This is a genomic window from Rothia santali, assembly GCF_024199905.1.
Classification (GTDB): Bacteria; Actinomycetota; Actinomycetes; order Actinomycetales; family Micrococcaceae; genus Rothia; species Rothia santali.
On record NZ_JANAFB010000015.1, the window covers coordinates 1 to 56,958 of the forward strand.

The following is a 56,958-nucleotide window of genomic DNA, read 5'->3' on the forward strand; positions in this document are numbered from 1 at the left end:
CGGGTCCGGCTATCAGGGCGCGGACTCCGGTGACGGGTCTGGTTACCAGGGCGCGGATACCGGCTATGGGTCCGGCGACCGGGGCGCGTCGTCGAGCTACGGGGCAGGCGGATACGGGACCGGCGGGGGCTGGGGCGGCGGGGGGGGGCCCGGCCCGCGCCGGGGGGGCGCCCCCCCCCGGCCGCGGCCGCGGGGCCCCGCGCTCGGCAGGGGACGGCGGCGGCGGCGGGCCGGGGCGGGAGCGGCCTAGTGGTCGCTGCTGGAGGGCATCGCGAAGGACGCCCCGGACACGTGGGTCGGCTCGGGCCAGCGCTGGGTCACGACCTTGCCGCGGGTGTAGAACCGGACGCCGTCCGGGCCGTACATGTGCAGGTCGCCGAACAGCGAGTTCTTCCAGCCGCCGAAGGAGTGCCAGGCGACCGGCACCGGCAGCGGCACGTTGATCCCGATCATGCCGACGTTGACCTTGCGCTGGAAGGTCCGCGCCACGGCGCCGTTGGAGGTGAACACCGCGGTGCCGTTGCCGTACGGGTTGGCGTTGATGATCTCGATGGCCTCCTCGAGCGACTCGGCGCGCACGACCACCAGGACGGGACCGAAGATCTCCTCCTCGTAGGCGCTCATGGTCCGCTGGACCTTGTCCAGGATCGTCGGGCCGACGAAGAAGCCGTCCTCGTGGTCCTTGACCACCAGGTCGCGGCCGTCCAGGACGACGGCGGCGCCGTCCTGCTGCGCCTCGCCCACGATCCGCTCGATGCGCTCCTTCGAGGCCGGCGTGATGACCGGGCCCATGTCGGCGTCGGGCTCGGTGCCGTCGGCGACCTTGATGCCGGCGGCCAGGTCCTTGACCCGGCTGACGATCTCGTCGGCGGCCTCGCCCACGGCCACGGCCACGGAGATCGCCATGCAGCGCTGGCCGGCGGAGCCGAACGCGGCGGCGTTGAGGTGCTCGGCGGCCATGGACATGTCGGCGTCGGGCATGACGACGGCGTGGTTCTTCGCCCCGCCGAGGGCCTGCACGCGCTTGCCGTGCTGGGTGCCGGTCTCGTAGACGTGCTTCGCGATCGGCGTCGAGCCGACGAAGGAGATGCCGTCCACGTCCGGGTGGGTCAGCAGCCCGTCGACCATCTCCTTGTCCCCGTGGAGGACGTTGAAGACGCCGTCGGGCAGGCCGGCCTGTTTCCACAGCTTGGCGAGCAGGCCCGAGGCGGAGGGGTCCCGCTCGGAGGGCTTGAGGATGAAGGCGTTGCCGGTGGCGATCGCGACGGGCGACATCCACAGCGGCACCATCACGGGGAAGTTGAACGGCGTGATGCCGGCGACGACGCCGAGCGGCTGGCGGAAGGAGAAGACGTCGATCCCGGTCGAGACCTGGTCGGAGTACTCCCCCTTCAGGGACTCGAAGAGGCCGCAGGCGAACTCCACGACCTCGAGGCCGCGCTTGACCTCGCCCTTGGCGTCCGAGAGGACCTTGCCGTGCTCGGCGGTGATGATCGCGGCCAGCTCGTCGGCGTGGGCGTTGACCAGCTCGCGGAACGAGAAGAGGACGGCGGAGCGCTTGGCCAGCGAGTAGTCGCCCCACTTCTCCCCCGCGGCCTTGGCGGCGGCGACGACGGCGTTCAGGTCCTCCTGGCCGCCGAGGTGGAGGCTGCCGGAGACCTGCCCGGTCGCCGGGTTGTACACGTCCTGGCGGCGCTCGCCGGTGCCGGCGGTCTCCGCCCCGTCGATGAAGTGCAGGATGTCAGTGCTCAATGTTCTCTCCTAACCGAGCAGCGGGCGCTGCGTGGACTTCTTCTGTGCGTAGGTCTGGTGGGCCTCCTGCGTGGAGGCGAGCTCCGAGGTGCCGGTGACGGGGACGTCCCACCACGACTCGGAGGAGGGCGCGTCGACCAGCGGGTCCGAGTCGACGTGGATCAGCACGGGGCCGGAGCCCTCCGGCTCGGCCTTGGCGCGGGCCACGGCGGCCGCGAGGTCCTCGCCCACGGCCTCGCCGGGTTCGACCCGGATGACCTTCACGCCGAGCGACTCGGCGTTGGTCGCGAGGTCGATCGGCAGCCGCTCCCCGGCGTCGAAGCTCTGGCGCTCCTCGTCGTGGAACCGGTACTGGGTGCCGAAGCGCTGCGAGCCCAGGGACTCGGACAGCGCGCCGATCGAGGCGTAGCCGTGGTTCTGGATGAGCACCACGATGAGCTTGATGCCCTCCGCGACCGCGGTGACCAGCTCGGTGTGCATCATCAGGTAGGAGCCGTCGCCGACCATGACGACGACGTCGCGCCCGTCCCCCTCGTGCAGGCTCGCGCGCTTGACGCCCAGCCCGCCGGCGATCTCGTACCCCATGCAGGAGAACGCGTACTCCACGTGGTAACCGTACGGGTCCTTGACGCGCCACAGCTTGTGCAGGTCGCCCGGCAGGGAGCCGGCGGCGCAGATGACGACGTCGCGGTCGTCCATCGCGGAGTTCACGACGCCGATGATCTCGTTCTGCGAGGGGATCGGCCGGTGGCGCTCCGCGAACGCGGCGTCGGCGATCCCGTCCCAGCGCTCCTTCTCCTCGCGCACGCGGCGCTCGAGGTCGGAGCCGACGCGGTAGCCGCCCACGGCCTCGTTGAGCTTCAGCAGCGCCTTGCGGGCGTCCGCGACCACGGGCACCCGGGTGCCGTGCTTGAACGCGTCGAAGGAGGCCACGTTGACGTTCACGAAGGCCACGTCCGGGTCCTGGAACGCCGTGCGCGAGGCCGTGGTGAAGTCCTCGTACCGGGTGCCGATGCCGATGACCAGGTCCGCCTCGGCGACCAGCGCGTTGGAGGCCGTGGAACCGGTGGACCCGACCGCGCCCAGGCACAGCGGGTGGTCCCAGTCCATGACGCCGACGCCGGCCTGCGTGTAGGCCACGGGGATCCCGGTGGCCTCGGCGAAGCGGCGCAGCTCCTCCACGGCGAAGGCGTAGTGCACGCCGCCGCCGGCGATGATCACCGGGCGCTTCGCGGAGCGGATCGCGTCCATCGCCGCCCGGATGTCCTCGTCCTCGGCCTCGGGGCGGCGGATGCGCCACTCCCGCTCCGCGAGGAACTCCTCCGGGACCTCGATCGTCTCGGCCTGCACGTCCTGCGGCAGGGCGATGGTCACCGCCCCGGTCTCCACCGGGTCGGTCAGCACGCGCATGCCGTTGAGCAGGGCGGAGAACAGCTGCTCGGGGCGCCACACCCGGTCGAAGTACCGGGAGATCGGGCGCAGCGAGTCATTGACCGTGACGTCGTAGGCGTCCGGGCGCTCGAGCTGCTGCAGCACCGGGTCGGTGGCGCGCGTGGCGAAGACGTCCGAGGGGAACAGCAGGGTCGGCAGCCGGTTGGTCGTGGCGAGCGCGGCGCCGGTGACCAGGTTGGTCGAGCCCGGGCCGATCGAGGTGGTGATGCCGTAGGTCGCCCGCCGGCGCACGTGCCGGGCGTAGCCCACCGACTGGTGCACCTGGGCCTGCTCGTTGCGGCCCTGGAAGTAGGGCATCAGCGCCGGGTCCTGCTCCTGGTACTGGCGCAGGGCCTGGCCGACGCCGGCCACGTTGCCGTGGCCGAAGATGCCGAACATCGCGGGGATGGTCCGCTCCCGGTACTCCTGGGTCCCGACGCGGTCCACGGTGTACTGGCTGCTCAGGAACTTCACGAGCGCCTGGCTGACCGACAGGGTCTGGGTGGTCATGGTGTCCTCTCTACTTCCGCAGCAGCGACGCGGCGGTGGAAACGGCGGCGGCGACGTCGCCGTCCTCGGGGTACAGCAGGGTCCGGCCCACGGTGAGGCCCTGGACGCCGGGCAGGGCCAGCGCGGCCTCCCAGGTCGCGAAGATCTCATCCGGCGCGCCGGAGGGGTCCCCGCCGAGCAGCACGGTGGGCATGGTCGTGGCGGCGACGACGCGCTCCATCTCCTCGACCACCGGCAGCTTCATCCAGGTCCGGGCGCTGGTCTCGCCCAGGCCGGCGGCGATCGCGGCGGACTTCACGACGGCGTCGGGGCTCAGGTCGTTGACGATCCTGCCGTCCCGGGTCTCGGAGATGAACGGCTCGACCATCGCGTAGAGCCCCTCGGCGGCCAGCTCGCTCACGGCGCGGGCGGTGGCCTCCAGGGTGCTCACGGTGGCCGGGTCGCCGTAGTGGATGCGGGTCAGCATCTTGCCGCCGTCGGCGCCGATGCGCTTGAGCGCCGCGGCGGTGTGGCCGGTGAAGCGGTCGTCGATCTCGTTGACCAGGCCGGTCAGGCCGCCGCGGTTCATCGAGCCGAAGACGAGCTTGCCGTCCAGGGCGCCGAGCAGCAGCAGGTCGTCGAGGATGTCCGGGGAGGCCAGCACGCCGTCGACCGCCGGGTTGCTCAGGGCGGTCCGGAGGCGGTCCAGGAGGTCCCCGCGGTGGGCCATCGCGTCCGCCCGCCCGCGGACCGAGAGGGCCCCGCGGGCCGGGTGGTCCGCGGCGACGATGAAGTTCTGGCGGCCGTAGACGACGCCGGGGTGGCGGGGCCGCGAGTCGGCGGCGCGCTGGACGGCGTCGGGGTCCTCGAGGCGGATCCGGGTCAGGTCCTCGTAGCGGTGGACGTCGGTGCTCATGCCTGGAACCCCCGGCCTCGCTCGTCGAGGAGCTGGAGCACCTCGTCACTGGTGGGCATGTCCTCCGAGCAGGCGATGCGGGAGGCCACGATGGCGCCGGCGGCGTTGGCGAAGTCCAGCACGTGCTGCAGCTCCCAGCCGGCGAGGAGGCCGTGGCAGAAGGCGCCGCCGAAGGAGTCGCCGGCGCCCAGGCCGTTCTGCGTCTCGACCGGGACCGGCTCGGAGACCACGCGCGTCCCGGCGGTCTTGGCCAGCACGCCGGCCGAGCCCATCTTGACGACGGCGATGCTGACGCCGGCCTCGAGCAGGCGGTCGGCCTGCTCGTCGGGGCTGCCGTCGCCCACGGCCACGGCGCACTCCTCGCGGTTGCCGATCGCGATGCTCGCATGGCGCAGGTTCTCGCGGACCTGCGCGGTCGCGTCCTCGATGGAGTCCCAGAACATGGGGCGGTAGTCGAGGTCCAGGATGGTGTGCCGGCCCTCCCCCAGCTCCTCGCGGGGGCGGGCCTCGTGGGCGCTCAGCTGGGCGGAGCGGGCGGGCTCCTGGCACAGGCCGGTCACGGTGGACCAGAAGATGGTCGCCTCGCGGACGGCGTCGACGTCGACCTCCTCGGCCCGGATCTGGAGGTCCGGGGCCGTGGGGAAGCGGCCGTAGAAGTACAGGGGGAAGTCCTCGGGCGGCTGGATCGCGCAGAAGGTCGCGGGGGTCTGGAGGCCCTCGACCGGGCTGACGTGGGCGTCGTCGACGCCGTAGCGGGTCAGCTCGCGGTGCAGGTACTCGCCGAAGGGGTCGTCGCCGGTGCGGGTGATCACCGCGGTGCGGCGGCCGTGCTTGGCGGCGGCGACGGCGACGTTGGAGGGCGAGCCGCCCAGGTACTTGCCGAACGAGGTCACGTCCGCCAGGCCCACGCCGATGTCGTTGGGGTAGATGTCGACGCTGATGCGCCCCATCGTCAACAGGTCGTAGCTCATGGGCTGGTGGATCCTTCCGATCGTCCGTCGCGTGGGCCTCGACGCCGGCCCGCGCGGGGAGCGCGGAGGGCGGCGTCGTCGCCGTGCCGGGAGTGACCCGGCCAACACTCATCAGTCTGCCCCGTGCAGTTTGTCCTGTCAATCTTTGTCCGCACAAAACGGGTCCGGCGCGTCGCGTCGCGTCCGCCCGGAGCGCCCCCGCTGCCGCCGACGCGGAGATCACACCGCCCGACCCGCCGCGGCGCCCTCCCGGCGGCTAGGGTGGTCCAGGACGCCGGCGGCCGAGGGGCAGCGGGCGGGAGCCGCGTCGAGGGAGGATCGTCATGGAGCAGCTGGACCTGAACGCCACGGCGGGCATCTGGACGGAGCTCATCGCCGAGGGGCGCCTCGACGCCGTCGCCGAGCAGGCCGCGAGCCTCTCCCGCCCCGACCTGGTCCGCACCCTGGAGCGGCTGCCCGTCACCGACCGCGCGGTGGCCTTCCGGTTGCTGGCCAAGGACGAGGCCCACGCGGTCTTTGAGCGGTTCGACGACGGGCTGCGCGCCGAGCTGTTCTCGAGCCTCCGGGACGACGACGTCGTGCGCCTCTTCGACGCCCTGGACCCCGACGACCGCGTCCACCTCATGGACGAGCTCCCGGCCGGCGTGACCCACCGCCTGCTCCAGCGGCTCTCCGAGGAGGAGCGGGAGCTGACCGCCCCGATCCTCGGCTACGAGCGCGGCGTCATCGGCCGCCGCATGAGCACCGAGTACGTGCGCCTGCACCCGGGGCACTCGGTCGGCGACGCGCTGACCCTGGCCCGCCGGCGCGGCGACGACGCGGAGACCATCTACGTCCTGCCTGTGGTCGACGACTCGCTGGTCCTGGTCGGCGTGGTGGGCCTGCGCGCGCTCTTCCTGGCCGGCTCCGACGCGCTGGTGGCCGACCTGATGACCGCGCCGATCTCGGTCAGCGCCCACGACGAGGAGGAGGCGGCCGCCCGCCGCTGCGTCGACGCCCAGGTCCTGGCGGTCCCGGTGGTCGACCGCGAGGACCGCCTGGTCGGCATCCTGACCTTCGACGACGCCGTGCGCATCATCCAGAGCGCCGAGGACGAGGACGCCTCCCGCGCGGGCGCCTCCGAGCCGCTCGGCCGCCCCTACCTGAGCACCCCGATCACCCGGCTGGTCCGCTCCCGCGCGGTCTGGCTGTTCTTCCTGGCCATCTCCGCGGCCCTGACGGTGGGCGTGCTCGACTACTTCGAGGACGACCTCGCGCAGGTGGTCGCGCTGGCCTCCTTCATCCCGCTGCTCATCGGGACGGGCGGGAACACCGGCTCCCAGGCCGCGGTGACCATCACCCGCGCGCTGGCCGTGGGCGACGTCAGGTCCCGGGACATCGGCCGGGTCCTGCTGCGCGAGGTCCGGGTGGGGGCCGTGCTGGGACTGACCCTCGGCGGCATCGCGTTCCTCGTGATCCTGGGGGTCTCGCTGTTCTCGGCGAGCTACACCGCGCCCATCGGGCTGACGGTGGGGATCTCCATGCTCGCCATCTGCGTCCTGGCGGCCTCGGCCGGCGGCGCGATCCCGTGCATCGCGAAGTCGCTGCGGATCGACCCGGCGGTCATGTCGACCCCCTTCATCGCGACCTTCGTGGACGCGACCGGGCTGATCGTGTACTTCCTCGTGGCCAAGGCGATCCTGGGGATCTGAGGGGGCCGCGGGCCGGCGCCGCTAGCCCCCGGAGGTCAGCTCGCGGTAGACGGTCTCGGCCGTGCGGCGGGCGAAGTCCTCGTCCAGCTCGTTGGTGGTGGGCAGCAGGAGGCGCGCGAACAGCGGGCCGATCAGCAGGTCGCAGATGTACTCGGTGTCCTCGGGCTCCCGGGCGAGCTCGCCCCGCTCCACGGCGGCCGTGATCGCGCCCCGGATCACCTCGCGCCGCGGGGCCACGAACCCCAGGCGGTAGTGCTCCCGGATCTCCAGGTCGCCCTGGGTCACCGCCAGGATGCCGAGCACGCTCCGGGCGAACGTGGGGTCCGTGAACATCCGGAAGCCCTTGACCTGGATGGCGATCAGGTCGCCCAGCAGGCTCCCGGTGGGCTCGGCCTTGCGGCCCCCGAAGCGGGCCATCAGGATCTCCAGCGCCAGATGGTCGATGCTCTGGTAGCGGCGGTGAAAGGCCGCGCGGGTGGTCCCCACCTGCCGCACGAGCCGATCCACCTTCAGTTCGGAGTACCCGCGGGTCGCGAGGGTCTCCTCGGCCGCCTCCCGCAGGGCGCGGCCGATGGCCGGGTCCGCGGGGCGACCCACTCTGCCTGTCGAAGTCATAGGGCTAATTCTTAGCAGAACCGCTGGTGAGCGGGCGATGAGTTTCCAGCGAGTGAGCTGTGTACGGCGCGGTACGGCCCGCGCGGGTCCGCCGCCGGCGGCGCGATGCGGCGCCGCCGGGGCCGCGAGCGGCCGACCCCGCTCAGTACAGCGCGATGCGCGCCGGGGCGGGGAAGATCTCGTCCAGCGCGGCCAGGTCCTCCGCGTCCGGGACCCAGGAGGCGGCCGCGGCGTTGGCGCGGACCTGCTCGGGCGACGTCGCGCCCGCGATCACGCTGGCCACCTGCGGCCGGCTCGCGAGCCACGAGAAGGCGACCTCGACCGGGCTCAGCCCGCGCTCCTCCGCGAATCCGACGAAGCGCTCGATCTGCTCCCAGTCCGTGGACTCCAGCAGCTCGCGCTTGGAGTGCGAGAGCCGGGACCCCTCGGGCGCCCGCCCCTTCCGGTACTTGCCGGTCAGCAGGCCGTTGGCCAGCGGGAAGTACGGCAGGACCCCGACGCCGAAGCGCTCGGCGGCCGGCAGCACCTCCAGCTCCGCGCGGCGGTCCAGGAGGTTGTAGTGGTTCTCCGCCGCGACGTAGCGCGCGCCGCCGGAGGACCGGGCGAGGTGCTCGGCGTCGGCGATCTGCCAGCCGGCGTGGTTGGAGTGGCCGAGGTAGCGGACCTTGCCCGCCCGGACGGCGTCGTCCAGGGCGGCCAGGGTCTCCTCGGGCGGGGTCACGCCGTCGGGGGTGTGGTAGAAGTACAGGTCGATGTGGTCCCGGCCCAGGCGCTCCAGGGAGGCCTCCAGGGCGCGGGCGACGTAGCGGCGGGAGCCGCGGGCCCCGTGGTCGGCCCCGTTGGCGCCCTTCATGTCCATGCCGAACTTGGAGACGACGACGGCGTCCTCGGCCGCGCTGCCCAGCCGGCCCAGGGCGCGGCCGAACATCCGCTCCGAGGTGCCGGGCTCCCTGCCGTAGACGTCGGCGACGTCGAAGAGGGTGATGCCGGCCTCGAGGGCCGCGCGGATCACGGCGTCGGTGCCCTCCTGGCCCTCGGTGGGGGTCCCGGCCCGGCCGAGGTTGTTGCACCCCAGCCCGACGCTGGAGACGATCAGCCCGGAGTCGCCGAGCGGGCGGTAGGCGGGGGACGCGGCGTTCTGACGTGAGCTCATGCTTCCCACCCTAGCCCCGGACGCGGCTCCGCCCCGGTGGGCGCCGCAGGGAGGGCGGCGCCCACCGGGGCGGACCGTGACCGTGGACCGGTCTGCGCCGGACGGATCCGGCGCTCGCTCGAGAGCAGTGCGTCCCCGGCCCGGAAGAAGCCGGGGACCTCGAGCCGGGCGCGCCGCGAGGGCGCGCCGGTCTAGGAGGTGCCGGCCACCGGCCGCACCAGGCCCTTGGGCCGCGGGGGCGCGTAGGTCCGGACCTTGGAGGTCTTCAGGCCCATGCTGACCAGCGACTGCGCGATGTTCACCGCGGCCGCGACGCCGTCCACCACCGGGACGCCGGTGGCCTCGCGGACCGCCTCGTCCAGCCCGGCCATGCCGCCGCAGCCGAGGCAGATGACCTCGGCGCGGTCCTCCTCGACGGCGCGGACCGACTCGCGGACCAGCGCCTCGACGGTGCGCTCCCGGTCCTGCTCGAGCTCGAGCACCGACAGCCCGGAGGCCCGGACCGAGGCGCAGCGGGCGGAGAGCCCGGCCAGCAGCAGCCGGTCCTCGATCAGCGGCAGCGTCCGGTCCAGGGTGGTCACCACGGAGTACTTGTGGCCCAGGTACATCGCGGTCGAGGCCGCGGCCTCGGTGATGTCCACGACCGGGACCTCCAGGAGCTCCTGCAGGCCCTCCCGGCCGTGCTCGCCGTAGCCGGCCTGGATGACGGCGTCGTACTCGCCCTCGTAGTCCCGGACGGCCTCCTGGACGGCGACGGCGGCGAGGTAGGACTCGTAGTTGCCCTCGACCGACTCCGCGCCGAAGGCGGGGGTGATCGGGACGATCTCGGTCCCCTCCGCGGCGGCCGCGCGGGCCGCCTGGGCGATGGCCTCGGTCATCGAGGCGGTGGTGTTGACGTTGGCGACGAGGATGCGCACGGTGGTTCTTGCCTTTCGGTCGGGAACGGGATCAGTGGTGCGGGACGACGGCAATGGACTCGCCGTCCACGGCGCGGAACTCGCGGGAGCGGTCGGCGATCGCCAGGTAGATCACGGCGGACAGGATCGCCCCGATGAACCAGGAGAACCCGGAGACCACCGCGAAGGCGGGCACGAGCGCCAGGACCAGCGCCACGACCGCGGCCGGAATGAAGGCGCCGATGGCCTTCATGTTGAAGCCCCGCTTGTAGGCGTACTCGGCGTTGGGGTCCTCCGAGTAGAGGGCCAGCACGTCAACCTTGCCCTTGCGGACGAGCCAGTAGTCCGCCATGATCACGCCGAACAGGGGGCCGAGCAGCGCGCCCAGGCCGCCGAGGAAGTACACGATCACCACGGGCGAGTTGTACAGGTTCCAGGGCAGGATCACCAGGCCGATGATGGCCGAGATGACCGCGGCGCGGCGGAAGTTCAGCACCTTCGGGAACAGTCCGGTCAGGGTGTAGATCGGGGCCACGAAGTTGGCCATGAGGTTCACCGCGATGGTCAGGATGATCAGCGCGAGGCAGGCCAGGACCAGCAGGAACGTGTTCGGGATGGCGACGACGACGTCGGTCGGCGACTCGATGACGGTGCCGTTGAGGGTGTAGGACCCGCCGGACAGGACCACGACGATGCCCGCGAAGAACAGCATGTTGATCGGGATGCCGAAGAAGTTGCCGCGGACCACCGACTTCTCGGAGGGGGCGCCGCGGGTGAAGTCGCAGAAGTTCAGCACGAAGGTGCCGTAGATGACGACCCACAGGGCCGCGGACTGGAAGATCTCGACCCACATGGCACCGCCGGTCAGCGAGTCCTCGGTGGCCCAGTGGATGCTGCCGCCGGTCTGGACGAAGATCCAGATGGCCAGGGCCAGCATGGTGATCAGGATGATCGGGCCGGCGAAGGCCTCGTAGCGGCGGATCATCTCCATGCCGAAGCTGACGATCACGATCTGGACGACCCAGAGGACCAGGAAGGAGATCCAGCCGAGGGTCGAGAGGCCGAGGATCGAGTTCTCGTCCAGCGGGGCCAGGCCCGGGGCGAGGGCGATCAGGAGCACGCGCAGCACCATCGAGGCCAGGTAGGTCTGGATGCCGAACCAGACGACCGCGACGCCGCCGCGGACGATCGCCGGGACCTTGGAGCCGTGGACGCCGAAGGCGATGCGGCTCAGGACCGGGAAGGGCACGCCGACCCGCTCGCCCATGAACCCGGAGAGGTTCAGCAGCAGGAACAGGAAGACGGCGCCGAGCAGGAAGGCCAGCATGATCTGCCAGCCGCCCAGGCCGAGGGCGAAGAGCCCGATGGCGAAGGCGTAGTTGCCGAGCGAGTGCACGTCGTTGGCCCACAGGGTGAAGATGCTGTAGGCGTTCCAGGTCCGGCCCTTGCGGGTGGTGGGGGCCAGGTCGCCGTTGTAGAGGTTGGGGCTCACGCCCGTGGGGATGGGGACGGTGGTGCCGGGGACGTGGGTGATGGCGTCGACGGCGGGGTCGCCGGTGCCCCACGGCTCGGCGTCGTTCAGGCGCACGTGGTGGTGCTCGTGGTGCGACGCGTCGCTCTTGGGCTTCTGGGTCATGGTGGGACCTTCCTCTGACGCGGAGGCGGGCAGCGCCGTCCGGGTAGGGATCTGGAAGGCATCGGATCGCGGGGGCCGGAGAACCGGGGGCCGTTTTCACGATGCGGAAGAAAACTTTTCCTATGAGAAAATGTTACGTGTGGCTCAGGACACGGTCAAGCGGGGATTCTCCCGGGACGGGTGCCGCTGCGCGCGGGGTGGGCACGGAACGGCCGCCGGGGGAACATCATAGTCCCCCGGCGGCCGTCGCGCCCGGTCAGGGCGGGTCGAGGATCAGGCCTCGCCGCGCCGGATCAGGCGCCCGGCGGGCTTCTCGAAGTCCACCTCGGCGCCGCGCAGGAACGTGCGGCGCACGCGCCCGGAGAGCGCCTTGTTCTGATAGGGCGTGATGGGGTTCTTGTGGTGCAGCTTGCCGGCGTCGACCACGAAGCCCTCGTCGGGGGCGAAGATCGCCAGGTCGGCGTCGTACCCCAGGGCGAGCTTGCCCTTGGAGCGCAGGCCCGCGCGCTGGGCCGGCTTGGTCGACATCCACTTCACGACCTGCTCGAGCTCGACGCCGCGGCGTCGCGCCTCGGTCCAGATCAGGGCCAGGCCCAGCTGGAGCGAGGAGACCCCGCCCCAGGCCACGCCGAAGTCGCCGTTGTCCAGGTCCTTGAGGTCCAGGGTCGAGGGCGAGTGGTCGGAGACGATGAAGTCGATCGTCCCGTCGATCAGGCCCTCCCACAGCAGCTCGCGGTTGCCGACCTCGCGCACCGGCGGGCAGCACTTGAAGGCGGTGGCCCCGTTGGGGATCTCCTCCGAGAGCAGCGTGAGGTAGTGCGGGCAGGTCTCGACCGTGAGGTCCAGCCCGTCCTCCTTGGCCGAGGCGATCATCGGCAGCGCGTCCGAGGAGGACAGGTGCAGGATGTGCGCTTTGGCCCCGGTCCAGCGGGCCCGCTCGATGACCTCGGCGATCGCGAGGTTCTCGGCGCCGCGGGGGCGCGAGCGGAGGAAGGTGTCGTAGACGTCGCCCTCGGGCTGCGGCGCCCGGTCGATGGCCCGGGAGTCCTCGGCGTGGACGATCATCAGCGAGTCGAAGGTCTTGAGCTCGGCGAGGTCCTCCTCGAGCTCGTCGGCCTCGAGGTGCGGGAACTCGTCGACGCCGGAGTGCAGCAGGAAGCACTTGAAGCCGAAGACGCCGTCGTCGTGCAGCGAGCGCAGGTGCTTCTTGTTGCCGGGGATCGCCCCGCCCCAGAAGCCGACGTCGATGAACGACTGGTCCTGCGCGAACAGGCGCTTGTACTCCAGGGCCGGGACGTTGACGGTCGCGGGGATGGAGTTCAGCGGCATGTCCAGCACGGTGGTGACGCCGCCGGCGGCCGCCGCGCGGGTCGCGGTCGCGAAGCCCTCCCAGTCGGTGCGGCCGGGCTCGTTGATGTGCACGTGGGTGTCCACGAGGCCGGGGAGCAGGGTCTCGTCCTCGGCGAGGTCGATGCTGCGCTCCCCCACCAGGCCCGAGCCGAGCGGCTCGATCGCGACGATCTTGCCGTCGCGGACGCCGACCTCGCGGGCGGCCAGGCCCGCCGTGGTCATGATGCGCTCGCCGCGCACCACCAGGTCGAACTTGCGGTCGTCGCCGGCGAAGGTGCCCTCGTCGGTCGCCCCGGCGTGGGGGCGGTCCTCGGCGCGCTGGGCCGGCAGGCCGTGCTCCCTGCGGTACTCCTCGATGAGGCCGCGGATGCGCTCGGGGTCGTTGACCCGGTCGCTCACGGAGAGTTTGCGGGACTGCTCCTCGTGGGAGGCCTCGTCCAGGGAGGCGGGCTTGGTCGCCGAGCGCGACGAGTCGTCCTGCGCCACGGCGTCGGGCGAGGCGGGAGCGGGGGCGCCGTCGCGCTGGGTCTCCGCGCGGGCGGCGGCCTCGAGCTGCTGGGCCTCGGCGCTCTCGGCGGCGTGCTCCGCCGCGGCGTCGCCCTTCTTCGGCTGGGCCCCGCCGGACGCGGAGTCCCCGCTGCCCTTGCGGGACGAATTCTTCTGTGACATGGCTTCCTCTTCCATCGATCAGTGCCGGCGCCCGCGCTCAGCGGGCGTCGGCGGGGTTCAGCAGCTCGGGCAGCTGCTCGCCGATCCGGGCGCCGACCCGTTCCAGCAGCTCACCGGCCTCGGACATGCTCCGGGCCGGGTCCGGCTCCAGCTCGGCTAGAGCATACAGTCCGGCGAAGCCCGCCTCGCGGACCCGCTCCGCGTCGAGCAGGCTGCGCCCGCAGACCGCGAGCACCGGGATCCCGGCGCGGCGCGCGCAGGCGAGCACCCCCATGGGGGTCTTCCCGTGCAGGGACTGCTCGTCCAGGCTGCCCTCGCCGGTGACGACGAGGTCCGCCCCGGCGATCCGGTCGGCCAGGCCGACCAGCTCCAGGACGACGTCGATCCCCGCCTCGCGGTGGGCGCCCAGCCCGGCCAGCGCGGCGAAGCCGACGCCGCCGGCGGCCCCGGCGCCCGGGCGGCCCTCGAGGCGCTCCTCGGCGAGGCCCAGGGCCTCCCCGAGGAGCCGGGCGTACCGGGCCAGCCCCGCGTCCAGACGGATCACGTCCTCCGCGTCGGCGCCCTTCTGCGGTCCGAAGACCGCGGGGGCGCCGTGCTCGCCCAGCAGCGGGTTGTCCACGTCGCTGGCGAGCACGAACTCGGTCCGGGCCACTCGGGGGTCGAGCCCGGAGGCGTCGACCCGTTCGAGGCCCTCGAGGGCGCCGCCGCCCACGGGCAGCGGTTTCCCCGCGACGTCGTGCAGCACGACGCCGAGGGCGTTCAGCAGCCCGGCGCCGCCGTCGGTGCTCGCGCTGCCGCCGACGCCGAGCACGACGCGGGTGGCCCCGGCGTCGAGCGCGGCGGCGATCAGCTCGCCGGTGCCGTAGCTGGTGGCGCCCAGGGCGTCCTTCCGCCCGTCGGGCAGGAGGTCCAGCCCGGAGGCGGTGGCCATCTCGACGAAGGCCTCCTCGCCCCGGAGGGCGAAGGCGGCGGTCACGGGCTCCATGGTGGGCCCGTGGACCTCCGCGGTGCGGCGCTCGAAGCCCGCGGCGAACGCCGCCTCCAGCGTCCCCTCCCCGCCGTCCGCGACCGGGATCGTCTCCACCTCAGCGTCCGGGGCGACCGCGCGGATCCCGGCGGTCAGGCTCCTGCCCACCTCGTGGGCGGTCAGGGATCCCTTGAACTTGTCGGAGGCCACGACGATGCGCGTGGTCCCGCTGGTGCTGTGCGGCATGATCACTCTTTCGGTCCGGTGGACGGTCGGCGAGGGGCACTGGTCCGGCGGCGGCCGGAGCGGGCTGTCAGTCGAGCATCGCGATCGCGGTCGGGGCGTCCTCGCCGCGCTCGGCGAGGGCCTCGAACTCGGTCACGTTGTCCAGCTCGGTGCCCATCGAGATGTTGGTGACCTTCTCGAGGATGACCTCGACGACCACCGGCACCTGGTGCTCCTCCATGAGGGCGCGGGCCTTGCCGAACGTGTCCTGCAGCTTCGACGGGTCGGTCACGCGCAGGGCCTTGCAGCCCAGGCCCTCGACGACCTTCAGGTGGTCCACACCGTACCCCTGGGTCTCGGGGGAGTTGATGTTCTCGAAGGCCAGCGACACGTTCTGCTCCATCTTGAAGCCGCGCTGCGACTGACGGATCAGGCCGAGGTAGGAGTTATTCACCACCACGTGGATGTACGGGAGGTTGAACTGCGCGCCGACGGCGAGCTCCTCGATCATGAACTGGAAGTCGTAGTCGCCGGACAGCGCCACGACCGGCTGCTCGGGCTTGCCGCGCACGACGCCGAGCGCCGCGGGTCCGGTCCAGCCCAGCGGACCGGCCTGGCCGGCGTTGATCCACTGGCGGGGGCCGTAGACGTGCAGGAACTGCCCGCCGGCGATCTGCGACAGGCCGATGGTCGAGACGTAGGTGACGTCCCGGCCGAAGGCCTCGTTCATGTCCTGGTAGACGCGCTGCGGCTTGATCGGCACGTCCTCGAAGTGGGTCTTGCGCTGCATCGTGCTCTTGCGCTGCGCGCAGTCCTTGGCCCAGACGTCGTAGTCCGGGACCGAGAAGTCGTCCTTGCGCTCCTTGGCGACCTGGAGCAGGATCTCCAGGGCCGCGCCGGCGTCGGAGACGATCCCCAGGTGCGGGGAGAACACGCGGCCGATCTGGGTCGGCTCGATGTCGACGTGGACGAAGGTCCGTCCGTCCATGTACTTCTCCAGGCCGCCGGTGTGGCGGTTGGCCCACCGGTTGCCGATGCCGATCACGAAGTCCGACTCGAGGAAGGTCGCGTTGCCGTAGCGGTGCGAGGTCTGCAGGCCGACCATGCCCGCCATGAGCGGGTGGTCGTCCGGGATCGCGCCCCAGCCCATCAGCGTCGGGATGACCGGCACGTTGAGCAGCTCGGCCAGCTCGACCAGCTTCTCGGAGGCGTCGGCGTTGATGACGCCGCCGCCGGCCACGATCAGCGGGCGCTCGGCGGCGAACATCAGGTCCAGTGCCTTCTCCGCCTGCAGCCGGGTCGCGGCGGGGCGGTTGACGGCCAGGGGCTCGTAGGCGTCGATGTCGAACTCGATCTCGGCGAGCTGCACGTCCAGGGGCAGGTCCAGCAGCACCGGGCCGGGACGGTCCGAGCGCATGAGGTGGAAGGCCTTCTGGAAGGCGCCGGGCACCTGGCCCGGCTCCAGGATGGTCATGGCCATCTTGGTCACCGGCTCGGCGATGTCCGCGATGTTGATCGCCTGGAAGTCCTCCTTGTGCAGCTTGGCCACCGGCGCCTGGCCGGTGATGCACAGGATCGGGATCGAGTCCGCGGAGGCCGAGTACAGGCCGGTGATCATGTCGGTGCCGGCGGGGCCGGAGGTGCCGACGCAGATGCCGATGTTGCCGGCGGCCGAGCGGGTGTACCCCTCGGCCATGTGCGAGGCGCCCTCCACGTGGCGGGCCAGCGTGTGCCGGATCCCGCCGTGGGCGCGCATCGCGGAGTAGAACGGGTTGATCGCGGCGCCGGGCAGGCCGAAGGCCTCGGTCGCGCCCTCCTTCTCGAGGATGAGGGCGATGGCGTCGACGGTGCGCATTCTGGTCATGGTCTTTCCTTTACGCCTGGTCCTCGGCCTCGCGGCCGGAGAGCTTGAGGACCTGCTTGAACAGGCCGGAGTGGTCGAGCGAGCCGTCGCCCTGGTTGACGGTGGAGGCCACGAGCTGGGCGACGAGCGCGCCGAGCGGGATGGCCACGTTGGCCTCGCGGGCGGCGGAGGTCACGATGCCCATGTCCTTGTGGTGCAGGGCGAGGCGGAAGCCGGGGTCGAAGTTGCGGTCGAGCATCTTCTGGCCCTTCTGATCCAGGACCTTGGAGCCGGCGAGCCCGCCGCCGAGGACCTTCAGGGCGGCGTCGGTGTCGACGCCGTAGGCCTCGAGGAAGGCCACGGCCTCGCCGAGGACCTGGATGTTGGAGGCCACGATGAGCTGGTTGGCGGCCTTGACGGTCTGCCCGGAGCCCGAGGGGCCCACGTGCACGATGGTCTTGCCGACGCCGTTCAGGACCTCCTCGGCCGCGGCGAAGTCCTCCGCCGAGCCGCCGACCATGATGGACAGGACACCGTCGATCGCGCCCTGCTCGCCGCCGGAGACCGGGGCGTCCAGCGGGCGGATGCCGGCCTCGCGGGCGGCCTCGGCCAGGCGGGCCGCGACGTCGGGGCGGATGGTGCTCGCGTCGATCCACAGAGCGCCCTGGGGAGCGTTGGCGAACACGCCGTCCTCGCCGGAGACGACGCCCTCGACGTCCGGGGAGTCCGGAACCATGGTGATGACGACCTCGGCCCCGGAGACGGCCTCCGCGACGCTGCCGGCGCCCTGCCCGCCGGCCTCGACGAAGGCGTCCACCTTGTCCTGGCTGCGGTTGTAGCCGGTGACCTCGTGACCGGCGGAGACGAGGTTCTTGGCCATGGGGAGGCCCATGATGCCCAATCCGATGACTGCGATCTTGCTCATTGCTCTGACTTCCTTCGTGGATCCGTGGGGGATGTGCTGGGGGTCCGGGGCCGACGGCGTGCCGCCGGTCCCGGATCGGGGGTCCGGCTCGCGGACCGGGGTCCGCCCGGGCGGACCGGGGTGGGGCCCGACTCGGCGGACCGGGGTGGGGTCCGCCCGGGCGGGCCGGGTCCGGCCTAGCGGACGGAGACCGCCGCGCGCTGGTCGGCGGGCAGCCAGGCGAAGGGGTCCTCGCCGGTGGCCTTGTACTCGAGGCCGATGACGCCCGAGTAGCCGCCGCTCTGGGCCTCGGAGATCCAGCGGGCCAGCGGCAGGTCGCCGGTGCCCGGCTCGCCGCGCCCGGGGGCGTCGGCGATCTGGATGTGGCCGAACTTCGCCGCGTGCTGGGAGATGACGGCGTCGACGTCGTCGCCGTTGACGGCCAGGTGGTAGAAGTCCGCCAGCAGCTTGACGTTCTCGATGCCCTCGGCCTGCAGCTTCTCGATCACCGCGAGCGCCTGGGCGGCGGTCTTGATCGGGTAGGCCTCGGTGCCGCTGACCGGCTCGAGGAGGACGACGCCGTCCACCCGCGCGGCGGCCTTCGCGGCGGCGGCCAGGTTCTCCAGGGCGACCTCGTCCTGCTGCTCGGCGGGGACGTCGTCGGTGCGGTTGCCGTAGAGCGCGTTGAAGGCCTTGCAGCCCAGGCGCTCGCCGATGCCGACGGTCACGTCGATGTTGTCCAGGAACTCCTGGCGGCGGCTGACCCAGGAGACCAGGCCGCGGTCGCCGCCGGGCATGTCGCCGGCGAAGAAGTTGAGGCCCGTGAGGGAGATGCCGGCCGAGGTGACGGAGCGCTCGAAGTCGGCGACGTCGGAGTCCGAGGGGACGGCCTCCTGGAAGGGCCACCAGTACTCCGCCGCCTCGAATCCGGCGTCGCGCACCGCCTGCGCGCGCTCGAGGATCGGGCGATCGGTCAGGAGGATGGAGGCGTTGACCGTGTACGGGGCTGCGGGAAAGGCGTTCATAGTGCTCACTTCCGGGATGGGCGCTGGATGGACGGTGGTGGCCCGAGAGCGAAACTTCCGCTTCGGCCATTGAGATTTTCCGCTTTATGGAATATCAATGTTGCTATACGGAATACTGTACGACGAGGTTGTGATGGGGATCAAGTTCCCGCGCCGGTGGATTCCACCGCCCGCGGGTTCTCGCCCACCGGCCGCGGGTCGGTATCGTTGAAGGCGTCCGGAGCTACCTGCCGGTACGAGGCGGCTCGGACACGGAAAGGACCATTGATGACTGTGGAGACCAAGACCAAGGGCGGATCCGGGGTGCAGTCGGTCGAGCGCGTCTTCGAGCTGCTCGAGACGATCTCGAACGCGGGCGGCGAGATCTCGCTGAGCGACCTCGCCTCCGCCTCCGGCCTGCCGATGCCGACGATCCACCGGCTGCTGCGCACCATGGTGGCCCTCGGGTACGTCCGGCAGCTGCCCTCCCGCCGCTACGCGCTGGGCGCGCGCCTGATCCAGCTCGGGGAGACCGCCGGGCGCCAGCTCGGCTCCGCCGCGCGCGGCGAGCTCATCGCCCTGGTGGACGACCTGGGCGAGACCGCCAACATGGCGGTGCTCGACGGCGACATGATCGTCTACGTCGCCCAGCGCCCCTCGCCGCACCCGATGCGCATGTTCACCGAGGTGGGCCGCCGCGCCCACACGCACGACACCGGCGTCGGCAAGGCCATCCTGGCCCAGCTGCCCGACCAGGAGGTCCTGCGGATCGTGACCAGCGCGGGCATGCCGGTGCACACCGAGCGCAGCCACGCGACCACCGACTCCCTCCTGGCCGACCTCGCGGAGATCCGCCGCCGGGGCTACTCGATCGACGACGGCGAGCAGGACCTCGGCGTCCGCTGCTTCGCGGTCGCCGTCCCCGACTCCCCCACGCCCATGGCGATCTCGGTCTCCGGACCGATCACCCGGGTCAGCGAGGACTTCGCGAACCGCGCGGTGCCCGCCCTGCAGGCCTCCGCGCGGCGCATCTCCCGGGAGCTGCAGCCGCAGTGAGGCCGGCGGGCCGCACCGGCCTGCCGGAGCCGCCCCAGCCTGCCGGAGCCGCCCCGGCCCGCCGGACGCACCCGAGAAGCGCCGGACCCCACTGGGGTCCGGCGCTTCTCGCATCGGAGCTGGGACGGGCCCGGGGGACTCTCGAGTCGGGCCGACCGACGCTTCCACTCCTCGCGCCGACCCGCGAGCGGAGACGCCCCGCCGCGGGTCGGTGAGGACCCGCGGCGGGGCGTGCCGCGGAGGGGGGAGACATCCCTCTCAGCCCGCACGGGGCCTAGTGCTCCTCCCCCGGCGGCGGCACCCGCCTGATCTGCCCCGTCTCGAGCGCCTCCCGGACGGCCTCCGGGCTGGCGACGGGGACCTCGTGCCCCTCCTTGTCCATGAGCTTGCCGCCCTCGATGTAGTCGCCCTCCCGCAGCGCGGTGAGCTCCATGGTGCTGACCATCCGGGCGGGTCCCGCGGAGAACACCGACGACCCCTCCGTGTTGCCCCGCTTCAGGACGTTGAACACGATGTTCAGGAGGATCGCCATGATCGCCGCCGAGCTGATGCCCGAGTGGAAGATCGTGTAGAACCACTCCGGGAACTGGTTCCAGATCGTGGGGGTCACGATCGGGAGCAGCCCGAAGCCCAGCGAGACGGCCACGACCACGAGGTTGAGGTTGTTCCGGTACTCGACCTTGGCCAGCGTCCGGATGCCGCTCGCGGCGACCGTGCCGAACAGGACAATCCCGGCGCCGCCCAGGACGGGGTACGGGATGGCCGCGACGACCCGGCCGATGATCGGGAACAGCCCGAGCACCAGCAGGATCACGCCGCCGGCCGTCACGACGAACCGGCTCCGGACCCCGGTGATGGCCACCAGCCCCACGTTCTGCGCGAAGGCGCTCTGCGTGAAGCCGTTGAACACCGGCGCGATCGTGGAGGCCAGCATGTCGGCCCGGAGACCGTTGGCCACCCGGCGCGCGTTCACCTTGGTGCGGGCGATCTCGCCCACGGCCAGGATGTCCGCGGTCGTCTCGGTCATGATCACCAGCACGACGATCACCATCGAGATGGTGCCCGCGAGCGGGAAGGTGGGCAGACCGAAGGCGAAGGGCTCGGGGAAGGCCACCACCGCGCCGTCGCCGACCTTCGAGAAGTCGGCCATGCCGATCACGGCCGCGATGACCGTGCCGATCACCAGGCCCAGCAGGATCGACAGCCGCGAGATCGCGGCGTTGCCGACCTTGGACAGGACCAGGATGATCAGCAGGGTCAGCCCGGCCAGGCCGACGTTGGCGACGCTGCCGTACTCCGGGGAGTCGGCGTTGTTGCCCATGATCCAGTTGCCCGCCACGGGCAGCAGCGACAGCCCGATGGCGGTGATGACCACCCCGTTCACCACGGGTGGGAAGAAGCGGACGACCATGGCGAAGAAGGGCGTGATGACCAGGCCGATCACCGAGGCGATCAGCACGGCCCCGAAGGCGGCCGGCAGGCCGCCCCCGCCCGTGACGATGGCCACCAGCGTGGCCACGGACGCGAACGACGTCCCCTGGACCAGCGGGAGCTGGGAGCCGAAGAACGGCACCCCCACGGTCTGCAGGATGGTCGCGAGGCCCCCGACGAAGAGGCAGCATGCGATGAGCAGTGCCACCTGGTCGGGGGACACACCGGCGGCGTTGCCGACGATGATGGGCGGGGCGATGATCCCGCCGTACATGGTCAGGACGTGTTGCAGTCCGTAACCGAATGACTTTCCGATGGGTAGGCGCTCGTCCTCGGGGCGAGCGGGTGCCGCGGACACGTTCTTGTTCCTGACGCGGGCAGAGTGCATGGGAATCTCCTGAAGGCAGACGCCGACGGGCGGGCGAGCGGGTCAGACCCGCCCGCCGGCCAACGAATGGGTCAGCAGAAGCCGGGGATGAGTTCCCAGACCGCGGAGGCGTCGTCGGAGTCCTCGCGGCGGACGGTCGCCTCGATGAATCCGTACGGCCTGTCGTCCGCGTGGAACACCACGTTGGGGTTGTCCAGCCCGCAGAAGGAGAGGTCGATGACGAAGTGGTGGTTGTTGGGCAGCGAGAGCTTGATCTCGGCGATCTCGGGGTGGGCCTCGAGGACCGCCTTGCCCATGTCGAACATGGTCTGCTGCAGCGCCGAGGAGTACTTCTCCCCGAACTTGGCCAGCAGGATCGAGGTGACGTCGTCGTACACGGCGTTGTAGTCCACCTCGGCGCCGTCGGCGAAGCGCCAGCGGGCCTTGACGTCGGTGGACATGATCCGGTCGTTCGTCTCGGCCAGCGTGGTGTACCGGTCCTTCGGGTAGCCCTCGAAGCCGGACTGCGTGGTCTTCAGGACCGTGAGGTCCTGGACGCCGGAGACCACGGTGCGGCGGTCCCCGTCGGCGACGACGACGGCGGTGCGCACCTCCCGGTTGTCGCGCACGAACGAGTGGTCGTGGTCCTCGATGCGCTGCCAGCCGTACTGTTCGGCCTCCCAGCGCCCGCCGGAGACCCAGTCGAACTCGCCGGTGAAGTGGTCGGCCAGCCGGAGCAGGAACTCCTCCGGGGAGCCGACGCGCTCGCGGGCGAACGCGTAGATGGTGTTCTTCTGGGTGTCGGTGGCGACGACGTGCTCGTTGTTGCCCTCCGTGTGCGCGGAGAGGAAGTCCCCGTGCAGCTGGGAGGAGACGTTGAGATCCTCGATCGAGTGGCGCTCCGTGTCCCTGCTGACGCGGACGACGCGGACCTCGGCCTTCCCGTACTGGTTCTGGCCCAGGACGATCTTGCTGCCGGAGGGTGCCTCGGACGACGTGACGGGCCGTGACGAGGCGGGGGTGGTTTCGGTGACCATGGGGGTTAACTCCCTCGGTATGTGGAATATGCGAACGGACTGATGAGCAGCGGGATGTGATAGTGCTGCTCAGGATTCCGCAGGGAAAAGGCAAGAGAGACGAAGGGGAAGAACGTCTCGACGCCCTCCCGCTCGAAGTACTCACCCGTGGCGAATTCGATACGGTAGTCACCCGCATCGGACTTTTCGGGGCCAAGGTCAGAGACCCGGCCGTCCGCATCCGTCATTCCGCTGCCGATTTCCGTCCAGCCCTCGGCCCCGAAGGCCTCGAGCCGGACGCTCACACCCTCCGCGGGCTTCCCCGCGGCGGTGTCGAGAATGTGGGTGGTGATGTGGCTGGTCATCGCGCGACGATCCCTTCCAGGCGCAGGACGGCGATCTGTCGCAGCTGCTCCGCGACGATCGGCGTCTCCTCTTCTTCGGTGTTCTCCAGGCGGCGGGTCAGCTCGGCGAGGATCTCCTCGGCGTCGCGGCCCGCGGCGCGGATCAGGAAGACCCGGCCGAAGCGCTCCTCGTAGGCGAGGTTGCCGGCGCGCAGGCGCTCGGTGACCTCGGCGTCGATCCCGACGCCGGCCTGCTCGGAGCGGGACAGGGAGGCCTCGGCGCTCCCGCCCTCGGCGCGCTGGCCGATCCGGGGGTGGTGGGCGAGCGCGCCCTCCACCTCCTCGCCGGTGAACGGGCTCGCGGCCTGGCCGGCCGCGTCGAGGAGCCCGTCGACCGAGTCGTAGGGGCGCCCCTCGAGGACCTCCGCGACCCACCGGTCGACGTCGACGCAGGGGCGCACGACGGCGTCGGCCTCCCGGGCGTCGAGTGCGTTGAACTCCTCGAGCTGCATGAACCCTCCTGGACGGTCGCACCGGGGCCTCGGGCGCCGGCGCGGATCGGTCGAATGACTGAGCCATCATTTCCAAAATGTGGAACTTTAGTTCCACAATCAGGAGTGTAGCCCGCATCACAGGCTAGTTGTCAATATCGTATCGACCGGCTATTTCATCCAGGTCACACCGCTGTTTCGAGAATTTCACCCGGGTGACGATTTAGCGGGTCCGCGCGGCCGGGGAAAGTCCGTGACGCGAGCGTCCCGCCCGGAGCGAGGCGGCTCGCGGCGCGGGTCGACTCTCGGCGCGGGTCGATTCGACGCGCGGTTCGGTTCGAGGCGCGGGGCGGTTCAACGCGCGGGGCGGGTCACTCGCAGCGCGGCGCCAAGCTCAGCCGCGCCCCAGGAAGGGCATTCCGGTCGCGGTGAGGACCATCGAGTCCACGGTGCAGCTCGGGGGGAGCGAGGCCATGAACAGGATGGCGCGCGCGGCCTCCTCCACCGGAAAGGTCGGCTCCACGCGCATGCTGCCGTCCGCCTGCCGGGCCCCGGTGGCGGTGCCGAGCTCCTCCATGATCTCCGTAGCGGTGTTGCCGATGTCGATCTGCCCCACGCTGATCCCCGCCTCGCGCCCGTCGAGGGACAGGCTCTTGGTCAGGCCGGTCATGGCATGCTTGGTCGCGGTGTAGGCGGCACTGTAGGGGCGCGGGCTGTGCGCCGAGATCGACCCGTTGTTGATGATGCGCCCGCCGCGGGGCTCCTGCGCCCGCATCCGGGCGAAGGCGGCGCGGGAGCACAGCATGGCGCCGGTGAGGTTGACGTCGACGACCGCTCGCCACGCCGCGGGATCCAGCTCGTCGGGCGGGACCGTGGGGCCGAAGGCACCGGCGTTGTTGACCAGCAGGTCGACCCTCCCCCAGCGGCGCACGACGGCGTCGAACAGCGCCTCGACCTGGTCGGCGTCGGCGACGTCGGTGGGGAGCGTCAGCGCGGCGTCGTGCCCCGCCGCCGCCTCCTCGAGGGGCTCCGGGCGGCGGCCGGCCAGCGCGACCCGCCACCCCGCCTCGAGCAGCGCGCGCGCCACCGCACGCCCGATCCCGCTGCCTGCCCCCGTCACCACGGCCACTCGCTCCATGAGCCCTCCTCCGCGGGCCGGCGACCGTCGCGCCGCGCCCCTTGAATTTTCATTGGTCAGAATATAATATCCGTATTGTGGAAACGAGGCATGAGTCACACGGCTCGCCTCCCTCATTATTCAACGCGTTGCTCCAGGAGGTACGCCATGACCACGACCGATCAGCAGACCGGTGAGACCGCTCCCGCCGTCGCGACCAGCCCGGGATACGCCATCACCCTGCGCATCGAGTGCCCGTCCACCGGCGGGGCCACCCGTGCCCTGACCACCGCCGTCGGCGAGGCCGGCGCCGATCTCACCGCGCTCGACGTCGTCGAGTCGACCCACGACAGCATGGTCGTGGACCTCAGCTGCAACACCGCCGACGAGGCCCACGCGAAGCGCGTGGCCGAGAGCATCGAGGGCGTCGAGGGCGCTCACGTGCACAAGCGCAGCGACCGCACCTTCCTCATGCACCTGGGCGGCAAGCTCTCCGTCGAGCCCAAGGTGCCGCTGCGCAACCGCGACGATCTCTCGCGCGCCTACACCCCCGGCGTCGCGCGCGTCTGCATGGCGATCGCCGAGAACCCCGAGGACGCCCGCCGCCTGACCGTCAAGCGCAACACCGTGGCCGTGGTGACCGACGGCTCGGCCGTGCTGGGCCTGGGCAACATCGGCCCCGCCGCCGCGCTGCCCGTCATGGAGGGCAAGGCCGCCCTGTTCAAGCAGTTCGCCGGCGTCGACGCCTGGCCCGTCTGCCTGGACACCCAGGACACCGAGGAGATCATCAGCATCGTCAAGGCGCTGGCGCCGGTCTACGGCGGCGTGAACCTCGAGGACATCGCCGCGCCGCGCTGCTTCGAGATCGAGCAGCGCCTGCGGGACGAGCTGGACATCCCCGTCTTCCACGACGACCAGCACGGCACCGCGATCGTGGCCCTGGCCGCGCTGCTCAACGCCCTCAAGGTCGTGGGCAAGAAGATCGAGGACGTGCGGATCGTGCTCTCGGGCGTCGGCGCCGCCGGCCACGCGATCATCAACCTGCTCCAGGCCCAGGGCGCGCGGGACATCGTCGCCTGCGCCCGCAACGGCGCACTGCACCGCGGCGAGCACTACGACGACGCCCACCGCGAGTGGATCGCCCAGAACACCAACCCCTCGGGCTTCTCCGGCTCGCTCAAGGAGGCCGTGCGCGGGTCCGACGTCTTCATCGGCGTCAGCGCCCCCAACCTGCTGGACGAGGACGACGTCGCGGCGATGAACGACGGCGCGATCGTTTTCGCGATGGCCAACCCCAACCCGGAGATCCTGCCCTCGGTGGCCGCCAAGCACGCCGCCGTCGTCGCGACCGGGCGCAGCGACTTCCCGAACCAGATCAACAACGTCCTGGCCTTCCCGGGCCTGTTCCGCGGCCTGCTGGACGCCGGCGCCAAGGACATCACCGACGCGATGCTGGTCGCCGCCGCCCGCGCCATCGCGGAGAGCGTCAGCGAGGACGAGCTGAACCCCAGCTACATCGTCCCGAGCGTGTTCAACCCCGAGGTCGCGCACCGCGTGGCGGAGGCCGTGGAGGCCACCGCGCAGCGCCACGCTTAGACCACCCGTACCCACTACCGAGGAGACTCGCATGACGATCGAGATCACCGACCGAAACCCCGTCGAGCGCGCCGGGGAGATCCTCACCGACGACGCCCTCGCCTTCGTCGAGAACCTGCACCGGCGCTTCGCCCCGCGGCGCGCCGAGCTGCTCGAGAAGCGCGCGGAGCAGCGCCGGCGGGTGGCCGACTCGGGCACCCTCGACTTCGACCCCGAGACCCGCGAGGTCCGCGAGGGCGACTGGAAGGTCGCGCCCGTGCCCCCGGCCCTGCAGGACCGCCGCGTCGAGATGACCGGCCCCGCCACCCCGGCCAAGATGGCCATCAACGCGCTGAACTCCGGCGCCAAGGTCTGGCTCGCCGACCTCGAGGACGCTAGCTGCCCGACCTGGGGCAACGTGATCGACTCGGTGCTGAACCTGCGCGACGCCGCGCGCGGCACCCTGTCCTTCACCTCCCCCGAGGGCAAGAGCTACGCGCTGCGCACCGACGCGCCGCTCGCGACCGTCGTCGCCCGCCCCCGCGGCTGGCACATGGACGAGGAGCACCTGCTGATCGACGGGACGCCCGCGGTGGGCGCCCTGGTCGACTTCGGCCTGCACTTCTTCCACGTCGCGCAGCAGCTGATCGACAACGGCGAGGGCCCGTACTACTACCTCCCGAAGATGGAGAGCTACCTCGAGCCCCGCCTGTGGGCCGAGGTGTTCGCCGCGGCCGAGGAGTCGCTGGGGATCGAGCGCGGCACCATCCGCGCCACGATGCTCATCGAGACCATCCCCGCGGCCTTCCAGATGGAGGAGTTCCTCTACGAGCTGCGCGAGTACGCGGCCGGCCTCAACGCCGGGCGCTGGGACTACCTGTTCAGCATCATCAAGTACTTCCGCGACTCGGGCGACCGCTTCGTCCTGGCCGACCGCTCCGCGGTGACCATGACGGCGCCGCTCATGCGGGCCTACACCGAGCTGCTGGTCAAGACCTGCCACCGCCGCGGCGCGCACGCGATGGGCGGCATGGCGGCGCTCATCCCGTCCCGCAAGGACGAGGAGGTCAACAAGGCGGCCTTCGAGAAGGTGCGCAACGACAAGACCCGCGAGGCCAACGACGGCTTCGACGGCTCCTGGGTGGCCCACCCGGACCTCGTGCCCGTGTGCAAGGAGGTCTTCGACGGCGTCCTGGGCGAGAAGCCGAACCAGGTGGACCGCCTGCGCGAGGAGGTCGAGGTGACCGCCGAGCAGCTGATCGACGTCCCCTCCGCCGGCGACCAGCGCACCGAGGCCGAGCTCCACGCCAACCTGTACGTGGCCATCGCCTACACTGCCGTCTGGCTCTCGGGCAACGGCGCCGTCGCGATCCACAACCTGATGGAGGACGCGGCGACCGCGGAGATCTCGCGCTCGCAGATCTGGCAGCAGATCCAGAACGGCGTCGTGTACACGGACACCGGCAACACCGCGACCCGCGAGCTGGTGACCGAGGCCCTCGAGACGCAGAAGCAGAAGCTGCGCGGGGAGGTCGGCGACGACCTCTACGAGCGGTTCTACGAGCCGGCCGCCGGCATCGTGGCCGACCTCGCGCTCTCGGACGACTACGCCGACTTCCTGACGACCCCGGCCTACGAGTGGGTGGTCGCGAATGGCCGCTGAGACCGGGACGACCGACGCGCCCGTCGCCCTCGACGGAGCGCTCTACGAGGAGCTGGACTCCCGCCTCGCCGTGACCGACGAGGCCCTGGCGGGCAGCTATCCGGGCGAGGCGGGGAACCGCCAGCCGGTGCACACCGTCTACGTGCGGGCCGACCGCTACGAGGACGGCCTCGCCGCCGACTGGGGCCGCCAGGCCCTGGAGCTGGCCGAGCGGCACGGCGGGATGCGGGAGGTGTGCCGCGTCGTCGGGATCGAGGACGCGCTCGCCGAGCGGATCGCCCCGCTGGTCGAGGCGAAGCTGCGCGCGGAGCCCATCGAGGACCTGCGCATCGACTTCGAGGACGGCCTGGGCGCCCAGCCCGACGACGTCGAGGACCGCCTGGCCGTGGAGTCCGCGCGCCGCCTGGCCCGCGAGATCGCCGAGGGCACCGCGACGCCATTCGCGGGCCTGCGGTTCAAGTGCCTCGAGGAGGACACCCGACGCCGCGGCCTGCGCTCCCTGGACCTGTTCCTGGGCACGCTGATCGCCGAGGGCGGGCTCACCGAGGGCCTGATCATCACGCTGCCCAAGGTCAGCACGGTGGAGCAGGTCGAGGCGATGGTCACCGTGTGCGAGCGCCTCGAGCGCGCGCACGGCCTGGAGCCGGGCCGCCTGCGGTTCGAGGTGCAGGTCGAGACGCCCCAGCTGATCCTGGGCGCCGAGGGCACCGTGCCCGTCGCGTCGATGCTGCACCGCGCCGACCGCCGGATCACGGCCCTGCACTACGGGACCTACGACTACAGCGCCTCGCTGCAGATCGCGGCCCAGTACCAGTCCATGGAGCACCCGGGCGCCGACTTCGCCAAGGCGGTGATGCAGGTGGCGGTGGCCGGCACGGGGGTGACCCTCTCGGACGGCTCGACCAACATCCTGCCCCTGGGCCCGGACGAGGACGTGCACGCGGCCTGGCGGCTGCACGCGCGGCTGATCGGCCGGAGCCTGGAGCGCGGCTACTACCAGGGCTGGGACCTGCACTGGGCCCAGCTGCCGACCCGCTACATCGCGACCTACGCGTTCTACCGCAGCGGGTTCGACGCCGCGGCCCTGCGCCTGCGCAACTACGTGTACGGCACCGAGGGCGCGATCCTGGACGAGCCGGCGACGGCGCGGGCCCTCGCCCGGTTCATCCAGCGCGGCTACGCGTGCGGCGCGCTCTCCGAGGCGGAGGTCGCCGAGTCCTGCGGGCTGGACCCCGCGACGGTCGCGGCGATCGCCCGGCCCCACTCGGAGACCCGGCCCCTCGGCGACGACGCCGGCTCGCTCCCCACCGGGGACCGGCCGGGCACGCCCGGCGCCGGGGCTGACCCTCGGCGACGGCCGGCGGACCCGCCGGCCGTCGCCCACCACTACCTCGCCGCCCCGTCGATCCGGTACGGGGCGGCTCGTCAATTCACCAAGGACGTTGAACCATGGCTTACTACAACAGCAAGGGCGGCCTGCCCCCGCAGACCCAGATCACCACCGACCGGGCGATGTTCACCGAGTCCTACGCGGTCATCCCCAAGGGCGTCTTCAGCGACATCGTCACGAGCCTCCTGCCGGGCTGGGAGTCGACCCGCCTGTGGGTCATCGCCCGCCCGCTGAGCGGCTTCGCGGAGACCTTCTCGCAGTACGTCGTCGAGGTCGGCCCGGGCGGCGGCAGCGACGACCCCGAGACCGAGGCCGGCACCGAGGCGGTCCTCTTCGTGACCAGCGGCTCGGTCACGGTGACGATCGACGACGAGGAGCACGTGCTGACCGAGGGCGGCTACGCCTTCATCCCGCCGTCCTCGACCTGGAAGCTGCGCAACGAGACCGGCGAGCTCGCGAACTTCCACTGGATCCGCAAGGCCTACCAGCCCGCGCCCGGGATCGACGAGCCCGAGCCCGTCATCGCCAACGAGAACGACATCGCGCCCACGCCGATGCCCGACTGCGACGGCGCGTGGTCCACGACCCGCTTCGTCGATCCGACGGACCTGCGCCACGACATGCACGTCACGGTCGTGACCTTCGAGCCCGGCGGCGTCATCCCCTTCGCCGAGACCCATGTGATGGAGCACGGCCTCTACGTCCTGGAGGGCAAGGCCGTGTACCGGCTCAACCAGGACTGGGTCGAGGTCGAGGCCGGCGACTTCATGTGGCTGCGCGCCTTCTGCCCCCAGGCCTGCTACGCGGGCGGTCCCGGCAAGTTCCGCTACCTGCTCTACAAGGACGTCAACCGCCACATGCCGCTGACGCTGAGCCGGTAGCGCCGAACCGGAGCGCGCCGAACCGGGCGCGAGCTGAAGCGGATGTGAGCCAAGGCGGTCTTGAGCCAAGGCGGTTTCGAGTGGAAACGCTTCTTGAATTGAGGCGCTTTCGAACCGAGGCGGTACCGGTCTAAGGCCGCAGCGAGCGGAGGGGCCGATGATGTGCCCACCAGAAGGCCCCCGGATGGAGTCCATCCGGGGGCCTTATCGTGTGCGTCGCTTGCGGCTTGCGGCTTGCGGCTTGCGGCTTGCGGCTTGCGGCTTGCGGCTTGCGGCGACCATACCCTGTCAGCGGCTAGGGATTTTCGGAGCTATAGTTCCGAGGATCTCGAGGATCGCCCCGACCCCGCGGTTACTCCGCTCGGTGCCAAACCGGATGGAATATTCCGATTGGTGCATCTTCAGCCGAAGTATCGGGAGATGCGTCCCTATGGACGCTGGGATCCCCGGAAGCAAAGCTCCGAAAATCGCTAGTTCACGGCACCCTGTCGTGGAAATTTCACGTCATTCCGCCCATCGGAAACGGGCGGTCCTAACTCCGGCCCGTTGGCCCTCCGTGCCTTCGGCGGAACCGACCACTCCACCGGTTCTGGCACGCTTCCCCTCCGCCCCGCACGCCCCGTGGGCCCGTGACCGTCTGGTCGCCACATCGACACCACCCCGTCCGCCATCAGTGCGGCGGACGGGGCGGGACCGACCCCGCGCGGGCGGCGGGGCGTCGTCGGGCTCAGGCGTCGACGCCGAGGTCCCGACGCAGCTGGGCGACGTGGCCGTCCGCGCTCACGTAGTAGCCGGCCTGGGCGATGCGGCCGTCCTCGTCGATCACGAAGGTGGAGCGGAGCACGCCGGTGCGGGTCTCGCCGCCCACGGTCTTCTCGCCCCAGGCCCCGAAGCGCTGGGCCACGGCCGAGCCCTCGTCCGAGAGCAGCCCGTAGGTGAGCCGGTACTCCTGCGCGAACTCGGCGAGCCGCTCCACGGAGTCGCCCGAGATGCCCAGCACCGTGTACCCCGCGGCGGTCAGGGAGGCGAGGTTGTCGCGGAAGTCGCAGGCCTCGGTGGTGCAGCCGGGGGTGAAGGCGGCGGGGTAGAAGTAGAGGACGGTCCTGCCGCCGGCGAGGTCCGCCAGCGACGTCGTGCCGCCCTCGGCGTTGGGGAGGGAGAAGTCGGGGGCGACGTCGCCCGGGGTCAGCTGGTCGGTCATGGTGCTCCTCGTCCGTAGGCGTCGTCCGCGGGATGCGCGGACCCGCCCATTGTGTCAGCCGCGTCACAGCACGGGATAGGGATTCTCACGAGGTGGAGCCTGCGGCGGCCGACGCCGTGCCGGGCGAGCCCGCGGTGCTCCTGGTCACCTTCCCGCCAGACCCGCGGGGCGAGCCCGCGATCCGTACTAGAATCGTCTGCGCCGCGGCCGACCACGGCACTTCACCCCCTTTGAGTATCTACGGATTCAACGAATGACTTCTGAGAACACCGCGGCTCCGAGCCGTGCCCCCCGTCCCCGCGGCGACCGCCCCGCCGGCGGGCTCGACCGCTTCTTCAAGATCTCCGAGCGCGGCTCGACCCTCGGCACCGAGATGCGCGGCGGCCTGGCCACGTTCTTCGCGATGAGCTACATCGTGGTGCTGAACCCGCTGATCCTCGGCCTGGGGGCCGACGGCGCCGGGAACGCGCTCGGCATCGACCGGGTAGCGGCCGCCACGGCCCTCGTCTCGGGGCTGATGTCCATCCTCATGGGCATCCTCTCCAACCACCCGTTCGCGATGGCCGCCGGCCTGGGCGTCAACGCCTTCCTCGCCGCGACCATCGCGACCACTCCCGGGCTCACCTGGCCCGAGCTCATGGGGCTCGTCGTGTGGGCCGGGATCGTGATGTTCCTGCTGGTCCTCACCGGGTTCCGGACGGCCGTGTTCAACGCGGTGCCCGCCTCGCTGAAGACCGCGATCGTCGTCGGCATCGGTCTGTTCATCTCCTTCATCGGCTTCGTCAACGCTGGCTTCATCCGCCGCATGCCGGACGACGCCGGCACCACCGTCCCCGTCTCCTTCGGCGTCGGCGGCGAGCTGTTCGGCTGGCCCATCCTGGTGTTCCTCGTGGGGCTCTTCCTGACCATCGCGCTGATGATCCGCAACGTGCGCGGGGCGATCCTGATCGGCGTCATCGTCTCCACGATCCTCTCGATCGCCATCGAGACCGTGGCGCCCTCGGGCCCCTCGACCGCGAACCCGGCCGGCTGGTCGCTCGTGGTGCCCGGCGTCCCCGAGTCGTGGTTCGGCCTCCCGGACCTCTCGCTGATCGGCCAGTTCAGCTGGTTCGGCGCCTTCCAGTCGCTCGGCGGGATGGCCGCCTCGCTCATGGTCTTCGCGATCCTGCTCTCGGTGTTCTTCGACGCGATGGGCACCTCGGTCGGGCTGGCCACCGAGGCCGGGAACATCACGAAGGACGGGAAGATCCCGGCGATCAACCGGGTGCTCGCGGTGGACGCGCTGGGCTCGGTCGCGGGCGGCGGGGCGTCGTCGTCCTCCTCCCAGATCTTCGTGGAGTCGGCGACCGGCATCGGCGAGGGCGCGCGCACCGGCCTGGCGCCGGTGGTCACCGGGGCGCTGTTCCTGGTCGCGACGTTCATCTCGCCGCTGGTCAACATCGTGCCGTTCGAGGCCGTGGCTCCCGCGCTGGTGATCGTCGGCTTCCTCATGGTCCGCCAGGCCGTGAACGTCGAGTGGAACGACTGGGGGCTCGGCATCCCGGCCTTCCTGACCATCGCGATGATGCCGTTCACGTACTCGATCGCGCACGGCATCGGCGCCGGCTTCGTCTCCTACGCCTTCATCCGCCTCGCGCAGGGGCGCGGCCGGGAGGTCCACCCGCTGATGTACGTCGTCTCGGCGGCGTTCCTGCTGTACTTCGGCATGGGTGTCATCGACGGCTGGATGCACTAGCGTGGCCCCGGCTCCCGATGACTCGGCCCGCTGCCCCTGCGGCACGGGCGAGGTCTACGGCGCCTGCTGCGGTCCCCTGCATGCCGGGGACCGCGAGGCCCCGACCGCGGAGGCCCTGATGCGCTCGCGCTTCTCGGCCTTCGCCGCCGACGACGCCGCCTACCTGCTGCGCACCTGGCACGCCTCGACCCGCCCGGCCGAGCTGGAGCTCGACGCCTCGATCCTGTGGCAGCGCCTCGAGATCCTGGACGTACAGGGCGGCCCCTTCGACGACGCCGCCCGCGTGCGCTTCGCGGCCCACTACCGCTCACGCCCCGGCACGCCGGCCGAGGAGCGGGTCCGGGGCGTGCAGCGGGAGGACAGCGGGTTCCTGCGCGAGGGCGGCCGGTGGTTCTACGTGGACGGCGTCGCCGACCGGGACTGACGATCCTTGGGGACTGTGACAGACACCATGAGAAGTGAGTCTCCAGGAAAATACCAGGAATCGCACAGCTGGTTATAGTTTTTTGAGTGAAAAAATCTCCGTTCTGCGCTCTTGTCCTCCTCGCGAGCCCTCTGTTCTTGACTTCCTGCGGTGATTCCGCAGATGAGTTCAGAGAGCCCCTCGCGGTTTCGCCAGCCTCAGAATCGCCCTCCCCGGAACCCGATCCGATGCGCGGCAAGCCCGAACCCATGAGCTTGGGTCAAGAGGCCGTAGTGACGGATCAAAACGACGACATGATCTACCGCTTCAAGGTGAATTCGATCCGGCTGAACGACAGCTGCCCGAACAATCCGCTGGACCAGTACGGTTCCCTCGATCCAGTCAATGGGCACCTCATCAGACTGACCATCGAAGAACAGGTGGGGGACCTCTTCCAGTCCCAGGACGAACTGGTTGCCGAAATGGCGGACCTGGGGCAGGGAGTCAATCACTTCAATTGGAGGTTCGTCACGGAAGCAGGGACGACCACCAACGAGATCTCGACTCCGATCACGTACAACTGCCTGGGGCCCGGAGAGGAACTCCCCGGCGATCTGGGCCCCAACGAGCAGGCGATCGGCGAGGTGATCCTCGATCTCCCAGGACAGACGGGCACCTTGATCTACCAGGACCCCCTGACCCGCCAGAGCTTCGAATGGCAGGTCAAGTAGGAGCCTTTGCTCACCGCTGATCCGCCGCCGTGACCGCCCTGCGGGATCGCCACGACATGATCGCCAGGGCCGAGGCCGCGGAGAGGATCGACGCCGCGGAGGCGAAGCTGCCGACGGACAGGAACGAGAACGACGAGCCGATGGACCCGGCGGAGCCCAGAGAGCCGATGGATCCGACGCTGAGCGTCGAGTTCACGGACCACAGGCTCAGCGTGCTGTTCCTCGAGCCGATCGACAGGCGCGAGCCGCCGCGGCTCAGGGCGGGGTGCTTCAGAAGACTGCTCATGACCCGAATCTAGTCCCTGCGCGGCTCGCTGCCCAGGGCCAGGCGGCGTGCCCACTCCTCGTCCTTGTACTGAGCGGGCACCGCGCCGCCCAGCAGCACCCGGCCGAGCGCGGCGGCGGCGTCGTCCCCGGCGCGCGGCAGCGGGGAGTCCGAGGCCAGCAGGACGATGTTGCCGTAGCGGCGCCCCTTGAGCATGGGCGGGTCGGCGATGCAGGCGACGTGCGCGAAGACCTCCCGCAGCCCGGCGATCTCGGCCCGGGCCAGCGTCAGGCCCCGCCCGTCCCCGCAGTTGGCCACGTACAGCCCGCCCGGGGCCAGCGCGCGGCGGACCTGCGCGAAGAACTCGACCGTGGTCAGCGGGCCCGGGGTCACGGCGTCGGCGAAGACGTCCCGGATCACGACGTCGCGGCTGCCGTCCACGAACCCCTCGGTCACGGCGCGCGCCTCCCCCACCCGGATCTTCACGCGCGGGGCGCGGGGGATGTCGAACTGCTCGCGGACCAGCGCGGCCAGCCGCCCGTCCAGCTCGACGACGGTGTTGCGGCTCTCCGGGTACACGTCGGCGAGGTAGCGCGCCATGGAGCACGCGCCGCCGCCGAGGTGGGTGATCCGCAGCCGGGCCGGGTCCAGGTGCGCGCCCACGAAGGACTCGACACCGGCCGCGAACCAGCGCATGTACTCGAAGGCCAGCTCGCGCGGGCGGCCGAGCACCACGTGGCTCGACTGCACGCCGTTGACCATGACGAGCCACGCGCCGTCCTGCCCGTCCTCGTCGATCAGCTCCGCGGTGCCGGTGTCGATGAGGTACGTCCCCGCGGCCGGGCCGGCGGGGACCGGGTTCGCGGCCGCCGACGCCGCCTCGCCGCCGCGCCCACCCTTCGTCTTCTTGCCCATGGGCTCCAGCGTAGCCGCCCGGCGGGGGCCGCCCGGGCGCCCTGTGGACAACCCGGCGGGCCGACGGGCCCGGCGTCCCTCCTCCGCGACGCGGCGTCCACAGATCCGGCCGACCCCTTGCGGCGGCCCGCTCGGTGGTCGACAGTGAGGGGACAGGACGCCACGGGGCCGTGGTCCCGGCGTCGTCCCGCCCCGCTCCGGCGCAGCCCGGCCGCGGGGCACCGTCCGCCGCCCGCCCACTCCCCGAGGAGCGACCCATGACCACGCCCTTCTCCCCCGACCAGGCCCCGCACGCGGCGGCCCTCCGCGGCCTCGCGCTGAGCGCCGGCGGCGGCATCGGGTACAGCACCGACCCCGTCTTCGCCTGGAACCGCCGGCCGGCCGAGGGCCGCCGGGTCTGGCTCGTCAGCGGCGGCGGCTCGGGGCACGAGCCCATGCACGCCGGCTTCCTGGGCGAGGGCGGCATCGACGTCGCCGTGCCCGGGGAGGTCTTCACCTCGCCCCACAACGGGCAGGTCGTCGCCGCCGTCGAGCACGTGGCGGAGCCGGGTGCCGAGGTGCTGCTGATCGTCAAGAACTACACGGGGGACGTCATCAACTTCGCGATCGCCCGCGAGCGCCTGGAGGCGAAGGGCTACCGCGTGGGCACCCTGGTGGTCGACGACGACCTCGGCAGCGAGGGCGCGGAGGTCGGCCGGCGCGGAACGGGTGCGACCGTGGTGCTGGAGAAGGTCCTCGGCGCCGCCGCCGACGCCGGCCAGGGCCTCGAGGAGCTGCTGGAGCTGGGCCGCCGGGTCGGGGCGAGGACCCGCTCGCTCGCCGTCGCCCGGGCCGCGCACACCCGGCCCGGCGGGGGCGAGGGCTTCGCGGTGGAGTCGGGGAGCCTGGAGTACGGCGTCGGGATCCACGGGGAGACGGCCGCGGAGACCATCGCGGACCCCGGCGTCGGCAGTCTGGTCGATCGCATGGTGGGCGAGCTGCTGGGCGCCCTGGGCCACGACGACGCCGCGGACGGGACCGGCTACGTGGTCATGGTCAACGGGCTCGGCGGGGTGAGCAATCTGGAGCTCTCCCACGTCGCGGCGGAGGCGGCCGAGGCCCTGCGGGCGCGCGGCGCCGGGCTCGCGAGCCTGGCCGCCGGGACGTTCATCTCGGCGCTGGACATGCGCGGCTTCTCCCTGACGCTGACGGCCGCCGACGACGCCGCGTGGCTCGGCTACTGGACCGCCCCGCACGCGACGCCGGGGCTACCGCACCCGCGGGCGGCGGAGGAGCCGGTGGGAGCGGACGTGGCCGGCTCCGACGCGGCCGTCTCCGACGCGGCCGGTTCCGACGCTTCGGCCGGGCCCTCCGGGGCGCCGGGCCGCGACGCCGGGACGGGGGCGCGCGGTGGCGCCTCCTCGCCGTGGCTGGACGCCCTGGCCGAGCGCTTCGAGGGGCACCGCGCGGCCCTGGACGCCCTGGACCAGCGCTCCGGGGACGGCGACATGGGCACCAACATCGCCCACGGTGTGCGCCGGGCCTCCGAGCGCGGCGCGGAGGGACCGGACCGGGAGCTGGAGGCCCTCGCCGGCGCGTTCCTGGACGAGGTGGGCGGATCGAGCGGCCCGCTGTTCGGCCTGGTCCTCTCCGAGTTCGCCCGGGCGGAGCGGCGGGGCGAGGGCTTGCGCCGCGGCCTGGAGGCGGTCCAGCGGGCCGGAGGGGCGCGGCCGGGCGACCGGACGATGCTGGACGCCCTGGCCCCGGCCGCCGAGCACGAGGACCTCGACGCGGCCGCGGTGCGCGCCGCCGTCGAGGGCGCCGAGGCCACGAAGGACCTGCGGGGACGCCGCGGCCGGGCGAGCTACCTGGGCGACCGGGTGCTCGGCTCCCCCGACCCGGGTGCTGTGGCGATGGCGCTGATGCTGCAGGCGGTAGCCGAGCACGACGGCGTCGACCTCGCGGGCGTGGATGCCGCGATGCTGCTGGGGTGAACGGCGTCAGCCCTCGCCGTCGAGCGCCTTCTCCAGCCGCTCCAGCTTGCCGGTCAGCTCTCCCGAGTAGCCGGGGCGGATGTCGGCCTTGAGGACCAGGGAGACGCGGGTGCCGTACTCGCCCACGGCCTCGGTGGCGCGCTTGATGACGTCCATGCACTCGTCCCACTCGCCCTCGAGGGTGGTGAACATGGAGTCGGTGCGGTGGGGGATCCCGGACTCGCGGACGATCCTGATGGCGGCGGCGACGGCCTCGTGGACGGAGGCGCCGGCGCCCTCGCCCCCGGACGGTGCGACGGAGAATGCGAATAACATGCCCCCAGCCTAGTACCGGGGAGAGCGATCTCTCAGCCGGGTGCCGCCCTCGCGCACCTAGAATGGGGACCGGATTCCCCGTGCCGCTCGAGGTCCGGTCCGGCCCCCACGCCCCGCTGTCCCGCGCGAGGCCCGGCCCCGCCCCTCGCGCCGCACGGTGCCCGAGCACGCGCCGCCCCCTCGACCGCAAGGACGATCCCCCATGACCACCGGCATCTTTCTCGAAGCGCTGACCCCCCGGTCCGGCAAGACCCTGGTCTCCCTGGGGCTCGCCGACTCCCTGATCCGCCGCGCCGACCAGGTCGGCTACTTCCGCCCCGTGCACCTCGGCGAGACCCCGGAGGAGGATCCCGGCATCCGGCTCATGCGCGAGGCCTTCAACCTGGACGCCTCGGCCGCGCGCGGCGGCGTCCCCCTGGCCCGCTGCCGCGAGATCCTCGCCTCGGGCGACCAGGACGAGCTGGTCAGCGCCTCCCTGGCCATCTACTCCGAGATGAGCCAGCAGTTCGACGTCATCATCGTCGACGGCACGGACATGCTGGCCGCGAGCGCCGCCAGCGCCGAGTTCGACCTCAACGCGCGGCTCGCCAACAACATGGGCTGCTCGGTCGTGGCCGTGATCAACGGTTCCGACGCCGAGTCGGTCGAGGACATCGTGACCTCGGTCGAGGTGGCCCGCTCGGAGATGCACACCGCCAAGTCGGACCTGCTGGCCGTCGTCGTAAACCGGGTGGACCCGGCGATCGCGGACGACGTCGCCGGCAGCATCCCCGTGGGCCGCCGCGGCGGCCGGGCCTACGTGATCCCCGAGGACACCGCGATCTCCCACCCGACCGTGGACGACGTCGTCCACGAGCTCCGCCTGGACAGCGACTTCCCGATGTCCCTGGACCGCGACATCCAGGCCGTGAAGGTCGCCGCGATGACCGTGGGCAACTTCCTCGAGCAGATGGCCGACGGCGACTTCGTCATCACCCCGGCCGACCGCTCCGACGTCGTCATGGCCACCCTGGCCTCGGCGCTCTCCCCGAGCTTCCCGGTCCCCTCCGGCCTGCTGCTCTCCGGGGACCTGCAGACCAACCCGACCACCTGGGACCTGATCCACGCCGCGCCCTTCCCGGTCCTGCGCTCCCCCGTGGACACCTACTCGGCGGCGCAGGCCGTGGGCGCGGTGCAGGGCGAGCTGCGCGCCGGCGCCCCGCGCAAGATCGCCGCCGCGCTGGGCCAGTGGTCCCGCCGCGTGGACGACAAGGAGCTGCTGGGCCGCCTCGAGCTGCCCCGCCCCGCGACCATGACGCCTCTGCGCTTCCTCCACCAGCTCATCGAGAAGGCCCGCTCGGACCGGCGCGGGATCGTGCTGCCCGAGGGCGAGGACGTGCGGGTCCTGCGCGCCGCGGAGATCATCCAGCGCCGGGACTTCTGCGACGTGACCCTGCTGGGCCGCGAGGCCGCGGTGCGCGAGCTCGCGCAGTCCGAGGGCATCGACCTGACCTTCTCGACCGGGGAGCAGGCCCCCGCGCCCGGCAGCGTCCGCCTCATCGACCCGGCCGATTCCCCGCTGCGCGAGACCTACGCCCAGGAGTACGCCCGCCTGCGCTCCCACAAGGGCGTGAGCCTCGAGGATGCCCGCGAGCGCATGCTCGAGGGGGCATACTTCGGCACCATGATGGTCCAGCTGGGCGACGTCGACGGCATGGTCTCCGGCGCGGCGCACACCACGGCCAACACCATCCGCCCGGCCCTGGAGTTCGTCAAGACCAAGCCGGACGTCAAGATCGTCTCCTCGGTGTTCTTCATGCTGCTCGAGGACCGCGCGCTGGTCTACGGCGACTGCGCGGTCAACCCCAACCCCGACGCCGAGCAGCTCGCGGACATCGCCCGGGCCAGCGCGCAGACGGCGCAGGAGTTCGGGGTGGACCCGAAAGTCGCGATGCTCTCCTACTCCACGGGCGGCTCCGGCTCGGGCGCGGACGTGGACAAGGTCCGCGAGGCCACCCGCCTGGTCCGCGACGCCGACCCCGCCTTCGAGGTCGAGGGCCCCATCCAGTACGACGCCGCCACCAACGCCTCGATCGCGGCCTCCAAGCTGCCGGAGTCGCAGGTGGCCGGGCGCGCGACCGTGTTCGTCTTCCCGGACCTGAACACCGGCAACAACACCTACAAGGCGGTGCAGCAGTCCTCCGGCGCGGTGGCCGTGGGGCCGGTCCTGCAGGGCCTGCGCAAGCCGGTCAACGACCTCTCCCGCGGTTGCACCGTGGACGACATCGTCAACACCGTCGCGATCACGGCCATCCAGGCCCAGACCGCCTGACCCGCCCCACGCCTCCCCCCAGGAAAGGACCCCCATGCTCGTCCTCGTCATCAACTCCGGCTCCTCCTCGATCAAGTACCAGGTCCGCGAGGTGACCGGCGCCCCCGCCGGGTCCGCGGCCGACGCGGCGGCGGCCCAGGTCGCCGGCGTCGAGGACGCGATCCTCACCAAGGGCCTGATCGAGAACATCGGCTCCTCCGGCGCGGTGGCCGATCACGCGGAGGCCCTGGACCTGCTCGCCGCCCGGCTGGACGAGGAGCTGAATGGCCGGGAGATCGACGTCGTGGGCCACCGCGTGGTGCACGGCGGCGAGCGCTTCTCGGAGCCGGTGCTGATCGACAACGAGATCGTCCGCACCATCGAGCGCCTCGCCCCGCTCGCCCCGCTGCACAACCCGGCCGCGGCCCTCGGGATCCGCGCGATCCAGAAGAAGTGGCCTCACCTGCCGCAGGTCGCGGTCTTCGACACCGCCTTCCACCGGACCCTGCCCGAGCGGGCCTGGCGCTACGCGATCCCCGACGAGCTCTACCGCCTGCGCGGCATCCGCCGCTACGGCTTTCACGGCACGAGCCACGACTACGTCACCGGCCGCGCCGCCGAGCACCTGGGCGTGCCGCGCGAGGAGCTCGACGGCGTCGTCGCGCACCTGGGCAACGGCGCCTCGGTCACCGCGATCAAGGGCGGCGCCTCGGTGGACACCTCGATGGGGTACACGCCGCTGGCGGGCCTGGTCATGGGGACCCGCTCGGGCGACGTCGACCCCTCGGTGCTGACCGCGCTGATGACGGGGCCGGACGCGTACGACGCCGAGCAGATCGACCGGGTGCTGAACAACGAGTCGGGGCTGCTGGCGATCGGCGGCAGCAACGACATGCGCGAGCTCGTGCAGCGCGCCGAGGGCGGCGACGAGAAGGCGCGGCTCGCCCTGGAGATGGCGGCCTACCGCCTGGTGAAGTACATCGGCGGCTACCACGTGGCCGTCGGTGGCGCGCGGGTGCTGATCTTCACCGCGGGGATCGGGGAGAACTCCGCGCCGTTCCGCCGCCTCGTCGTCGAGGGGCTGGGCGCGCTGGGCGTGACGCTCGACGAGGAGGCCAACGCGGTCCGCTCGGACGAGATCCGGGAGATCTCCGGGCCGGACTCCGCCATCACGGTGCTCGTGGTCCCCACCGACGAGGAGCGGGCCATCGCGGAGGCGGCCGTGGGGCTCGCCGGCGACCGGGGCTGAGGCCTCCGGGGCGGGAGGGCCGGGACCCGCGAGTCGGGCGGGCCGATGCCCGTAGCCCGGGTTCGCGAGCCGGGCGGGCCTCCCCGCCGCTGCCGGCCGCCCCGCCGCCACCGGGTGACGCGCCGCGACGAGACGGTCAGATGCCGGGCCCGCGGCGTCGTGCGGGGATAACGTGGGGAGCAACGTGTCGGAACCAGCCGGAGGAACCCCATGTCGAACTACCCCACCGGGCAGGGCCCCGAGTCGAGCTTCCAGCGCGACTCGCACCGCTACGGCGGGCCGGGGACCTCGCCCGCCGAGGAGGCGCTGCCCCGGGATCCCCTCCCGGACGACCTGAGCAACGGTTGGGTCCCGGAGGACTCGCGGCAGCGGGCCCGCAGCCCCTTCCCGCCCCCGGCCCTGTTCTCGACGCAGTCACTGCTCGCGGAGTCGCTGCGCAAGCTGCTCCGGCACCCCGGCGAGATCCCCTGGCTGATCGTGGGCTTCTGCGTCACGCTGGCCGGGTACACCTACTCGCTGTGGATCCTGTTCTTCCAGGTCCTCGTGGCCGACACGCTGCGGGACAGCAGCGACCCCTACCTCCAGGAGCAGGCCGAGCGCCTGACCTCCAGCACGATCGAGCAGATCCTGGCGATCATCTTCCTGCTGCCCCTCATCATCTTCTTCAGCCGCGGCATCATGTACGCCCAGCTGCGGATCTCGGGGGTCCGGATCTCCCCCACGCAGTTCCCCGAGGCGTACCAGATGCTCGTCGAGGCGGCGACGGCGGCCGGGCTGCGGCGCGTCCCCGACGCCTACGTGGTGCTCGGCAATGGCCTGATCAACGCGTTCGCGGCCGGGCACGGCCACCGCCGGTTCGTGGCGGTGTACTCCGACCTCTTCGAGATCGGCGGCAGGGCCCGCGACCCGGAGGCGCTGCGCTTCATCATCGGCCACGAGGTCGGGCACATCGCGGCCGGGCACACCTCCTACTTCCGGCTCCTCGGCCTGTCCTTCTTCGCGCAGGTCCCGGTGCTGTACTCGGTGCTCTCCCGCGCCCAGGAGTACACGGCCGACAACTTCGGCTACCGCTACCGCCCCGGCGGCGCGCGCGGCAGCATCCGGGTGCTCGCGGCCGGCAAGTACCTCAACGCGGAGGTCAACTTCGACGAGTTCGCGGACCGCGCCGTCTACGAGCGCGGCCCGTTCGTGTGGATGGCCAACCTGGGCGGCACCCACCCGGCCCTGACCTGGCGGGCGCACGCGCTGCGAGACCGCTCCGCGCCGGGCCGCCTGATCTGGCGGCCGCGCTTTAACCCGCCGGCGACGCCGCTGTCCATGGTCCCCGCCGCGGAGGCCGCCGAGCTGTGGGCCGACCCGCAGCAGGGTGAGCGGTTCATCGCGGCGTACCCGGAGAGCGTCGGGAACCAGCACTGGGGCGTCAACGAGACCGTCGCCAAGGTCCCGGCCGAGCAGCGCGACCGCCGCATCCCGGACCTGCTCGACACCCGCTGGGCCGCCCGGGCCGCCGCTTCCCGGGCGGGCCCGGGGATCCCGGCGCGGGCGGGCCGGCGTCCGGCGGGCCGGCGGGTCCGGAAACCGGCCGGCCCACGTTCGGCGAACCGGCGGGACCGGAGGCCGGCGGGCCCACGTTCGGCGGACCCGCGGGACCGGAGAGCGGCGGGCCCACGTTCGGCGAACCGGCGGGACCCGAGGCCGGTGGGCCCACCCCCGGCCGTCCCGAGTCCGGCGGACCGACCTCCGAGGGCTCGACCGAGGATGATCCCGGTGACACCGGTTCCGGCACCCGGCGCCCCTGGGACCCGCCGCAGGGCTGAGGCTCACGACGCCCGGGCCCCTAGAATGGGCTGAGGCACCCGACGACGCCGCGGGCGCCGCGCCGCCCGCCCGACGTCGAGGGATGACCCATGAGCTCACAGACCACCTCCCGGCCGCGGGGCCGCCCCAGCGCGCCGGTCCTCTCGCGCGAGCGGATCACCCGGGCCGCCATCAGGATCGTGGGCACGCGGGACTACCGGCACCTCACGATGGCCGCGCTCGCGCGCGAGCTCGGGGTCTCCACCTCGGCGCTGTACAACCACGTCTCCTCCAAGCGGGACCTGCTGGTCATGATCCAGGAGAGCCTCAACGGCGAGATCGACTGCTCGAGCTTCGAGACGAAGCCGTGGCACGAGGCGCTGTGGGACTGGGCCGTCTCCTACCGCCTGTGCTTCATCCGGCACACGGCCCTGATCCCCGTCATGGCCGTGCTCCCGGTCGCCGACTCGCCCCGGACCCTCGAGATGTACGAGCGGGTCACCCGCGGCCTCGACGAGGCGGGCATCCCGGAGGACCAGACGGTCGACGTGATCGTCGGCATCGAGGCCTTGGTCTTCGGCGCCGCCTACGACGCCTCGGCGCCCCAGAACATCTTCGACCCGGGCGGCCGGGCCGACCTCGCCCCCGTCTTCACCCGGGCCGCCGCCCGGCGTCCGGCGGACGCCCGCACCGCGGCCGACCGCGCCTTCGAGCTGGCCCTCGGCGCCCAGATCGCGGGGCTGCGCGCGCGCTTCGGGACCGCATGACGGCGCCCGGTCCGCATCTCCTGACGCCCTCGCTCCGCACCGCGTGAGGACTTCCGACCCGCACCCCGTGACGCTCTCGGTCCGCGTCACCGCCCACTGGGCCAACGGCTGGCTACTGCGCGCCTTCGCCCGGCCGTTCCTGGTCGTCGACGGCGTGGAGCGGCCGGTGCGCTGGGCGGAGCCGGCCGAGGTGGAGGCCGCGGGCGACGTCGTGCGCCTCGGGGCCGGCGTCCGCTACCGCCGCGCGGACCCCCTGGGCGGCTGCGAGCCGGAGACCCTGGAGCTGGGCGGCGCCGAGCCCCCGCGGGAGGTCGAGCTGCGCAACGGATTCCTGAACCACACGCCGTTCCGGGTGGTCCGCCGGCGCTGACGCTCTCGGTCCTCCTCGGGCAGGTAGCAGTCGCCGGTCGTCACCGAGGTTACCCCAGGCGCCGCACGGCGCTACCCCAGCGGCGGCGTCCGCCCCGGCGTCGTCCGGCGCGCGCCGGTCGCCTCGAAGGCGGCCGCGACGCGCAGGAGGCGCTCGTCGTCGTAGGCGCGGCCCGCGAAGGTCAGGCCCACCGGCATCCCGATGTCCGGCAGGGTGCCCATCGGCACCGTCACCGTGGGGACGCCCAGGTGCCGCCACACGAGGTTGCCGTTCGCCACCCAGACGCCGTTGCGCCAGGCCAGGTCCGCTGCGGCCGGGTTGACGTCCGCGTCCGCGGGGCCGACGTCGGCCACCGCCGGGAACGCGAGGACGTCGAGGCCCAGCTCGTCCAGCCACTCCTCGAGGTCCGCGCGGCGGGTTTGCTCGAGACCCCGCAAACCCTCCTCCAGGCCGGGGAGCCCGGTCAGCGCGCGGCCGTCGAGGCGGCGGGCCAGGGCCGGGTACTCGGCGACGTCGTCGTCGAAGCCGTCGTAGCGGTCCGGCAGCGTGCCCTCCTCGTGCGGGAAGATCCGGGCGCCGTCGACGCCGGCCAGCCGGTCCAGGGCCGGGTCGCCGTTGGCGCGCAGGAAGTCGTCCCAGGCCCAGGCCGAGAGGTCGGTGATCTCGGTGCGCAGGTACTCCGGGGAGACGAGGCCGCGCGTGGCGACCGTGGGCGCGCCCGGCCGGTCGCCCTCGTAGCGGGAGACCACCGGGAGGTCCGTCTCCTCGAGAGCGGCCCCGGCCGCCGTCAGGTCGGCGACGGCCGCGCGCCACAGCCCGAGCAGGCTCGGGCGGGGGACGATGCGCCGGCCGGTCGGGCCGCCGATGCCGGGGCTCTCGGCGGTGCCCGCGGCCTCGTCGGTCCCGAGGAACATCCGCGGGGCGCCGATCCGCAGCCCCGCGAGGACCTCCTCGGCCGCCGCGCGGTCCGGGGAGCCCAGGGCGCGGTAGGAGGCGGGCCGGACCTCCGAGGCGCGCGGGATCTCAACCCACGGCTGGGCGCGCCAGAAGTCGCCGCGGGGCTCGGCGTCGTCGGCCACCACGACGTCGAGCACCTCGAGCAGGTCCCCCATGGTCCGGGTGTGCGGCACGACGACGTCCATGGTCGGCACGAGCGGCCAGTTCCCCCGGATCGAGATCACCCCGCGCGAGGGCGTGTAGGCGCACAGCGCGTTGTTCGACGCCGGCGCCCGCCCCGAGGACCACGTCTCCTCCCCCAGCCCGAAGGCCCCGAAGCTCGCGGCGGTAGCGGTCCCCGAGCCGTTGGAGGAGCCCGAGCCGAACGCCGAGGTGAGGTACGCGGCGTTGTAGGGGCTCTCCGCGCGGCCGTAGACCCCGCGCTGCATCCCGCCGTTGGCCATGGGCGGCATGTTGGTCAGGCCCAGCAGCACGGCCCCGGCCGCGCGCAGGCGCCCCACGGCGAAGGAGTCCCACTGGGCCGTGAGCCCGGCGAAGGCGGGCGATCCGGCGGCCACCGTGAGCCCGCGCGCCTGGAAGCTGTCCTTGGCGGTGTAGGGGATCCCCTCGAGCGGGCCGCGGGACTCGCCCCGGGCGCGGCGGCGGTCCGACTCCCGGGCCTCGGCGAGGGCCTCCGGGCTCATCACGACCATCGCGTTGAGCCGGATGCCGCCGGTGTCGTAGGCCTCGATGCGGTCCAGGTAGGCGCGCGTCAGCTCCTCGCTGGTGGTCCGGCCCTCCTCCAGCGCCGCGCGCAGCTGCGGGATGGTCGCCTCGACGACGTCGTAGGCCATGTCAGGCTCCCGTCCGCTCGGTGCCGGCCTCGCGGGGCGCCGGCTGCTGCTGGGTGATGCAGTGGATGCCGCCGCCGAAGCGGAAGACGTCCCGGGCGTCCACGACCTCGACCTCCCGCCCCGGGTAGGCCTCCGCCAGGATGCGCGCGGCCTGCGCGTCCCGCTCCCCGCCGAAGCCGCAGAGCACGACGACGCCGTTGGCCACGTAGTGGTTGATGTAGGACCAGTCGACGAACTCGCCGTCCTCGACGATGGTCTCCGGGGCCGGGACGTCCACGATCCGCAGCGGCTCCCCCGCGGCGTCGCGCTGGCCCTCCAGGAAGGCGCGCAGCTCGCGGGTGACCGCGTAGTCGGGGTGGGCGGGGTCGTCCTGGCGGTGCAGGAGGATCGCGCCCGACGCCGTCGGGGCCGCCACGATGTCCACGTGCCCGCGGGTGCCGAACTCGCCGTAGTCCCGGGCCAGCCCGCGCGGCAGCCACACCGCGTGCCGGGTGCCGAGGCGGGCGTGGACCTCGCGCTCGACGTCCTCCGCCTCCAGGCCCGGGTTGCGGCCGTCGTCGAGCTGCACGGTGCGGGTCAGCAGCACGGTGCCCGCGCCGTCGACGTGGAAGCCGCCGCCCTCGTTGACCAGCTCGCTGGCGATCCGAGGCACCCCGGCCGCCTCGGCCATGGCCGCGCCGACGTGCTGGTCGTGCTCCCAGGCCGCCCAGTCCTGGGCGCCCCAGCCGTTGAAGACCCAGTCGACGCCGCGGACCGCGCCGGCGGCGTCGTGGACGAAGGTCAGGCCGGAGTCGCGGGCCCAGGCGTCGTCGAGCGGCACCGTCACCAGCTCGACGCCGTCCGCGGGCAGCGCCGCGCGCGCGGCGGCCTCGTCCCCGGGCGAGACGAGCATCCGGACCGGCTCGTAGCGGGCCACGACCGCGGCCACCCGGGCCCAGGCGGCGCGGGCGGCGGCGAGGCCCTCGGAGCCTTCCGGGCCGAAGGTCTGGTTGGCCGGGGGGAAGGCCATCCAGGTGCGCTCGTGCGGGGCCCACTCGGGCGGCATCGCGGTCCCGGGGGACGCTGACTCGGTCATGGCTGTGTCCTTCCTCACCTAAATGAACACTATTCATTAGGCGGGACGGGAGCGGTCCTGTCAAGAGGCACGGGCCGGCCCGATCCCGCCGTCGCCGCCCCCACCGCCCTTCCGCGCCGCCCCCGGCCGTGCTAGAGTCGCCGTCGTTCGTGTCCCCTCACAAAGGCGATCCCGTGAAGAGTGCCCCTCTGCGCTGACCCGCTGAGCACCCGCACCCACCCGCCGCGCCAGGCCGGTGCCGCTCAGCATCCCATCGAGCTGAGAGGGGCACCACCATGCCCGCGTCCACGAACACCCTTTCCTTCTCCTCCCTGAGCCTCACCTGGCCGGACGGCACCCCGTGCCTCCGGGAGCTCGACGCCGTCTACGGCGCCGGGCTGCACGGCGTCGTCGGCGCCAACGGCTCCGGGAAGACCACGCTCGCCCGGCTGCTGCTCGGCGAGCTCGCGCCCACCTCCGGCACGGCCGCCGCGCCCGCCGGAACCCGCGTCCTGCGGCAGGACCTGGGGCTGCGCACCGCCTCCACGGTCGGCGAGCTGCTGGGGATCGCCCCGATCCTCGATGCGATCGAGGCGGTCGCCCGCGGGGAGGTGGACCAGCGGCACTTCGACGCCGTCGGCGAGGACTGGGACGTCGCCGAGCGGGCGGTCGCGGTCCTGCGGCGCGAGGGCCTGACCGGGCTGGTCCCGGACGGCGGGCCCGGGGGCCCGGGCGACCCGGAGGCCGCGCTCCGTCGCGGCGTGGGCACCCTCTCGGGCGGCCAGGCCGTGCGCGTCGCCCTGGCGGGGCTGCGCCTGACGAGGCCGGACGCGCTCATCCTGGACGAGCCGACCAACAACCTCGACGCCGCCGCCCGCGCCCGCTTGGCGGCGCTGCTCGACGAGCTGCGCCGCCGCATCCCGATCCTCGCGATCAGCCACGACCGCGCCCTGCTGGAGACCTGCGACTCGATCAGCGAGCTGGCCCCCGCCGGCCCGCGGGACGAGGCCTCCGGCCTGCGCCGCTTCGAGGGCGGCTACTCCGCGTGGGAAGCCGCGATCGAGGCGGAGCAGCAGACGGCACGACGCCGCGTGCGCGAGGCCCAGGCCGACGCCGACCGCGAGAAGCGGGACCGCATGGCCCAGCAGGTCAAGCAGAGCCGCGACGAGCGGCGCGGACGGAAGTTCGAGCAGACCAAGCGCAAGCCTCCCATCGCGATGGGCAACGACAAACGGTCGGCCGAGCGCAGCTCGGCGCGGGCCCGCGCCCTCATGGCCGAGCGCGAGCGCGCCGCCGAGGACGCCCTGAGCACCGCCGAGGAGGGCCTGCGGGAGACCGCGGAGGTCTACCTGGACCTGCCCGAGACCTCCGTCGGGGCGCGCACCCGCGTCCTGGAATTACAACTCTCCGCGGAAGGGCGCGCGGACGACGACGCCGCCCGGGCCGCCGGCCTCGGCACGGAGGTCGAGCACCCGATCGTCACGGGCCCCGAGCACCTGCGCCTGGCCGGCTCCAACGGATCGGGCAAGACGACGCTGCTGCGGCGCGTCGTCGCCGCCGGGGACGCAGCCGGGTCCGGGGGCACCTCCACGGCCGGGGGCGCAAACGCATTCCGGGTAGGGGAAGCACCCGGGCCGGGAGAGGCATCCCGGCCCGGAACCACCGAGGCGCCGCACCTCCCCGGCCCGAGCTACCGGGTCGAGTCCCGGATCGGGCGCGTCGGCTACCTGCCGCAGCGGATCGAGCTGCCCGGGGATCTCACGGTGCTGGAGGCCGTGGCCGCGGCGAACCCCGTGGCCGCCGAGCAGGAGCTGCGGGACCGCCTCGCGCGCCTGCTCTTCCGCCGGGACCGGGTCTTCGCCGCCGTGGGCTCGCTGTCCGGGGGCGAGCGGTTCCGGGTCGCGCTGGCGAGGATCCTGCTGGGCGACCCGGCGCCCCAGCTGCTGATCCTGGACGAGCCGACCAACAATCTGGACCGGGCGACCGTCGACTGGCTCGTGGGGGCCCTGGCCGGGTACCGGGGCGCGCTCCTGGTGGTCAGCCACGACGAGGACTTCCTCGAGCGCGTCGGCGTGGACCGCACGGTGGACCTGGACCGCGTCCGGGAGGCGGCGGAGCCGGCCGCCGCGGAACGCCGGGAGGGAGCGGATCCGGCCGAGGGCGCGGCTCCGGCCGTGGGAACGGACCCGGCCGAGGAGCCGCGTCGCCCCCGGCCCTGACGCGAACCGCCCCGGCGGCTGCCCGGTGCCCGGCCCTACAGCAGCGGCCAGGGCACCCGGTACCCGCCCGTCTCGTCGAAGGGCAGGATCGGGTGCTCCAGGAGCTCCTCCGCGCGCCGCTGCAGGGCGACCTGCTCGGCCGGGAACAGCAGCTCCTCGAGCTCGCCGGGCAGCTCGTCCACGAGCCGCGCGAGGTCCCGCAGCAGCGGATCCGGCACGTCCCTCCCCGCGAAGTCCCAGATCACGGTCCGCAGCTTGAAGGGCGCGGAGAAGCACAGGCCCTGGTCGATGCCCCAGACGTGGCCGTCCGCGCCGCGCAGCACGTGGCCGCCCTTGCGGTCGGCGTTGTTGGCGACGACGTCGTACACCGCCATCCGCAGCAGGTCCCCGTGGGCCTCCGGGCGGGAGTCGTGGAGGGTGAAGTAGTGCTGGTGGGGGTCGTGGTCGACGAAGCGCTGCACGGACCCCGGCCCGAACGGCCCGTCCTCCCGCAGCACCGTGGCGGGCACGACCCCCCACCCGAGGGCGTCGGAGAGCACGTACGCCGCCCGCTCGCGGCGGTAGATCCGCGGCGGGAAGTCGCGCAGCGGCCGCTCGCCCTCCTCGGGCTTGTAGACCGCGAGGGCCTGGCACGCGCCGTCGTCGACCCGGACCAGCATCGCGGAGTTGCTGCTGGCCTGGATCAGGCCCATCAGCTCGATCTCGCCGGTCCCCAGCAGCTCCTCGGCGGCGGACTCGGCCCCGGTCACGACGGGACCAGGGGCGCCAGCGCCCCGTCGGTCGAGTTGACCCGCAGCACCGACGGCGCCTGCCCCGGGTGGTAGGCGATCACCGAGACCGAGCACGGGTCCACCACGATCCGCTGGAACAGGTCCAGGTGCGTGCCCAGCGCGTGGGCCAGGACGGCCTTGAGCGGGTCGGCGTGGGAGAAGCACACGACGACGCCGCCCGGGTGGGCCTCCCGCAGCCGGTCCACGGCGTCGACCGTGCGCGCCTGCATGTGCGAGAAGCTCTCCCCGTCCGGGAACCTGAACGACGACGGCGCCCGCTGCACCGTGGACCACTCCGGCAGCTTCGCCAGCTCGGCCAGCTCCCGGCCGGTCCAGTCGCCGAAGTCGCACTCGACGAGGCCGGGCTCGATCCCCGCGGTCAGACCGGTGGCCCGCTCGGTGGGCGCGGCGGTCTCCCGGGTGCGCTCCAGGGGCGAGGCGTAGACCGCGCTGACCGGCACCCCCGCCAGGCGCCCGGCGACCGACTCGGCCTGCTCGAGCCCCCGGTCGGACAGGTGCAGGCCGGGCGCGCGGCCGGGCAGGACCTTGCCCGTGGTGGGGGTCTGCCCGTGGCGCACGAGCATCATGATGGTCGGGCGCTGGCGGCCCTCCTCGGTACTCACCCGTCCCACGCTACTCGCGCGGCCCGGCCCGCGCACCGGGTCCGCGCGACGTCGTCCATATTCTTCACCGACGGCGGAGGCCTCTTTCCAGCGGGTGAGGACAGGTCTAGCGTTGGCGGTGTGACTGAGCGCCCTAACATCCACACCCTCGGCGAACTGCGAGCGGCGGGCTACGCGCACCGCCCCCTGCGCCACGAGATCCGCGAGAACCTGCTCGCCGCCCTGTCCGAGGGCCGCGACCCGTGGACCGGCCTGCACGGCCTGAGCGACACGGTCCTGCCCCAGGTCGAGCGCGCCCTGCTCGCCGGCCACGACATCGTCCTGCTGGGCGAGCGCGGCCAGGGCAAGACCCGGCTGCTGCGCACGCTGGCGGGGCTGCTGGACGAGTGGTCCCCCGAGGTGGAGGGCTCGGACCTGCACGAGCATCCCGAGGACCCCCTGACCGAGGCCACGCGCGCCCGCATCGCCCTGGAGGGCGAGGACCTCCCGATCGTGTGGCGGCACCGGGACGAGCGCTACGTCGAGAAGCTCGCGACCCCGGATACCTCGGTGGCGGACCTGATCGGCGACGTCGACCCCATCCGCGTCGCGGAGGGCCGCCGGCTCGGCGACCCCGAGACCATCCACTTCGGCCTGATCCCCCGCGCGCACCGCGGCATCGTGGCGATCAACGAGCTGCCGGACCTCGCCGAGCGCATCCAGGTCTCGATGCTCAACGTCATGGAGGAGCGCGACGTGCAGATCCGCGGCTACGTGCTGCGCCTGCCCCTGGACGTGCTGGTCGTGGCGTCGGCCAACCCCGAGGACTACACCAACCGCGGGCGGATCATCACCCCGCTCAAGGACCGCTTCGGCGCAGAGATCCGCACCCACTACCCGGTCGAGCTCGAGGACGAGATCGCGGTGACCCGGCAGGAGGCCGAGCTGGTCGCCGAGGTTCCGGACACCCTCCTCGAGATCCTGGCCCGGTACACCCGCCTGCTGCGGGAGTCGCCCGCGGTGGACCAGCGCTCGGGCGTCTCGGCCCGCTTCTCGATCGCCGGCGCGGAGACCACCGCCGCGGCCGCCCTGCGCCGGGCCGCGGTGCACGGCGAGGAGCAGGCGGTCGCGCGCCTGGTGGACATCGAGGCCGCCGTGGACGTCCTGGCGGGCAAGATCGAGTTCGAGTCCGGCGAGGAGGGCCGCGAGATCGCGACCCTGGAGCACCTGCTCCGCCGCGCCACGATGGACACCGTGCAGGCCCGCCTGCGCGGCATCGACCTCGGCCCGCTCATCGAGGCCCTGGACGGCACCGTGACCGTCAGCACCGGCGGCGACGTCCCGGCCCGCGAGTTCCTGGACGGCCTGCCCGCGCTGGCGGAGGACGACGACGCCCCCCCGGCTGGCGGCAGCCCGGACGAGCGTCCCGGCGGCTCGGCGGAGGACGACGCCGCGGACGCGCCGACCCAGCCGGACTCCCCCGGGTCGCGCGGCCCCGCCGACCTCTACGACCGGCTCGCGGAGCGCCTGAACGCCACCAACCCCGGCCAGCGCGCCAACGCGATCGAGCTGGCCCTGGAGGCCCTCTTCCTCTCCCGGAAGATCTCCAAGGACGCCGACGCCGAGGGCACCGTGTACGGCTGAGGCCGGGCCCCGGCGCCGGGGCCCAAACGCCGGTCCTCAAGACCCGGCGGCCGGGTGCCGGGCCGCCCAACCCGGGCCGGGCCCTCGGGCGGCCGGACCCGGGCCACGCCCGCCGCGCCCCGCGGCGGGCACTCAGAGCAGAAGGAGGGGCCGCGATGGCCGCTCACCGCCACTACAGCCGATACGGCCGCTACTCGGGCGGCCCCGACCCCCTCGCGCCCCCGGTCGACCTGACCGAGGCGCTCGACGCCGTCGGCCGCGACGTCATGGAGGGCTACTCGCCCCGGGAGGCCCTGCGCGAGTTCCTGCGCCGCGGCGGCCGGAACCAGCGCGGCCTCGACGAGCTGGCCGGCCGGGTCAACCAGCGCCGCCGGGAGCTGCTGAAGCATCACCGGCTGGGCGCGACCCTCGAGGAGGTCAAGGGCCTGCTGGACCAGGCCCTGCGGCTCGAGCGCGAGGAGTTCCTCCGCGACGCCCGCATGGACCCGATGGACCGCCAGTTCCGCGAGATGCGCCTGGACGACCTGCCGTCCTCGACCGCGGCCGCGGTGAGCGAGCTCGCCGACTACGACTGGGCCTCCCAGGGCGCCCGCGAGGCCTACGAGCAGATCAAGGACCTGCTGGGCCGGGAGATGCTGGACCAGCGCTTCGCCGGCATGAAGGAGGCCCTCGAGAACGCCACGGACGAGGACCGCGAGCGCATCGGCGAGATGCTCGGCGACCTCAACGACCTCCTGGCCAAGCACGCCCGCGGCGAGGACACGGACGAGGACTTCCGGGAGTTCATGGACCAGCACGGCGAGTTCTTCCCGGAGAACCCGGAGTCGGTCGAGGAGCTGATCGACGCGATGGCCCAGCGCGCGGCCGCCGCCCAGCGGATGATGAACTCGATGACGCCCGAGCAGCGGCAGGAGCTCATGCAGCTGTCCTCCCAGGCCTTCGGCTCCCCCGAGCTGATGGCCCAGCTGGGGCAGCTCGACGCCAACCTCCAGGCCCTGCGCCCCGGCGAGGACTGGTCCGGCTCGGAGCGCTTCGGCGGCCAGGAGGGCGTGGGCCTGGGCGACGGGACCGGCCTGCTGCAGGACATCGCCGACCTCGACGCCCTGGCCGACCAGCTCGGCCAGAACTACCAGGGCGCCGGGCTGGACGACATCGACCTCGAGGCGCTGGCCCGGCAGGTGGGCGACGACGCCGCCGTCGACGCCCGCACGCTGGCGGAGCTGGAGAAGGCCCTGCGCGAGTCGGGGCTGCTGGAGCGCGCCTCGGACGGCTCGCTGCGGCTCTCCCCCAAGGCCATCCGCCGCCTGGGCAAGACGCTCCTGCAGGACCTCGCCCGGCAGCTCAACGGGCGGGCCGGCGCGCGGGAGACGCGCCTGGCCGGGGCCGCCGGGGAGCCCACCGGCTCCAGCCGGGCGTGGCAGTTCGGCGACGTCGAGCCCTGGGACGTCACGCGCACCATCACCAATGCGGTCCAGCGGACCGTCGCGGAGGGCGGGTCCGCGGGGCACGGGGTGCGGCTCACGGTCGACGACGTCGAGGTCCAGGAGACCGAGGCCCGCACCCAGGCCGCGGTGGCGCTGCTGGTGGACACCTCGTTCTCGATGGCCGCGCAGGGCCGCTGGCTGCCCATGAAGCGCACGGCCCTGGCCCTGCACCACCTGGTCTCGACCCGGTTCCGCGGCGACGCCCTGGAGCTGATCACGTTCGGCCGGTGGGCGCACAGCATGGCCGCGGAGGAGCTCACGGCCCTGCCCCCGGTCCACGAGCAGGGCACCAACCTGCACCACGGGCTGCTGCTGGCGAGCCGGTTCTTCCGCAAGCACCCCTCGATGGAGCCGGTGCTCCTGGTGGTCACCGACGGCGAGCCCACCGCGCACCTGATGCCCGACGGCGAGGCCTACTTCGACTGGCCCCCCGCCCAGCACACGCTGGAGCTCACGGTCGCGGAGCTGGAGAAGGCCGCGCGGTTCGGCGCCCACGCCACGTTCTTCCGGCTGGGCGATGACCCCGGGCTGGAGCGGTTCCTCGCCGCGATGGCGCGGCGGGTGGACGGGCGCGTGGTCGCACCGGAGCCGGACGACCTCGGGTCCGCGGTGCTGGACGAGTACCTGTCCGCGCGGCCCTGACGGCCGCCTAGGGCCGCTCGTCCAGCGCGCCGGCGCGCACCATCTCGACCGCGCCGTGGACCGCGCCGACCCGCACGGCGTCGGCCCCCAGCTCGGAGACCTGCACCTCGAGCCACGGCGCGTAGAGGTACCCCGCGATCCGCTCGCGAGCCGCGCGCACCAGCTCGCCGGCCGCGGGCGCGATGCCGCCCGAGACCACGATGCGGTCCAGGTCCAGCGGCCCGGCCAGCGCGACGCAGACCCGCGCCAGGATGTCCGCGAGGCGCTCGACGACGCCGGCGGCCACCGCGTCGCCCGCCGCGGCGGCGTCGAAGACGTGCTTGGCGCGGATCTCCCCCGGAGCGCGGTCCGCCAGGACGGTCCGCTCCCCGCGCTCGACCGCCTCCCGCGCGAGCCGGCGCGCCCAGGCCGCGAGGCCCTCCGCGGAGCCCACGCCCTCCACGAGCTCGAGCATCCCCATCTCGCCCGCGCCGCCCCGGGGCTGGCGGAGCAGCTCCCCGTTGAGCACCAGGCCGGCGCCGAAGCGCTCCCCAGAGAGCAGCGCCGCGAGCGAGCTCTCCCGGGCGGCCGGGTCGCGGTGCAGCTCGGCGAGGGCGGCCAGGTTGGCGTCGTTCTCGATCGCCGTCGGCCAGCCGCGCTCGAGGCCGAGGGTGCTCAGCTCCGGGTTCATCAGCGTCCAGAACTCGTTGAGGCCCTCGGGCGAGCGACCCTCGGCGTCGACCGGGGCCGGGACCCCGATCACCATCGCCCCGACGCCCTCGGCCGGCACCCCCGCCTCGGCCAGGGCGGCGTCGACGGCCGCGAGGATCTCGCCGCGGCGCTCCTCGCCGCCCACCTCCTCGTGGCCGAACTCCCGCTCGGCGCGCGCGAGCTCCTCGCCCCGCAGGTCGGCGACGGCGGCGCTCACGCGGTGCGGCCCGGAGTCGACGCCGACCACGAAGAGCGCGCCCGGCCGGAAGGCGTAGCGCAGGGCGGGGCGTCCCTTGGAGTAGGAGCCCACCTCCCGGGCGTTCTGCAGCGCCTCGAGCCACCCCTGCTCGGCGAGGTCCTTGCACAGGGCGAGCACCGTGGAGCGCGTCAGGCCGGTGGCCTCCATCAGCTCGGTGGCCGTCGCGGGCCGCCCCCGCCACATGTAGTCGAGCACCTTCCGGGCGTTCATGCGGCGGAGGTACTGGGAGGAGCTGCTCTCGCTCCGGGCGTGCGCGGTGACCATGGGGCTCCTTGTGACGTCGTCTCCGACTCATTATTGCGCAGACTACATTTAGTGCTTATATTTAGTTCCGACAGATAGTTATGTGTCCCACGTCATACGGAGGTCCCATGCGACGAGAGGCGAGCGACGACGCTCACCGGCTCACCCGCCGCGCCCTGCTGGGCGGCGGCGCCCTGGGGGCGCTGGCCGCCGGGCTGAGCGGCTGCGGGGCGGGCGGCGGCGCCGGCGGCGCGCAGGAGATCACGCTCTACCAGAACAAGCGCGAGGCCATCGACTTCTTCCGCGGCCTCGTCTCGGAGTTCAACGAGGCCCACAGCGGCCGCATCCGCGTCATCCACGACACGACGCCGGGCAGCCTCTCCGCGCAGTTCGCCCGGAGCACCCCGCCCGCCCTGGGCGCCTACAACTACAACTTCGAGATGTCCCGCTTCCAGGAGCGCGGCGAGCTCTCCGACCTCTCCGACCTCGCCGAGAAGGCCGACATCCGCCCGGCCGTGCAGGACCTGGTGGACCAGTACCCCACCTACCCCGGGCGCACCAGCGTGATCCCGTACTCGATCATGGGCTCGGGCGTGCTGTACAACCAGGAGGTCTTCGAGCGGCACGGGCTGGAGGTGCCCACCACCTACTCCGAGTTCCTCGAGCTGTGCGGGACCCTGCGGGACGCGGGCGTCACCCCGATCTACCAGACCTCCGGGGACGCCTGGACGCTCGCGCAGGGCGTCACCGACTACGCGATCGGCGGGATGCTCGACGTCGCCGGCTTCTTCGAGCGCCTCCGCGGCCAGGGCGACGCCGCGGGCCCCGACGCCGAGGTCTCCTTCTCCCATGCCTTCCGCGAGCCCTTCGAGCGGGCCCTGGAGATCCACTCCTTCGCCAACTCCAACGCCGCGAGCCGCAAGTACGGGGACGGCAACGTGGCCTTCGCCCAGGGCGACGCCGCGATGTACTTCCAGGGCCCCTGGGCGCTGACGGAGATCGACACGATCAACCCGGACGCCCGCATCGGCGTCTTCCCGCTGCCCATGACCGAGGACCCGGCGGACCGCAAGATCCGCGTCAACCTGGACCTCGCCCTCTGGATCCCGGAGAGCATCCCCCACCCCGACGCCGCCCGGGAGCTGCTGGACTTCCTCATCACCCCGGAGCTCGCGGACGAGTACAACCAGGCCAACCTCGGCTTCGGGGTGCGCAACGACTCCCCGCCCATCGCTGACCCGCGGATGAACGACCTCCAGGGGTACGTGGACCGCGCCGCGTTCTACCAGGGCGCCTCGGTCTCGATCCCCCGCACCATCCTCTACGAGAACTACGTCCAGGGCGTCATGACCGGCGACAGCGTCGAGGGCATGCTGCGCACCCTCGACGAGGACTGGGCGCGCCTCGCCCGGCGCCAGTAGGACCCACCACCGCCCCCGCGGGGATCGCCGAGGATCCCCGCCGACAGGCAAGGACCACTTCCATGTCAACAGCAACCGAACAGATCGCCACCACGCGGGCCGACGGCTCGCGGGTGAACCCCGGCCGCGGCCGGGGACGGCGGAAGGTCGAGGGCGTCTTCTACCTCTTCCTGCTGCCGGTCCTCGCGCTCTTCACGCTGAGCATCACGCTCCCGGCCGTCATGGGGATCTTCTTCAGCTTCACCGACTCGGTGGGGTTCGGGGAGTTCAACGTCATCGGCTTCAC

Annotated in this window: 46 protein-coding genes and 1 pseudogene (1 of these 47 only partly in view); 20 read left to right on the forward strand and 27 right to left on the reverse strand. The window is 72.5% G+C overall.

Features of this window, described 5'->3' with window-relative positions; translation table 11 throughout:
- Window positions 1–246: 246 nt before the first annotated feature.
- The 4 genes from NBM05_RS07540 to iolC are packed head-to-tail and all read right to left on the reverse strand — an operon-like array spanning window position 247 to window position 5,559.
- Window positions 247–1,752, reverse strand: a complete 1,506-nt coding sequence (locus NBM05_RS07540) for a CoA-acylating methylmalonate-semialdehyde dehydrogenase (protein ID WP_254166265.1) — start codon at window positions 1,750–1,752, stop codon at window positions 247–249.
- A gap of 9 nt (window positions 1,753–1,761) precedes the next feature.
- Window positions 1,762–3,693, reverse strand: a complete 1,932-nt coding sequence (gene iolD / locus NBM05_RS07545) for a 3D-(3,5/4)-trihydroxycyclohexane-1,2-dione acylhydrolase (decyclizing) (RefSeq protein WP_254166266.1) — start codon at window positions 3,691–3,693, stop codon at window positions 1,762–1,764.
- A gap of 10 nt (window positions 3,694–3,703) precedes the next feature.
- Window positions 3,704–4,588: a Cgl0159 family (beta/alpha)8-fold protein gene (locus NBM05_RS07550; protein WP_254166268.1), complete on the reverse strand. Its 885-nt coding sequence runs from the start codon at window positions 4,586–4,588 to the stop codon at window positions 3,704–3,706.
- Entirely contained in the window at window positions 4,585–5,559 is a 975-nt protein-coding gene (gene iolC / locus NBM05_RS07555; protein WP_254166270.1) for a 5-dehydro-2-deoxygluconokinase, read from the reverse strand. The genes NBM05_RS07550 and iolC overlap by 4 nt, the downstream gene beginning before the upstream one ends.
- A 323-nt stretch (window positions 5,560–5,882) precedes the next feature.
- On the opposite strand from iolC, the gene mgtE reads away from it, so the two are divergent.
- Window positions 5,883–7,250, forward strand: coding sequence for a magnesium transporter (gene mgtE, locus NBM05_RS07560; RefSeq protein WP_254166272.1), 1,368 nt, complete (start codon window positions 5,883–5,885; stop codon window positions 7,248–7,250).
- A 21-nt stretch (window positions 7,251–7,271) separates the two neighbouring features.
- On the opposite strand, the gene NBM05_RS07565 is transcribed toward mgtE, so the two are convergent.
- The 9 genes from NBM05_RS07565 to NBM05_RS07605 form a co-directional block, all read right to left on the reverse strand.
- Window positions 7,272–7,847, reverse strand: a complete 576-nt coding sequence (locus tag NBM05_RS07565) for a TetR/AcrR family transcriptional regulator (protein ID WP_254166274.1) — start codon at window positions 7,845–7,847, stop codon at window positions 7,272–7,274.
- Window positions 7,848–8,007: 160 nt separating this feature from the next.
- A complete protein-coding gene (locus NBM05_RS07570) occupies window positions 8,008–9,018 on the reverse strand; it encodes an aldo/keto reductase (protein WP_254166276.1) in 1,011 nt (336 codons plus the stop codon).
- A gap of 191 nt (window positions 9,019–9,209) precedes the next feature.
- The gene (locus NBM05_RS07575) at window positions 9,210–9,935 is read right to left on the reverse strand and encodes an aspartate/glutamate racemase family protein (RefSeq protein WP_254166278.1); all 726 of its coding nucleotides are present in this window, start codon (window positions 9,933–9,935) and stop codon (window positions 9,210–9,212) included.
- A gap of 31 nt (window positions 9,936–9,966) precedes the next feature.
- Window positions 9,967–11,550: an NCS1 family nucleobase:cation symporter-1 gene (locus NBM05_RS07580; protein WP_254166279.1), complete on the reverse strand. Its 1,584-nt coding sequence runs from the start codon at window positions 11,548–11,550 to the stop codon at window positions 9,967–9,969.
- Between the two features lie 273 nt (window positions 11,551–11,823).
- Window positions 11,824–13,146 carry an allantoinase AllB gene (allB, locus tag NBM05_RS07585; protein WP_302183795.1) on the reverse strand — a complete coding sequence of 441 codons (1,323 nt, stop codon included), beginning with the start codon at window positions 13,144–13,146 and terminating at the stop codon, window positions 11,824–11,826.
- A 460-nt stretch (window positions 13,147–13,606) separates the two neighbouring features.
- Window positions 13,607–14,782 carry a glycerate kinase gene (locus tag NBM05_RS07590; RefSeq protein WP_254166280.1) on the reverse strand — a complete coding sequence of 392 codons (1,176 nt, stop codon included), beginning with the start codon at window positions 14,780–14,782 and terminating at the stop codon, window positions 13,607–13,609.
- Between the two features lie 67 nt (window positions 14,783–14,849).
- On the reverse strand, window positions 14,850–16,625 hold the full coding sequence (gene gcl, locus NBM05_RS07595) for a glyoxylate carboligase (RefSeq protein WP_254166281.1): 1,776 nt from the start codon (window positions 16,623–16,625) through the stop codon (window positions 14,850–14,852).
- Window positions 16,626–16,635: 10 nt separating this feature from the next.
- A complete protein-coding gene (locus NBM05_RS07600; RefSeq protein ID WP_254166282.1) occupies window positions 16,636–17,529 on the reverse strand; it encodes a 2-hydroxy-3-oxopropionate reductase in 894 nt (297 codons plus the stop codon).
- A 176-nt stretch (window positions 17,530–17,705) separates the two neighbouring features.
- Entirely contained in the window at window positions 17,706–18,533 is an 828-nt protein-coding gene (locus tag NBM05_RS07605) for a hydroxypyruvate isomerase family protein (RefSeq protein WP_254166350.1), read from the reverse strand.
- A gap of 267 nt (window positions 18,534–18,800) precedes the next feature.
- Here NBM05_RS07605 and NBM05_RS07610 point away from each other — a divergent pair, with 267 nt between their 5' ends.
- Window positions 18,801–19,568 (forward strand): IclR family transcriptional regulator, encoded by a 768-nt coding sequence (locus tag NBM05_RS07610; RefSeq protein ID WP_254166283.1) that lies wholly within the window; start codon window positions 18,801–18,803, stop codon window positions 19,566–19,568.
- 274 nt (window positions 19,569–19,842) lie between these two features.
- On the opposite strand, the gene NBM05_RS07615 is transcribed toward NBM05_RS07610, so the two are convergent.
- The 5 genes from NBM05_RS07615 to NBM05_RS07635 form a co-directional block, all read right to left on the reverse strand.
- Complete coding sequence (locus NBM05_RS07615) at window positions 19,843–21,387, reverse strand: nucleobase:cation symporter-2 family protein (protein WP_254166284.1); 1,545 nt, start codon at window positions 21,385–21,387, stop codon at window positions 19,843–19,845.
- Window positions 21,388–21,458: 71 nt separating this feature from the next.
- Window positions 21,459–22,403, reverse strand: coding sequence for a factor-independent urate hydroxylase (pucL, locus tag NBM05_RS07620; RefSeq protein WP_254166285.1), 945 nt, complete (start codon window positions 22,401–22,403; stop codon window positions 21,459–21,461).
- Window positions 22,404–22,408: 5 nt separating this feature from the next.
- Window positions 22,409–22,747, reverse strand: a complete 339-nt coding sequence (uraH, locus tag NBM05_RS07625; RefSeq protein ID WP_254166286.1) for a hydroxyisourate hydrolase — start codon at window positions 22,745–22,747, stop codon at window positions 22,409–22,411.
- Entirely contained in the window at window positions 22,744–23,238 is a 495-nt protein-coding gene (gene uraD, locus NBM05_RS07630) for a 2-oxo-4-hydroxy-4-carboxy-5-ureidoimidazoline decarboxylase (protein ID WP_254166288.1), read from the reverse strand. Before uraD ends, uraH begins: the two co-directional genes overlap by 4 nt.
- Before the next feature lie 373 nt (window positions 23,239–23,611).
- Complete coding sequence (locus NBM05_RS07635) at window positions 23,612–24,355, reverse strand: SDR family oxidoreductase (protein ID WP_254166290.1); 744 nt, start codon at window positions 24,353–24,355, stop codon at window positions 23,612–23,614.
- Window positions 24,356–24,502: 147 nt separating this feature from the next.
- Between NBM05_RS07635 and NBM05_RS07640 the strand changes: the two genes are divergently transcribed.
- The 4 genes and pseudogenes from NBM05_RS07640 (at window position 24,503) to NBM05_RS07655 (ending at window position 29,843) form a co-directional block, all read left to right on the forward strand.
- Window positions 24,503–25,930: an NAD-dependent malic enzyme gene (locus tag NBM05_RS07640; RefSeq protein ID WP_254166292.1), complete on the forward strand. Its 1,428-nt coding sequence runs from the start codon at window positions 24,503–24,505 to the stop codon at window positions 25,928–25,930.
- 31 nt (window positions 25,931–25,961) lie between these two features.
- Window positions 25,962–27,572 (forward strand): malate synthase A, encoded by a 1,611-nt coding sequence (gene aceB / locus NBM05_RS07645; RefSeq protein WP_254166294.1) that lies wholly within the window; start codon window positions 25,962–25,964, stop codon window positions 27,570–27,572.
- Window positions 27,562–28,818 (forward strand): annotated as a pseudogene (locus tag NBM05_RS07650) (DUF6986 family protein); the annotation flags it as partial. The gene aceB and the pseudogene NBM05_RS07650, both read left to right, overlap by 11 nt.
- A 203-nt stretch (window positions 28,819–29,021) precedes the next feature.
- Window positions 29,022–29,843, forward strand: coding sequence for a bifunctional allantoicase/(S)-ureidoglycine aminohydrolase (locus tag NBM05_RS07655; protein ID WP_254166296.1), 822 nt, complete (start codon window positions 29,022–29,024; stop codon window positions 29,841–29,843).
- Window positions 29,844–30,570: 727 nt separating this feature from the next.
- Here the strand turns inward: NBM05_RS07655 and bcp are convergent.
- Window positions 30,571–31,044 carry a thioredoxin-dependent thiol peroxidase gene (gene bcp, locus NBM05_RS07660; protein ID WP_254166298.1) on the reverse strand — a complete coding sequence of 158 codons (474 nt, stop codon included), beginning with the start codon at window positions 31,042–31,044 and terminating at the stop codon, window positions 30,571–30,573.
- Between the two features lie 253 nt (window positions 31,045–31,297).
- On the opposite strand from bcp, the gene NBM05_RS07665 reads away from it, so the two are divergent.
- From NBM05_RS07665 to NBM05_RS07675, 3 genes are all read left to right on the forward strand, one after another.
- On the forward strand, window positions 31,298–32,779 hold the full coding sequence (locus NBM05_RS07665) for an NCS2 family permease (RefSeq protein WP_254166301.1): 1,482 nt from the start codon (window positions 31,298–31,300) through the stop codon (window positions 32,777–32,779).
- Window position 32,780: 1 nt separating this feature from the next.
- Window positions 32,781–33,203 carry a YchJ family protein gene (locus tag NBM05_RS07670; protein ID WP_254166303.1) on the forward strand — a complete coding sequence of 141 codons (423 nt, stop codon included), beginning with the start codon at window positions 32,781–32,783 and terminating at the stop codon, window positions 33,201–33,203.
- A gap of 227 nt (window positions 33,204–33,430) precedes the next feature.
- Complete coding sequence (locus NBM05_RS07675) at window positions 33,431–33,913, forward strand: hypothetical protein (protein WP_254166305.1); 483 nt, start codon at window positions 33,431–33,433, stop codon at window positions 33,911–33,913.
- A 10-nt stretch (window positions 33,914–33,923) separates the two neighbouring features.
- Here NBM05_RS07675 and NBM05_RS07680 read toward each other — a convergent pair whose 3' ends face one another.
- Together NBM05_RS07680 and NBM05_RS07685 are read right to left on the reverse strand one after the other, a co-directional pair.
- Window positions 33,924–34,199, reverse strand: a complete 276-nt coding sequence (locus NBM05_RS07680) for a hypothetical protein (protein ID WP_254166306.1) — start codon at window positions 34,197–34,199, stop codon at window positions 33,924–33,926.
- Between the two features lie 9 nt (window positions 34,200–34,208).
- Window positions 34,209–35,093 carry a spermidine synthase gene (locus tag NBM05_RS07685; protein WP_254166307.1) on the reverse strand — a complete coding sequence of 295 codons (885 nt, stop codon included), beginning with the start codon at window positions 35,091–35,093 and terminating at the stop codon, window positions 34,209–34,211.
- 257 nt (window positions 35,094–35,350) lie between these two features.
- On the opposite strand from NBM05_RS07685, the gene NBM05_RS07690 reads away from it, so the two are divergent.
- Entirely contained in the window at window positions 35,351–37,066 is a 1,716-nt protein-coding gene (locus NBM05_RS07690) for a dihydroxyacetone kinase subunit DhaK (RefSeq protein ID WP_254166308.1), read from the forward strand.
- A 6-nt stretch (window positions 37,067–37,072) separates the two neighbouring features.
- Here NBM05_RS07690 and NBM05_RS07695 read toward each other — a convergent pair whose 3' ends face one another.
- Window positions 37,073–37,381 (reverse strand): thiamine-binding protein, encoded by a 309-nt coding sequence (locus tag NBM05_RS07695; RefSeq protein ID WP_254166309.1) that lies wholly within the window; start codon window positions 37,379–37,381, stop codon window positions 37,073–37,075.
- A 202-nt stretch (window positions 37,382–37,583) separates the two neighbouring features.
- Between NBM05_RS07695 and pta the strand changes: the two genes are divergently transcribed.
- The 5 genes from pta (at window position 37,584) to NBM05_RS07720 (ending at window position 43,854) form a co-directional block, all read left to right on the forward strand.
- The gene (gene pta / locus NBM05_RS07700; protein ID WP_254166310.1) at window positions 37,584–39,692 is read left to right on the forward strand and encodes a phosphate acetyltransferase; all 2,109 of its coding nucleotides are present in this window, start codon (window positions 37,584–37,586) and stop codon (window positions 39,690–39,692) included.
- A gap of 34 nt (window positions 39,693–39,726) precedes the next feature.
- A complete protein-coding gene (locus NBM05_RS07705; RefSeq protein WP_254166311.1) occupies window positions 39,727–40,920 on the forward strand; it encodes an acetate/propionate family kinase in 1,194 nt (397 codons plus the stop codon).
- Between the two features lie 210 nt (window positions 40,921–41,130).
- The gene (locus NBM05_RS07710; RefSeq protein WP_254166313.1) at window positions 41,131–42,771 is read left to right on the forward strand and encodes a M48 family metalloprotease; all 1,641 of its coding nucleotides are present in this window, start codon (window positions 41,131–41,133) and stop codon (window positions 42,769–42,771) included.
- A gap of 56 nt (window positions 42,772–42,827) precedes the next feature.
- The gene (locus tag NBM05_RS07715) at window positions 42,828–43,484 is read left to right on the forward strand and encodes a TetR/AcrR family transcriptional regulator (RefSeq protein WP_254166315.1); all 657 of its coding nucleotides are present in this window, start codon (window positions 42,828–42,830) and stop codon (window positions 43,482–43,484) included.
- Window positions 43,485–43,527: 43 nt separating this feature from the next.
- Complete coding sequence (locus NBM05_RS07720) at window positions 43,528–43,854, forward strand: hypothetical protein (RefSeq protein WP_254166317.1); 327 nt, start codon at window positions 43,528–43,530, stop codon at window positions 43,852–43,854.
- Window positions 43,855–43,925: 71 nt separating this feature from the next.
- Here NBM05_RS07720 and NBM05_RS07725 read toward each other — a convergent pair whose 3' ends face one another.
- Window positions 43,926–45,644 (reverse strand): amidase, encoded by a 1,719-nt coding sequence (locus NBM05_RS07725; protein ID WP_254166318.1) that lies wholly within the window; start codon window positions 45,642–45,644, stop codon window positions 43,926–43,928.
- Between the two features lies 1 nt (window position 45,645).
- Complete coding sequence (locus NBM05_RS07730; RefSeq protein ID WP_254166319.1) at window positions 45,646–46,719, reverse strand: agmatine deiminase family protein; 1,074 nt, start codon at window positions 46,717–46,719, stop codon at window positions 45,646–45,648.
- 275 nt (window positions 46,720–46,994) lie between these two features.
- Here NBM05_RS07730 and NBM05_RS07735 point away from each other — a divergent pair, with 275 nt between their 5' ends.
- Window positions 46,995–48,917, forward strand: a complete 1,923-nt coding sequence (locus tag NBM05_RS07735) for an ATP-binding cassette domain-containing protein (RefSeq protein ID WP_254166320.1) — start codon at window positions 46,995–46,997, stop codon at window positions 48,915–48,917.
- Between the two features lie 35 nt (window positions 48,918–48,952).
- On the opposite strand, the gene NBM05_RS07740 is transcribed toward NBM05_RS07735, so the two are convergent.
- Both NBM05_RS07740 and NBM05_RS07745 read right to left on the reverse strand, forming a co-directional pair.
- Window positions 48,953–49,666, reverse strand: a complete 714-nt coding sequence (locus NBM05_RS07740) for an SCO1664 family protein (protein ID WP_309248137.1) — start codon at window positions 49,664–49,666, stop codon at window positions 48,953–48,955.
- A complete protein-coding gene (locus NBM05_RS07745) occupies window positions 49,663–50,274 on the reverse strand; it encodes an MSMEG_4193 family putative phosphomutase (protein WP_254166354.1) in 612 nt (203 codons plus the stop codon). The genes NBM05_RS07740 and NBM05_RS07745 overlap by 4 nt, the downstream gene beginning before the upstream one ends.
- A 156-nt stretch (window positions 50,275–50,430) precedes the next feature.
- On the opposite strand from NBM05_RS07745, the gene NBM05_RS07750 reads away from it, so the two are divergent.
- Window positions 50,431–51,933: a sigma 54-interacting transcriptional regulator gene (locus NBM05_RS07750; RefSeq protein WP_254166321.1), complete on the forward strand. Its 1,503-nt coding sequence runs from the start codon at window positions 50,431–50,433 to the stop codon at window positions 51,931–51,933.
- 155 nt (window positions 51,934–52,088) lie between these two features.
- Window positions 52,089–54,059 (forward strand): vWA domain-containing protein, encoded by a 1,971-nt coding sequence (locus NBM05_RS07755; protein WP_254166322.1) that lies wholly within the window; start codon window positions 52,089–52,091, stop codon window positions 54,057–54,059.
- 7 nt (window positions 54,060–54,066) lie between these two features.
- Here the strand turns inward: NBM05_RS07755 and NBM05_RS07760 are convergent, their stop codons facing one another.
- Entirely contained in the window at window positions 54,067–55,272 is a 1,206-nt protein-coding gene (locus NBM05_RS07760; RefSeq protein WP_254166323.1) for an ROK family transcriptional regulator, read from the reverse strand.
- A 107-nt stretch (window positions 55,273–55,379) separates the two neighbouring features.
- On the opposite strand from NBM05_RS07760, the gene NBM05_RS07765 reads away from it, so the two are divergent.
- Window positions 55,380–56,672, forward strand: coding sequence for an ABC transporter substrate-binding protein (locus NBM05_RS07765; RefSeq protein WP_254166324.1), 1,293 nt, complete (start codon window positions 55,380–55,382; stop codon window positions 56,670–56,672).
- Between the two features lie 62 nt (window positions 56,673–56,734).
- Window positions 56,735–56,958, forward strand: partial view of a carbohydrate ABC transporter permease gene (locus NBM05_RS07770; RefSeq protein ID WP_254166325.1) — the 5' end (the start) only. The gene runs 709 nt beyond the window's last position; 224 of the gene's 933 nt are visible here — the first part of the coding sequence; the start codon lies at window positions 56,735–56,737; its stop codon lies beyond the right edge, outside the window.

Excerpts from the sequence above, each read along its gene's own strand:
- NBM05_RS07725 (WP_254166318.1), bottom strand. The coding sequence starts at position 45,644 with ATGGCCTACGACGTCGTCGAGGCGACCATCCCGCAGCTGCGCGCGGCG.
- NBM05_RS07675 (WP_254166305.1), top strand. The coding sequence starts at position 33,431 with ATGCGCGGCAAGCCCGAACCCATGAGCTTGGGTCAAGAGGCCGTAGTG.
- uraD (WP_254166288.1), bottom strand. The coding sequence starts at position 23,238 with ATGCAGCTCGAGGAGTTCAACGCACTCGACGCCCGGGAGGCCGACGCC.
- NBM05_RS07590 (WP_254166280.1), bottom strand. The coding sequence starts at position 14,782 with ATGCCGCACAGCACCAGCGGGACCACGCGCATCGTCGTGGCCTCCGAC.
- NBM05_RS07605 (WP_254166350.1), bottom strand. The coding sequence starts at position 18,533 with ATGAACGCCTTTCCCGCAGCCCCGTACACGGTCAACGCCTCCATCCTC.
- NBM05_RS07680 (WP_254166306.1), bottom strand. The coding sequence starts at position 34,199 with ATGAGCAGTCTTCTGAAGCACCCCGCCCTGAGCCGCGGCGGCTCGCGC.
- uraH (WP_254166286.1), bottom strand. The coding sequence starts at position 22,747 with ATGACCAGCCACATCACCACCCACATTCTCGACACCGCCGCGGGGAAG.
- NBM05_RS07730 (WP_254166319.1), bottom strand. The coding sequence starts at position 46,719 with ATGACCGAGTCAGCGTCCCCCGGGACCGCGATGCCGCCCGAGTGGGCC.
- NBM05_RS07745 (WP_254166354.1), bottom strand. The coding sequence starts at position 50,274 with ATGATGCTCGTGCGCCACGGGCAGACCCCCACCACGGGCAAGGTCCTG.
- NBM05_RS07615 (WP_254166284.1), bottom strand. The coding sequence starts at position 21,387 with ATGCACTCTGCCCGCGTCAGGAACAAGAACGTGTCCGCGGCACCCGCT.
- NBM05_RS07690 (WP_254166308.1), top strand. The coding sequence starts at position 35,351 with ATGACCACGCCCTTCTCCCCCGACCAGGCCCCGCACGCGGCGGCCCTC.
- NBM05_RS07715 (WP_254166315.1), top strand. The coding sequence starts at position 42,828 with ATGAGCTCACAGACCACCTCCCGGCCGCGGGGCCGCCCCAGCGCGCCG.
- NBM05_RS07580 (WP_254166279.1), bottom strand. The coding sequence starts at position 11,550 with ATGACCCAGAAGCCCAAGAGCGACGCGTCGCACCACGAGCACCACCAC.
- pta (WP_254166310.1), top strand. The coding sequence starts at position 37,584 with ATGACCACCGGCATCTTTCTCGAAGCGCTGACCCCCCGGTCCGGCAAG.
- NBM05_RS07735 (WP_254166320.1), top strand. The coding sequence starts at position 46,995 with ATGCCCGCGTCCACGAACACCCTTTCCTTCTCCTCCCTGAGCCTCACC.
- NBM05_RS07760 (WP_254166323.1), bottom strand. The coding sequence starts at position 55,272 with ATGGTCACCGCGCACGCCCGGAGCGAGAGCAGCTCCTCCCAGTACCTC.
- NBM05_RS07600 (WP_254166282.1), bottom strand. The coding sequence starts at position 17,529 with ATGAGCAAGATCGCAGTCATCGGATTGGGCATCATGGGCCTCCCCATG.
- NBM05_RS07570 (WP_254166276.1), bottom strand. The coding sequence starts at position 9,018 with ATGAGCTCACGTCAGAACGCCGCGTCCCCCGCCTACCGCCCGCTCGGC.
- NBM05_RS07710 (WP_254166313.1), top strand. The coding sequence starts at position 41,131 with ATGTCGAACTACCCCACCGGGCAGGGCCCCGAGTCGAGCTTCCAGCGC.
- NBM05_RS07640 (WP_254166292.1), top strand. The coding sequence starts at position 24,503 with ATGACCACGACCGATCAGCAGACCGGTGAGACCGCTCCCGCCGTCGCG.
- iolD (WP_254166266.1), bottom strand. The coding sequence starts at position 3,693 with ATGACCACCCAGACCCTGTCGGTCAGCCAGGCGCTCGTGAAGTTCCTG.
- NBM05_RS07765 (WP_254166324.1), top strand. The coding sequence starts at position 55,380 with ATGCGACGAGAGGCGAGCGACGACGCTCACCGGCTCACCCGCCGCGCC.
- NBM05_RS07755 (WP_254166322.1), top strand. The coding sequence starts at position 52,089 with ATGGCCGCTCACCGCCACTACAGCCGATACGGCCGCTACTCGGGCGGC.
- NBM05_RS07705 (WP_254166311.1), top strand. The coding sequence starts at position 39,727 with ATGCTCGTCCTCGTCATCAACTCCGGCTCCTCCTCGATCAAGTACCAG.
- NBM05_RS07635 (WP_254166290.1), bottom strand. The coding sequence starts at position 24,355 with ATGGAGCGAGTGGCCGTGGTGACGGGGGCAGGCAGCGGGATCGGGCGT.
- NBM05_RS07665 (WP_254166301.1), top strand. The coding sequence starts at position 31,298 with ATGACTTCTGAGAACACCGCGGCTCCGAGCCGTGCCCCCCGTCCCCGC.
- iolC (WP_254166270.1), bottom strand. The coding sequence starts at position 5,559 with ATGAGCTACGACCTGTTGACGATGGGGCGCATCAGCGTCGACATCTAC.
- NBM05_RS07550 (WP_254166268.1), bottom strand. The coding sequence starts at position 4,588 with ATGAGCACCGACGTCCACCGCTACGAGGACCTGACCCGGATCCGCCTC.
- NBM05_RS07655 (WP_254166296.1), top strand. The coding sequence starts at position 29,022 with ATGGCTTACTACAACAGCAAGGGCGGCCTGCCCCCGCAGACCCAGATC.
- bcp (WP_254166298.1), bottom strand. The coding sequence starts at position 31,044 with ATGACCGACCAGCTGACCCCGGGCGACGTCGCCCCCGACTTCTCCCTC.
- pucL (WP_254166285.1), bottom strand. The coding sequence starts at position 22,403 with ATGGTCACCGAAACCACCCCCGCCTCGTCACGGCCCGTCACGTCGTCC.
- gcl (WP_254166281.1), bottom strand. The coding sequence starts at position 16,625 with ATGACCAGAATGCGCACCGTCGACGCCATCGCCCTCATCCTCGAGAAG.
- NBM05_RS07685 (WP_254166307.1), bottom strand. The coding sequence starts at position 35,093 with ATGGGCAAGAAGACGAAGGGTGGGCGCGGCGGCGAGGCGGCGTCGGCG.
- aceB (WP_254166294.1), top strand. The coding sequence starts at position 25,962 with ATGACGATCGAGATCACCGACCGAAACCCCGTCGAGCGCGCCGGGGAG.
- NBM05_RS07695 (WP_254166309.1), bottom strand. The coding sequence starts at position 37,381 with ATGTTATTCGCATTCTCCGTCGCACCGTCCGGGGGCGAGGGCGCCGGC.
- NBM05_RS07610 (WP_254166283.1), top strand. The coding sequence starts at position 18,801 with ATGACTGTGGAGACCAAGACCAAGGGCGGATCCGGGGTGCAGTCGGTC.
- mgtE (WP_254166272.1), top strand. The coding sequence starts at position 5,883 with ATGGAGCAGCTGGACCTGAACGCCACGGCGGGCATCTGGACGGAGCTC.